Annotated in this window: 46 protein-coding genes and 2 pseudogenes (1 of these 48 only partly in view); 31 read left to right on the top strand and 17 right to left on the bottom strand. The window is 60.4% G+C overall.

Annotated features, from left to right (window positions below; translation table 11 throughout):
* Positions 1-188: 188 nt before the first annotated feature.
* Together ACM6JQ_RS26375 and ACM6JQ_RS26370 are read right to left on the bottom strand one after the other, a co-directional pair.
* Positions 189-4127, bottom strand: coding sequence for an Ig-like domain repeat protein (locus tag ACM6JQ_RS26375; RefSeq protein WP_141232672.1), 3939 nt, complete (start codon positions 4125-4127; stop codon positions 189-191).
* 181 nt (positions 4128-4308) lie between these two features.
* A complete protein-coding gene (locus ACM6JQ_RS26370; protein WP_414894948.1) occupies positions 4309-5256 on the bottom strand; it encodes a transporter in 948 nt (315 codons plus the stop codon).
* Between the two features lie 211 nt (positions 5257-5467).
* Between ACM6JQ_RS26370 and ACM6JQ_RS26365 the strand changes: the two genes are divergently transcribed.
* The 11 genes from ACM6JQ_RS26365 to ACM6JQ_RS26315 all read left to right on the top strand — a co-directional run bounded on the left by ACM6JQ_RS26365 (position 5468) and on the right by ACM6JQ_RS26315 (position 16681).
* Positions 5468-6565, top strand: coding sequence for an AraC family transcriptional regulator (locus ACM6JQ_RS26365; RefSeq protein ID WP_414894947.1), 1098 nt, complete (start codon positions 5468-5470; stop codon positions 6563-6565).
* A 580-nt stretch (positions 6566-7145) separates the two neighbouring features.
* Positions 7146-8033 (top strand): Dyp-type peroxidase, encoded by an 888-nt coding sequence (locus ACM6JQ_RS26360; protein WP_414894946.1) that lies wholly within the window; start codon positions 7146-7148, stop codon positions 8031-8033.
* 11 nt (positions 8034-8044) lie between these two features.
* The gene (locus tag ACM6JQ_RS26355; protein WP_095113409.1) at positions 8045-9010 is read left to right on the top strand and encodes a Gfo/Idh/MocA family protein; all 966 of its coding nucleotides are present in this window, start codon (positions 8045-8047) and stop codon (positions 9008-9010) included.
* 183 nt (positions 9011-9193) lie between these two features.
* A complete protein-coding gene (locus tag ACM6JQ_RS26350) occupies positions 9194-9961 on the top strand; it encodes a GntR family transcriptional regulator (RefSeq protein ID WP_007918183.1) in 768 nt (255 codons plus the stop codon).
* Positions 9958-11688: a fumarate reductase/succinate dehydrogenase flavoprotein subunit gene (locus tag ACM6JQ_RS26345; RefSeq protein ID WP_007918182.1), complete on the top strand. Its 1731-nt coding sequence runs from the start codon at positions 9958-9960 to the stop codon at positions 11686-11688. Before ACM6JQ_RS26350 ends, ACM6JQ_RS26345 begins: the two co-directional genes overlap by 4 nt.
* Before the next feature lie 27 nt (positions 11689-11715).
* Entirely contained in the window at positions 11716-11961 is a 246-nt protein-coding gene (locus ACM6JQ_RS26340) for a ferredoxin family protein (protein WP_003225615.1), read from the top strand.
* Positions 11962-12172: 211 nt separating this feature from the next.
* Positions 12173-13597, top strand: coding sequence for an ABC transporter substrate-binding protein (locus tag ACM6JQ_RS26335; protein WP_176472342.1), 1425 nt, complete (start codon positions 12173-12175; stop codon positions 13595-13597).
* A gap of 222 nt (positions 13598-13819) precedes the next feature.
* The gene (locus tag ACM6JQ_RS26330; RefSeq protein WP_007949828.1) at positions 13820-14599 is read left to right on the top strand and encodes an ABC transporter permease; all 780 of its coding nucleotides are present in this window, start codon (positions 13820-13822) and stop codon (positions 14597-14599) included.
* Positions 14599-15447, top strand: a complete 849-nt coding sequence (locus ACM6JQ_RS26325) for an ABC transporter ATP-binding protein (RefSeq protein WP_414894945.1) — start codon at positions 14599-14601, stop codon at positions 15445-15447. Before ACM6JQ_RS26330 ends, ACM6JQ_RS26325 begins: the two co-directional genes overlap by 1 nt.
* Positions 15444-16406, top strand: coding sequence for a HEAT repeat domain-containing protein (locus tag ACM6JQ_RS26320; RefSeq protein WP_414894944.1), 963 nt, complete (start codon positions 15444-15446; stop codon positions 16404-16406). The genes ACM6JQ_RS26325 and ACM6JQ_RS26320 overlap by 4 nt, the downstream gene beginning before the upstream one ends.
* Positions 16403-16681: a DUF971 domain-containing protein gene (locus ACM6JQ_RS26315; RefSeq protein ID WP_007912501.1), complete on the top strand. Its 279-nt coding sequence runs from the start codon at positions 16403-16405 to the stop codon at positions 16679-16681. Before ACM6JQ_RS26320 ends, ACM6JQ_RS26315 begins: the two co-directional genes overlap by 4 nt.
* A gap of 123 nt (positions 16682-16804) precedes the next feature.
* Here the strand turns inward: ACM6JQ_RS26315 and ACM6JQ_RS26310 are convergent, their stop codons facing one another.
* From ACM6JQ_RS26310 to ACM6JQ_RS26300, 3 genes are all read right to left on the bottom strand, one after another.
* On the bottom strand, positions 16805-18463 hold the full coding sequence (locus ACM6JQ_RS26310) for a phosphoethanolamine transferase (protein ID WP_414894943.1): 1659 nt from the start codon (positions 18461-18463) through the stop codon (positions 16805-16807).
* Positions 18464-18673: 210 nt separating this feature from the next.
* Positions 18674-19411: a TorF family putative porin gene (locus ACM6JQ_RS26305; protein WP_414894942.1), complete on the bottom strand. Its 738-nt coding sequence runs from the start codon at positions 19409-19411 to the stop codon at positions 18674-18676.
* Positions 19412-19558: 147 nt separating this feature from the next.
* Positions 19559-21301: an amidohydrolase gene (locus ACM6JQ_RS26300; RefSeq protein WP_414894941.1), complete on the bottom strand. Its 1743-nt coding sequence runs from the start codon at positions 21299-21301 to the stop codon at positions 19559-19561.
* Between the two features lie 103 nt (positions 21302-21404).
* Between ACM6JQ_RS26300 and ACM6JQ_RS26295 the strand changes: the two genes are divergently transcribed.
* The 11 genes from ACM6JQ_RS26295 (at position 21405) to ACM6JQ_RS26245 (ending at position 36075) form a co-directional block, all read left to right on the top strand.
* A complete protein-coding gene (locus ACM6JQ_RS26295; protein WP_007912513.1) occupies positions 21405-22322 on the top strand; it encodes a LysR family transcriptional regulator in 918 nt (305 codons plus the stop codon).
* Between the two features lie 187 nt (positions 22323-22509).
* A complete protein-coding gene (gene lexA / locus ACM6JQ_RS26290) occupies positions 22510-23127 on the top strand; it encodes a transcriptional repressor LexA (RefSeq protein ID WP_007912515.1) in 618 nt (205 codons plus the stop codon).
* Positions 23127-23744 (top strand): translesion DNA synthesis-associated protein ImuA, encoded by a 618-nt coding sequence (gene imuA / locus ACM6JQ_RS26285; protein WP_007912516.1) that lies wholly within the window; start codon positions 23127-23129, stop codon positions 23742-23744. Before lexA ends, imuA begins: the two co-directional genes overlap by 1 nt.
* A gap of 7 nt (positions 23745-23751) precedes the next feature.
* Positions 23752-25167, top strand: a complete 1416-nt coding sequence (locus ACM6JQ_RS26280) for a Y-family DNA polymerase (protein WP_414894940.1) — start codon at positions 23752-23754, stop codon at positions 25165-25167.
* Positions 25143-28241, top strand: coding sequence for an error-prone DNA polymerase (locus ACM6JQ_RS26275; protein WP_414894939.1), 3099 nt, complete (start codon positions 25143-25145; stop codon positions 28239-28241). The genes ACM6JQ_RS26280 and ACM6JQ_RS26275 overlap by 25 nt, the downstream gene beginning before the upstream one ends.
* A 261-nt stretch (positions 28242-28502) precedes the next feature.
* Positions 28503-29189, top strand: coding sequence for a CsgG/HfaB family protein (locus tag ACM6JQ_RS26270; RefSeq protein WP_161986630.1), 687 nt, complete (start codon positions 28503-28505; stop codon positions 29187-29189).
* A gap of 29 nt (positions 29190-29218) precedes the next feature.
* Positions 29219-29590 carry a DUF4810 domain-containing protein gene (locus ACM6JQ_RS26265; RefSeq protein WP_123375060.1) on the top strand — a complete coding sequence of 124 codons (372 nt, stop codon included), beginning with the start codon at positions 29219-29221 and terminating at the stop codon, positions 29588-29590.
* A complete protein-coding gene (locus ACM6JQ_RS26260; RefSeq protein WP_007912525.1) occupies positions 29587-30246 on the top strand; it encodes a DUF799 domain-containing protein in 660 nt (219 codons plus the stop codon). Before ACM6JQ_RS26265 ends, ACM6JQ_RS26260 begins: the two co-directional genes overlap by 4 nt.
* 231 nt (positions 30247-30477) lie before the next feature.
* Positions 30478-31167 carry a GntR family transcriptional regulator gene (locus tag ACM6JQ_RS26255; RefSeq protein ID WP_007912527.1) on the top strand — a complete coding sequence of 230 codons (690 nt, stop codon included), beginning with the start codon at positions 30478-30480 and terminating at the stop codon, positions 31165-31167.
* 134 nt (positions 31168-31301) lie between these two features.
* Positions 31302-33413 (top strand): ATP-binding protein, encoded by a 2112-nt coding sequence (locus ACM6JQ_RS26250; protein ID WP_414894938.1) that lies wholly within the window; start codon positions 31302-31304, stop codon positions 33411-33413.
* Positions 33414-33444: 31 nt separating this feature from the next.
* Positions 33445-36075 carry an excinuclease ABC subunit A gene (locus ACM6JQ_RS26245; protein WP_414894937.1) on the top strand — a complete coding sequence of 877 codons (2631 nt, stop codon included), beginning with the start codon at positions 33445-33447 and terminating at the stop codon, positions 36073-36075.
* Positions 36076-36297: 222 nt separating this feature from the next.
* On the opposite strand, the gene ACM6JQ_RS26240 is transcribed toward ACM6JQ_RS26245, so the two are convergent.
* From ACM6JQ_RS26240 to ACM6JQ_RS26210, 7 genes and pseudogenes are all read right to left on the bottom strand, one after another.
* Entirely contained in the window at positions 36298-38241 is a 1944-nt protein-coding gene (locus ACM6JQ_RS26240; protein WP_414894936.1) for a response regulator, read from the bottom strand.
* Entirely contained in the window at positions 38231-39106 is an 876-nt protein-coding gene (locus tag ACM6JQ_RS26235) for a sensor histidine kinase (protein ID WP_414894935.1), read from the bottom strand. The genes ACM6JQ_RS26240 and ACM6JQ_RS26235 overlap by 11 nt, the downstream gene beginning before the upstream one ends.
* Entirely contained in the window at positions 39099-40109 is a 1011-nt protein-coding gene (locus ACM6JQ_RS26230) for an ATP-binding protein (protein WP_414894954.1), read from the bottom strand. The genes ACM6JQ_RS26235 and ACM6JQ_RS26230 overlap by 8 nt, the downstream gene beginning before the upstream one ends.
* On the bottom strand, positions 40106-40510 hold the full coding sequence (locus tag ACM6JQ_RS26225) for an anti-sigma regulatory factor (RefSeq protein WP_007912537.1): 405 nt from the start codon (positions 40508-40510) through the stop codon (positions 40106-40108). The genes ACM6JQ_RS26230 and ACM6JQ_RS26225 overlap by 4 nt, the downstream gene beginning before the upstream one ends.
* Positions 40507-40869, bottom strand: coding sequence for an STAS domain-containing protein (locus tag ACM6JQ_RS26220; RefSeq protein ID WP_007912539.1), 363 nt, complete (start codon positions 40867-40869; stop codon positions 40507-40509). The genes ACM6JQ_RS26225 and ACM6JQ_RS26220 overlap by 4 nt, the downstream gene beginning before the upstream one ends.
* Positions 40870-40871: 2 nt before the next feature.
* Positions 40872-41174, bottom strand: a pseudogene (locus tag ACM6JQ_RS26215) (STAS domain-containing protein); the annotation flags it as partial.
* A 234-nt stretch (positions 41175-41408) separates the two neighbouring features.
* Positions 41409-41690, bottom strand: a pseudogene (locus ACM6JQ_RS26210) (RsbRD N-terminal domain-containing protein); the annotation flags it as partial.
* 281 nt (positions 41691-41971) lie between these two features.
* On the opposite strand from ACM6JQ_RS26210, the gene ACM6JQ_RS26205 reads away from it, so the two are divergent.
* Positions 41972-42238, top strand: coding sequence for a hypothetical protein (locus tag ACM6JQ_RS26205; protein ID WP_007912542.1), 267 nt, complete (start codon positions 41972-41974; stop codon positions 42236-42238).
* 307 nt (positions 42239-42545) lie between these two features.
* Here the strand turns inward: ACM6JQ_RS26205 and ACM6JQ_RS26200 are convergent, their stop codons facing one another.
* Complete coding sequence (locus ACM6JQ_RS26200) at positions 42546-43067, bottom strand: DUF4142 domain-containing protein (protein WP_414894934.1); 522 nt, start codon at positions 43065-43067, stop codon at positions 42546-42548.
* A 205-nt stretch (positions 43068-43272) separates the two neighbouring features.
* Here ACM6JQ_RS26200 and ACM6JQ_RS26195 point away from each other — a divergent pair, with 205 nt between their 5' ends.
* Both ACM6JQ_RS26195 and ACM6JQ_RS26190 read left to right on the top strand, forming a co-directional pair.
* Positions 43273-43515 carry a DUF465 domain-containing protein gene (locus ACM6JQ_RS26195; RefSeq protein ID WP_007912544.1) on the top strand — a complete coding sequence of 81 codons (243 nt, stop codon included), beginning with the start codon at positions 43273-43275 and terminating at the stop codon, positions 43513-43515.
* Positions 43516-43624: 109 nt separating this feature from the next.
* Positions 43625-43789, top strand: coding sequence for a hypothetical protein (locus ACM6JQ_RS26190; protein ID WP_007912545.1), 165 nt, complete (start codon positions 43625-43627; stop codon positions 43787-43789).
* Positions 43790-43922: 133 nt separating this feature from the next.
* Here the strand turns inward: ACM6JQ_RS26190 and ACM6JQ_RS26185 are convergent, their stop codons facing one another.
* From ACM6JQ_RS26185 to ACM6JQ_RS26170, 4 genes are all read right to left on the bottom strand, one after another.
* Positions 43923-44999 (bottom strand): SMP-30/gluconolactonase/LRE family protein, encoded by a 1077-nt coding sequence (locus ACM6JQ_RS26185; protein WP_007912546.1) that lies wholly within the window; start codon positions 44997-44999, stop codon positions 43923-43925.
* Positions 44996-46141, bottom strand: a complete 1146-nt coding sequence (locus tag ACM6JQ_RS26180) for a sterol desaturase/SRPBCC family protein (RefSeq protein ID WP_414894933.1) — start codon at positions 46139-46141, stop codon at positions 44996-44998. The genes ACM6JQ_RS26185 and ACM6JQ_RS26180 overlap by 4 nt, the downstream gene beginning before the upstream one ends.
* Positions 46142-46252: 111 nt before the next feature.
* Positions 46253-47116 carry a LysR family transcriptional regulator gene (locus tag ACM6JQ_RS26175; RefSeq protein WP_007912548.1) on the bottom strand — a complete coding sequence of 288 codons (864 nt, stop codon included), beginning with the start codon at positions 47114-47116 and terminating at the stop codon, positions 46253-46255.
* A 260-nt stretch (positions 47117-47376) separates the two neighbouring features.
* Complete coding sequence (locus tag ACM6JQ_RS26170; protein ID WP_414894932.1) at positions 47377-49095, bottom strand: hydrogenase maturation protein; 1719 nt, start codon at positions 49093-49095, stop codon at positions 47377-47379.
* Between the two features lie 297 nt (positions 49096-49392).
* Between ACM6JQ_RS26170 and ACM6JQ_RS26165 the strand changes: the two genes are divergently transcribed.
* The 6 genes from ACM6JQ_RS26165 to ACM6JQ_RS26140 form a co-directional block, all read left to right on the top strand.
* The gene (locus tag ACM6JQ_RS26165) at positions 49393-49899 is read left to right on the top strand and encodes a sigma-70 family RNA polymerase sigma factor (RefSeq protein WP_007912551.1); all 507 of its coding nucleotides are present in this window, start codon (positions 49393-49395) and stop codon (positions 49897-49899) included.
* A complete protein-coding gene (locus tag ACM6JQ_RS26160) occupies positions 49896-50843 on the top strand; it encodes a FecR domain-containing protein (protein ID WP_414894931.1) in 948 nt (315 codons plus the stop codon). Before ACM6JQ_RS26165 ends, ACM6JQ_RS26160 begins: the two co-directional genes overlap by 4 nt.
* A gap of 91 nt (positions 50844-50934) precedes the next feature.
* On the top strand, positions 50935-53844 hold the full coding sequence (locus tag ACM6JQ_RS26155; RefSeq protein ID WP_414894930.1) for a TonB-dependent receptor domain-containing protein: 2910 nt from the start codon (positions 50935-50937) through the stop codon (positions 53842-53844).
* A gap of 270 nt (positions 53845-54114) precedes the next feature.
* The gene (locus ACM6JQ_RS26150) at positions 54115-54591 is read left to right on the top strand and encodes an antitoxin Xre/MbcA/ParS toxin-binding domain-containing protein (protein ID WP_007912557.1); all 477 of its coding nucleotides are present in this window, start codon (positions 54115-54117) and stop codon (positions 54589-54591) included.
* Positions 54588-55091, top strand: a complete 504-nt coding sequence (locus tag ACM6JQ_RS26145) for an RES family NAD+ phosphorylase (RefSeq protein ID WP_095113386.1) — start codon at positions 54588-54590, stop codon at positions 55089-55091. The genes ACM6JQ_RS26150 and ACM6JQ_RS26145 overlap by 4 nt, the downstream gene beginning before the upstream one ends.
* Positions 55092-55209: 118 nt before the next feature.
* Positions 55210-56843 carry the 5' portion of a TonB-dependent receptor gene (locus tag ACM6JQ_RS26140; RefSeq protein WP_414894929.1) on the top strand. It continues 1021 nt past the right edge of the window, so only the first 1634 of its 2655 coding nucleotides appear in the window; the start codon lies at positions 55210-55212; its stop codon lies beyond the right edge, outside the window.

Here is a 56843-nt window from a genome sequence, read left to right as displayed (position 1 = left end):
CGATGGAGTGATTAGGGGATAAAACCGGGAAAAGCGCACCTGTCAGATCTGACAGGTGTGTGCGGATTTCTGACGGGCGGTAGCAAGATCGCAATCTTTCAAACAACGTTTATTACTTCATCGTTCTTACAAAGCAACGGACAAATGAATGCTCATTTGTCCGTTGTGCTTTCCAGTGATGTGTTCAATCAGGTCCGCAGCAGAACGCCGATACACCCCACTCTGCCGTTGTCATTTGACCCATAAACAACCCCGTCTCCCGGGCGTAGCAACCAGTGGGATCCCCATTGGTGTCTATCGGCTACCCAGTAGAAGTCATAGGAATATCCCCCCGGATCCCCTCCGTACACTGAGCGCAAATTGTTGTAATCGCCAATGGCTGGAAATTGGCCTCCAGCGTTGTTCACAGTTGCTGACATGGTTCCCAGGTTATGGCGTCCGCCCCCGTAATTGGCGATATACCAGACGTTTTGAACAGAAACAGAATACGACGCCGTAGATCCTCGACTATCTGTAACGATCACGCGAGCACCGCCATTTCGTACACCAATCACTCTCCCTGTTGAAGCGTCGACCTGGAGATAGGCTGTATTGTCAGTGCTATAGCGATAGGGCGGTATGCCACCGCTGGCGCCTCGAGTTAGATAGGCTCCAGCGGGAGGATTGGTCACGGGTCTGTTGGTATGTCTGACCATGTATCCACTGAGATAAGCGGTGGATGTGTCAATGTACAACGGTGGTATTGGATCTCTTCTGAAATTTCGGGTATTGGATTGTTGGTTCGTCGACAGCGCTTTGACGTACACCGCATGTTCACCAGTATCAATCGCAAGACTGGTTGTCCAGGCACCGTTTTGGCCGGTAGGCACGATCTGTTTCCCACCTCCGTTGTCGTAAACCTGTACGTCATATAAGGGTGTGAACCTGCCCGTCAGAGTGACCGAACTGTCATAGGTTCTTCCTCCCTCCGCCAGTTCACCACCCGAGTGCCTGATTGAGGTCAGCGTTATTGCGTCGTGCGGCTTGATAGTAAAGTTATGAGCTGGGGACTCCAACTGATCACCATAAATCGCTCTGGCTTTGAGGGAGTATGTTGTACCCGTCAGATCAGTCAGAGTGATTGCGCCGGCGCCATCACCGTCGAGGGAAATAGGCAAGCCAATAGCATTGGTGCCATTGTAAAGCTGCACCGATTGATTCGGATCTGCTGAGACGGCCACTGCAATTTCGGTATCGTAGGTTGTTCCGTTATTGGCGACCGGCCCCAGTGAGTCATTGACTGCGGTAATACTGGGCCGGGTGGCGATACCAATGGTGAACGTTCTTGGCCGACTGATTGGCGGGTCGGCATCATACAAGGCCTCGACCGTTATGCTCTGCAAGCCTTCGAGCAAATTACCGGTAATCAATTCCCAGGTCCCGGGAGCGATGACATCGACTATGTCTTGTGGGGCGCTGTTGATCATGACACGGACTTTTTCCCCCCGAGTGGCGGTACCCTGAATTTTCACGCGTTTATCGTAGGTCACGGTCGCTTCTGGAATCTCCTTGTCTTGTGGATCTTTCACACTGGTGATGATCGGTGTTACGTAGTCGTAGCGTGTGCGTATCGTCAAAGGCAGGTTCGGAAATTCGACTGCTGCGTCCTCACTGCCATTGAATATCACCGAGCATGTCACGGTGGCTGGAGAGCTGTGGAGCAACTTCAGTAAATCGGACCTGAGCAACGGTTCATTAAGCCCGGTGATGGCTTGTTGCTTGCTGATTTTATGTGTTTTGAGCACTTCGATGATGTGGACGCCGGTACTGGCACGACCTACAACATTGAGATCCACGACTTGCCCTTCGGCAATGAAGGGCCACGGTTTGACCAGAATACTGGCGTCGCCGCTGAACTCCATCAGATCCAGAACGGCATTGACGGCTTGCGGAACTTCGGGCGCAGGCAAGTCTTTTTCCGGATCCTGAAAACCCAGAATATTCAGCGGCAATTCCTCTGATTGCGTCCATAACTTATGGCGCTGCACAGCGTATTTGACCGATACAGTGCTCAGGATGTTGGCACCCACCACAGAGGCGGGCAGGTGGAAGGTAACAGTACCGTCAGCTTCGGCGGGTTTTTCGAGGTCCTCCGATGTTCCGGAGCCGGGCGTACCTGTCCATAACAGACGTAACTGATCCAGCTTCTCATCCATGGTGTCGTAGCTGCATTCGACATCGACACCGTTGAGCGCATCCATCGGATCGAGGGTGTTGTCGGAGGCCTGGATGACCACAGGCGGAAGCAGTCGACCCAGCGGTACCCCGACGATTACCCGAAACGGTGCAGAATAACTGTATTTCCCGGTGGCGGCGTGCAGCAGGGTGTAAATCACGGTGACCGGAAAGCCGATGTTGGTCGTGACGTATTGCGCATCCACCCGAAAACGTGCGGTCTTGTCGATAGACAACTCAGTGATGGGTATGCTGCCTTTGGTTGAGCCATCAAAGGTGGAACCAATCCAGTGATAAGTCAGCGTGTCGCCCTTCATCCAATTGACCGGTTTGACCAGCACATGCGCCTGGGTATAAACCAGTGTCGGGTCGATCACGCCATCTTTGGCTTCTTCTACATCGGGGGCCGGCAGTGTGGCGGGGAGTGCGCGTACTTCGACCCGCAAAAAGTCAGACTCGCTGAGTCCATAATCGGCAGGATCGTCGTTGTACACCCGGTAATAGAGTTTGAGGCTGCCGTTGTTCAACGCGAGGATGTGCTCTTGCAACACAGTGATGTAAGTACGCTTTGCCTCCTGATCGTTACTGCTGACGTCATACAGTTCCTCATACACATAGGCACTGCCGTCTGATTTCGTGCCTTCCCAGATCATGTTGATCGTGTCACCGGTTTTAAGGCTCGGGTAGGCAATCAATACGGTCGCTGCTTTGCTGTCCCCAGGCAAAATGGCACCGATCACCTCTTCAATGATAGGCGCCGGCAACAGCGCCGGGTTGCCGATTACCTTGACGAAGGTGCGTTTGGAATAGAGCTTCGAGCCATCGCTTTTTTTGTGCAGTACATAGGAGCCATCAAGCGTTCCGGTGGCGAAGAGACTGACAAATGCGAAAGGGATCGGGAACTCAAGAATATAAGGCAGATTGCCGACAGTGACTTCCTCGGTCAGTGTGCGAGGCGCGGTTCCGGTGCTCCCGACACCAGCGACATTGATCACGATCGTGTCGCCCGTGGTGAACTCTTTATTGGTTTCGAGCCGGATCAGCAGGTTGGTCGCCTGATGGTCCAGTCGATCGAGATGGAGTTCACCTTCATCGGCATCTTCGAAAATGGCCGGGTCCAATCGAACAGCGCCGCCATCTACCTGAACCGTAGTCTCCTTCGACCATTTCTCGCACCAGTTCCAGACCTCATCATGGATTTCGTACCTGATCGGCAACGAATTGCTATCGCCAGCGGTCAGGATGTCGCCGGGCGACGCGGTGATGACAATTTCTTGAGTGCCGTCGGCCTCGGCTTCTGTAACTACGTGCGGGGTCAGAAGAACACTGCCCCAGCGCACCCAGATGACATCGCGCACCGTCATCTCTCGATAGTGCTTGATGGTCATGGGCACACCCTTGCTCGACCACTCTTTGCTGACACCATTGTCGATGACATCCTGTGGCAACCCGACCAGATCGAGGTGTGAGTGCCAGGGAAAATGCTGCTCCTCATCCTCGCCGGCGGGCAAATTCAATTTGACCAACAGCGTCAATACGGCGGAGGGATTGTCAGGGAGTGGTTCGCCTGAACGGGTCACCTGGCAATAACACTCGGAGTAACCGGGGGCAATTTCAGTGGTCGGGAGAAAGAAGAACAATCTTTCATTGACATCTTCGAGCTTGATTTTCAGTTCGTGGATGACGTTGTCGTTCCAGAAAATCTCGATTTCATCGCCAGCCCCCATCCCGGGGTATGGGTCGATAACACTGAAGATGCCAGCCTCGTAGTTTTCGAACGTTGCCAGGTTGATACCGCCGTCGCCATTCACAACCGGTTGAGTCATGTCAGCGATGTACAGCGGATAGATTTGCAACGGTGTGACGGATAAATCTCTGCGTGGGGGAAGCCGAAAAAGTCTGAAAGAAGTCATGAGCAATACCGCCTGAAAGGGAAAAACGGGTGATTCCCTTTTAGCCCCAGTCATCGTTCATTAACTACTGTCAGATCTGACAGGGGGAAGTGGTTTTCAGACGGACGGTCAGGTGCGGGGTGATTCTGTTTATTGGGCGCCCGTCTGAGCACTGTTCGCTTTTGAGCGCAATCTGGCAGGGTCAAAAGGCGTACGGAATACTCACCTTCGCCCACAACATTTCCCCCTCCGGCCGGTTCTCCACATCAAATTCCTTGGCCCAGCGAATCTCCGCACTGGCGTACTTGAGAAACGTGAAGTGCAGCGCCGGGCCAATCGCGAACACCTTGCCGCGCACGCCGTCATCGACGTCCTGCCCGGCGAACTGCACGGTGTGGCCGAACTGTTTGTCGTCGGTGGTCTGCTTGAGGAAGTAGCCGTTGACGCCGAGCATCAAGTCGTCGGTGATCTTGTAGCTGGCCGAGTAATCGAAGTGGAAGATCTGCCCGGACTTGTAGTCAGTGTCTTTGTTCTTCTCGTTGAAGCTGTAGGTGGTCTTCATCGAGACTTCGGTGCGTTCAGTCGGCAGCCAGGTGAACGAGAACAGCGGCTTGTAGGTGTAGAAATTGTTGCTGGTGTTGGCCAGTCGATCGACGCTGTATTCGCCGGTGGGCACGGTGATCTCCACGGCGGCGCCGAGGGTCAGGTTCTTGCCCATGTCCCACAGAATGATCGGCGCGATAGTGGTATCGCCCATGCCCTCGCGGGTGTCGCTCAAACCGAACACCGAGACTTCCTGCTTCAACCACGGCTGGGCGATGTAACCGGCCAGGCGTCCGCCGAATATCCGCACCGGGCTTAGATAATCGAGGCGCGGAATCACTGCAGTGGATTCGATTTCGACATTCGGCACCTTGCCGCCGAACGAGCTGATATTGAGCTTTCGCGATTTGTAATGGTTGTAGTAGAGGTTGAACGCGACCATGTTCTCCGGAAGGCTGTCGACTTCCAGCGGCAGCATGAAAAAGCCGTCGGTGCCGGTGCCGATGTTGTCGACCCCGGCTTCGGTGGCAAGGGCGGGCAACGTCAGGGTGCAACCCGCGATGAAAAGGGCGAGCGGCAAGATGGATGTTGCACGGTTCTGGCTCATGACTGTCCTCATTATTATTGTGATTGGGACCTGGTACCGGTCGCTCGCAGCGCCGGTACGCTAGAAATAAGCGTTTGGCGTACGATGGGGCAGGGTTTTGGCGGACACCGAGGGGGGCATCTGCGGACAGTCCGTAAACCTTGTGCTAACTTCCATCGACACAACCGGTTACAAAAATAACAATCAAGCGTGATCCGGAATGTCAGCCCCCATGAACGTAAAAGTCCAAGACCCGACCTTCGAACTGGCGCTGGTCTCGCCGTTCCTCCTGCAAACCCTCGCCGAAGTCGTGCAGAACAGGGGCATCGATTCCCAGAGCCTGTGCCGTGGGCTGGGTTTTACCCTTGAAGACCTGCAGGATCCGGCGCAGCGGATTTCCTATCGCCAAGCCGTGGCGATGATTCAGCGCGCACTTAAAGTGCTGCCTAATCAGGGCTTGGGCCTGTGGGTCGGGGCGCAGAACGTACTCGGCACCTTGGGCCTGCTCGGGCACGTGTTGTCGCTGTGCAAGACCTTGCGTGATGCCTTTGCTCTGGGCATTCGGCATCAGCACACGTCGGGCGGGATCGTAGTGTCCAGCGTCGATGTGGTCGGCGGCCAGGTGCATCTCGATGCGGAATGCCGCTTGCCGTTCGCTGATGTGCAGGTGTTCGCAGTCGAGGAGTTTTTCGCCAGTCTGCTGGTATACGGTCGCGCGCTGGCAGGGGCTGAGTTCAAGGCGATTGCCGTGGAGTTCGTGCACGCCGCGCCGGATTATCTGAGCGAATACCACCGCCTGCTGGGGCCGGATGTGCGCTTCGGTTGCCTGCACAATCGCATGCTGATCGATGGGCAATGGCTGGATGTGAATCTGCCCAATCATCATTCGCTGGCGTTGCGTCAGGCGGTGGCATTGCTGGAGCTGGAAGCGGCGCAGGTGCATCAGAAGCTTGATCTGATTCAGGCTGTGGAACGGGCGATTGCGCGGGATCTGAGTAGTGGCAGTCACATTGAAAAGATTGCTGGTGATTTGAATATGAGCAGCCGCACCTTGCGCCGGCGGTTGACTGAGCATGCGCTGACGTTCGAGGCGTTGCTGGAGCAGGTGCGGCAGGCGCGGACCCTGAGTTTGCTGGCCAATCCTGATATGCCGATCGAGAGGATTACCGAAGAGGTGGGCTACAGCGATGTGCGCAGTTTTCGCCGAGCGTTCAAGCGTTGGACGGGGCTGAGCCCTAGCGCCTGGCGTAATGACGCCAACCCTCACCCCAGCCCTCTCCCGGAGGGAGAGGGAGCCGACCGAGGTGTCTTGCGAGTTACATCGACCTGAAAGATCTGTGTCGATTATGGATTCACCGATGCGCGCTCATTTCGGTGTCTCACCTCGATCATTCCCTCACCCCAGCCCTCTCCCAGAGGGAGAGGGGGCCGACCGAGGTGTCTTGCGAGTTACATCGACCTGAAGTATCGCGTCGATTATGGATTCACCGATGCACGCTCATTTCGGTGTCTCACCTCGATCATTCCCTCACCCCAGACCTCTCCCGGAGGGAGAGGGCGCCGACCGAGGTCTTGCGAGTTACATCGACCTGAAGGATCGCGTCGATCATGGATTGACAGGTGCACGCTCATTTCGCTGTCTCACCTCGATCATTCCCTCACTCCAGCCCTCTCCCGGAGGGAGAGGGGGCCGACCGTAGTGTCTTGAGTCATGCATCGACCTGAAAGATCTTGTGTCGATTATGGATTCACCGATGTACGTTCAAGTCGGTGTAGATCTTTAATATCCCCGAATCAGTTCCCTCTCCCTCTGGGAGAGGGCTAGGGTGAGGGGCTTTTGACTTGCGTCCAAACCCCCACAAACCTTCCGGTCACAGGTAAACTCCCGCGCACTTTCCCAAGGAGTTCACATGAGTTACTACCAGCCGGGCATTCTCGCCACCCCAGTTCCTGCGCAAGCACGTCATCTGTTTTTCGCCCTTGAGTCGGTGGAAGCGCTGCCGCAGGCGATCGACAACCTGATCAATCAGGTAGACGGCCAGTCGGCGGTGGTCGGTTTCGGCGAATCCCTGGCCAAGGCCCTCAACGTGCAGATCGACGGCCTGCGCAGCTTCCCGGCCATGACTGGCGTTGGCGTCGAAAACCCGTCGACCCAGCACGCTCTGTGGGTGTGGCTGCACGGCGTCGACCGTGGTGAACTGCTCAACCGCTGCAACGCCCTCGAGGCCGAACTGGCCCCGGCCCTGCGTCTGGTCGAGATGCAGGAAGCCTTCCGCCACAAGGACGGCCACGACCTCACCGGTTACGAAGACGGCACCGAAAACCCGCACGACGAAGCGGCCATCGCCGCCGCCCTGCAAAGCGCAGGCGCTGACGGTATGGTCGGTGGCAGCTTCGCCGCGATCCAGCAGTGGCAGCACGACCTCAAGGGTTTCCACAAACTGTCCGCCGACGACAAAGACAACATCATGGGCCGTCGCCTCAGCGACAACGAAGAGATCGACGACGCCCCGGTCTCCGCCCACGTCAAACGCACCGCGCAGGAAAGCTTCGCCCCGGAAGCGTTCGTCGTGCGTCGTTCGATGCCGTGGATCGAAGGTGATCGCGCCGGCCTGATGTTCCTTGCTTTTGGCTTCTCGCTGGATGCCTTCGAAGCGCAACTGCGCCGTATGAGTGGTCTGGAAGACGGCATCACCGATGGTCTGTATCGCATCAGCCGGCCGATCACTGGCGGCTACTACTGGTGCCCGCCGCTGAAGGACGGTCACCTCGATCTGCGCGCCTTGCGCATCGGCTAAAAGGAATGAACATGGACGTGGTGCGCTGGGGCATGATCGGTTGTGGCAGCGTCGCTGAACGCAAGAGCGGGCCGGCCTTCTACAAAGCGCCCGGTTCGGCGCTGGTGGCGGTGATGGGCCGACGCCTCGAAGCGGTGACCGACTACGCCGCGCGCCACGGCATCGCGCGGGTCTACACCGACGTCGATGCGCTGATCAACGATCCCGAGGTGGACGCGGTGTACATCGCCACGCCACCCGACAGCCACCACGCCTACAGCCTGAAAGTCGCCGCCGCCGGCAAACATTGCTGCGTGGAAAAACCGATGGCGCTGAATGCCGGACAAAGTCGCGAGATGCAGCAGGTGTTTGCCGAGGCCGGATTGCACTTGTTTGTGTCCTACTATCGCCGTTCGTTGCCGCGTTTTGCGCAGGTGCGGCAATGGTTGGCGGAGGGGCGCATCGGTGAGGTTCGGCACTTGAGCTGGACGCTGACCAAGGCACCTTCGCCGGTGGATCTGGACGGTCGCGACAATTGGCGCACGGATCCGGCGGTGGCCGGTGGCGGTTACTTTGCCGATCTGGCCAGTCATGGCTTTGACCTGTTCCAGTATCTGCTTGGCGACATCGTCGAGGTCGCCGGATTCACCGCGCGTCAGGCCGGGTTGTACGCGGCAGAGGATGCGGTCAGCGCCAGTTGGCGGTTCGCCTCCGGGGCGCTGGGCATGGGTTGCTGGAGCTTTGTTGCGGATCGGCGTGAGGATCGGGTCGAGATCATCGGCAGCCTCGGGCGGATCGGTTTTTCGGTGTTTGATGAGCATTCTGTGCAGCTGCATGCGGATGAAGTCGTCAGCCTGGACATCCCTCATCACGAAAACATCCAGTGGCATCACGTATTGGGCATGAATGCGCATATTCGTGGTGATTCACAACACCCTGCAGTCGCCGAACAAGCGCTCAAGACCGACTGGGTCATGGACCAGATCCTCAAACGTTAAGATCAATAGATCGCAGCTTTCGGCAGCTCCTACATGAAACCGCGATCCCCTGTAGGAGCTGCCGAAAGCTGCGATCTTTTGATTTTCAACACCGAATCTAAGGTTATGCCCAAACAATATTTCTAACCTTGTCATAACAACTCTAAGATCACGTCATAACTCGTTATGACAAGTGATCCCGCGATGACCGATAACGTTCTCTCTCTTAGCCCGCTCTCCTTATCAAGTGTCCCGCTGCACACCCAACTGCGCGACGTTCTCCGTGCGCGCATTCTCGACGGCGAATACCCGCAAGACAGCCAGATGCCCTCCGAAAGCGAACTCGGCGCGCTGTTCAAAGTCAGCCGCATCACCGTGCGCCAGGCGCTTGGCGATCTGCAAAAGGAAGGGCTGATCTTCAAGATCCACGGCAAAGGCACCTTCGTCGCCAAGCCGAAAACCTTTCAGAACGTCAGCAGCCTGCAAGGCCTCGCCGAGTCGATGACCGGGCGTGGCTACGAGGTGATCAACCGCCTGCGCAGCTTCAAATTCATCCCGGCTGACAAGCGCGTCGCCGAACGTTTACAAGTTGCCGAAGGCGAGATCGTCACGCAAATCAAACGCGTGCGCCTGATCAACCGTGAGCCGATTTCGCTGGAAATCACCTACCTGCCCAAAGCCGTCGGCGAGCGCCTGGAGAAGGCCGATCTGGTCACCCGCGACATCTTCCTGATTCTCGAAAACGACTGCGGCATTGCCCTCGGCCACGCCGATCTGGCCATCGACGCGGTGCTGGCCGACAGCGACCTGACCCAGGCGCTGAACGTCGAGGCCGGCTCGCCGATCATGCGCATCGAACGTTTGACCCACGACGCGCAAGGTCAGCCGCTGGACTTCGAACACCTTTATTACCGTGGCGATGCGTTTCAGTACCGCCTGCGGATCGACCGGCAAAAAGGGGAGCAGGCATGACCCGCAACGTGCTCGAACAGGAATACGACATCGTCGTCATCGGCGGCGGCACCGCAGGGCCGATGGCCGCGATCAAAGCCAAGGAAAAGAACCGCGACCTGCGCGTGTTGCTGGTCGACAAGGCCAACGTCAAACGCAGCGGCGCGATCAGCATGGGCATGGACGGCCTGAACAACGCGATCATCCCCGGCCACTCGACACCGGAGCAGTACACCAAGGAAATCACCATCGCCAACGACGGCATCGTCAATCAGGCGGCGGTGTACGCCTATGCAACGCACAGCTTCGAAACCATCGAACAACTCGACCGCTGGGGCGTGAAGTTCGAGAAGGATGAAACCGGCGATTACGCGGTGAAAAAAGTCCACCACATGGGCGCCTACGTGCTGCCGATGCCGGAAGGGCACGACATCAAAAAAGTCCTCTATCGCCAATTGAAACGTGCGCGGGTGAGCATCACCAATCGTCTCGTTTGCACGCGGTTGCTGACCGACGCGGAGGGCACCGTCAACGGTGTGATGGGCTTCGACTGCCGCACTGCCGACTTCCATGTGATCAAGGCCAAAGCGGTGATCCTCGCCTGTGGCGCGGCCGGGCGCCTCGGCCTGCCGTCGTCGGGCTACCTGATGGGCACCTACGAAAACCCGACCAATGCTGGTGACGGCTACGCGATGGCCTATCACGCGGGTGCCGAACTGGCCAACCTCGAGTGCTTCCAGATCAACCCGTTGATCAAGGATTACAACGGCCCGGCCTGCGCCTACGTCACCGGCCCGCTGGGTGGCTACACCGCCAACAACAAGGGCGAACGCTTCATCGAGTGCGACTACTGGAGCGGGCAGATGATGTGGGAGTTCCATCAGGAACTGGAGAGCGGCAACGGCCCGGTATTCCTCAAACTCGATCACCTGGCGGAAGAAACCATCCAGAACATCGAGGAAATCCTGCACAGCAACGAGCGCCCGAGCCGTGGCCAGTTCCACGCCAATCGTGGCACCGACTACCGCACGCAAATGGTCGAAATGCACATCTCCGAAATCGGCTTTTGCAGCGGCCACTCGGCGTCTGGGGTGTGGGTCAACGAGCGTGCCGAGACCTCGGTGAAAGGGTTGTACTCGGCGGGTGACATGGCCGCTGTGCCGCACAACTATATGCTCGGCGCGTTCACGTATGGCTGGTTCGCTGGGCACAACGCCGCCGACTTTGTCGCCGGGCGCGAGTTTTCCGCGCTGGATGCCGCGCAAATCGAAAAGGAAAAGGCTCGGGTCTACGCACCGCTGGATCGTGAAAACGGTCTGCCGCCAGCGCAGGTCGAGTACAAGCTGCGGCGCTTCGTTAACGATTACCTGCAACCGCCGAAAGTGACCAAAAAGATGCAGATTGGCCTGCAGCGCTTCAGCGACATTGAACGCGATCTCGAGCAGATGAAGGCCAACAACGCCCACGAACTGATGCGCGCGATGGAAACCAGCGTGATCCGCGACTGCGCGGAAATGGCCGCGCGCGCCTCGTTGTTCCGCGCCGAAAGCCGCTGGGGCCTGTACCACTATCGCGTCGATCACCCGCAACGCAACGACAGCGAATGGTTCTGTCATTGCCACCTGAAGAAGGGCGAGGACGGCCAGATGACCAGTTTCAAGAAAGCCGTCGAGCCTTACATCATCCCGCTCGATGCCGAGGAAATGCAGGCTTACGACCGTTTGCGGGTCGGCGCTTTCGCCGCTTGATACATCAATAACCAGAGAGCCCGAACCATGGCCTATCAAGCTCAGGAAATCTTCTTCCGCTCCAACGCCCCCGTCACCGTGGACGAGGACAAATGCATCGCCGAAAAGGGCTGCACCGTGTGCGTGGATGTCTGCCCGATGGACTTGCTGGCGATCAATCCGGCGACGCAAAAGGCCTACATGGCGTTCGATGAATGCTGGTACTGCATGCCGTGCGAGAAGGATTGCCCGACGGGTGCCGTCAAAGTCGACATCCCCTATCTCCTGCGTTGAAACCCGATCCCCTGTAGGAGTGAGCCTGCTCGCGATAGCGGTGTCTCAGTCAGCACATCAACATCTGGAAAACCGCTATCGCGAGCAGGCTCACTCCTACATTTGGAACTGTGACAACCCAAAGCCATCCGGAAACACCCGGACGCTGGATTCACCGAAAACCCCTCGTTTCCCACCGCGCCCTGATCGCGGCGGAGACGAACTCAAATAAATGATTCGAGGGGAAACACTCATGTTGCGTGCAGCAATCGCCGGTCTGGTACTGGCTTCGTTCACCGTGTCGGCCTCGGCCGAAACCATCCGCATCGCCATCGGCACCCAGGACACCACCATCAACTGCGCCGCTGGCGGGCTGTTGATTCGTGAACTCGGCCTGCTCGACAAATACCTGCCCCACGACGGCACCTACAAAGACGCCAAGTACGACGTTCAGTGGAAAAACTTCACCAGCGGCGCGCCACTGACCAACGAAATGGTTGCCGGCAAACTCGACTTCGGCGCCATGGCCGATTTCCCCGGTGCGTTCAACGGTGTTGCGTTCGAAACCGCCGGCAAGCACAGCCTGTTCATCAGCGTGCTCTCGGGCAGTATCAAGGGCAGCGGCAACGGCATCGTCGTGCCGAGCGCGTCGGGCGTGCAGGCGCTGAGCGAACTCAAGGGCAAGACGATTTCCGTGCCGTTCGCCTCCACCGCCCACGGCATGCTGCTGCGTGCCGTGGCGGCGCAGGGCTGGGATCCGCTCAAGGATGTGAACATCATCGCCCAGCCGCCGGAAGTCGCCGGCTCGGCGTTGCAGGCCGGCAAGATCGACGCTCACGCCGATTTCGTGCCGTTCGCCGAACTGTTCCCGAGCCGAGGCTTCGCACGCAAGATCTACGACGGCGCCCAGGCCAATGCGCCGACGTTCCATGGTGCGCTGGTGGATCAGGCTTACGCCAAAAAATATCCAGAGATTGTCGTCGCGTATCTGCGTGCGAGCATCGAGGCCAATCAATTGCTCGCCGCCGAGCCTGAGAAGTACAGCGAGCTGATCGCCAAAGTCACCGGGGTCGATGCCGAAGTGAATTACCTGTTCCACGGTCCGCTCGGCGTGCAGACCCGCGACCTGAGCTGGAAGCCGGAATATCGCCAGGCGGTCGGCACGGCTATCGATACGTTGAAGCTGCTGAAGAAGGCTGATCGCGGGCTCGATCTGAATACCTTCATTGACGATCAATACATTCGTGCGGCGTTCAAGGCGTCGGGTCTGGATTACACGGCGCAGTTGGCCAACTACGCGCAGACGCCGCTGAAGGCTACGGATGCCGCAACCGGTAACGCAATCACCGACTTCAGCCATGTTGCGGAAATCTGGGTGCGCGGTGAGGACAAAGTCCGCCGCTATGCCTCGGCCGAGTCTGCCTTCACTGCACTGGCGGCTTTGAAGCAGGAAGGCAAAAACGTCCGTGCGGTGTATGCGCAAGCCAGTGACAGCGGGATCAAGCTGCTCGCGGACCAGGCGTGGTTTGCCAGTGATTCGAAAGGGCGCCTGAGCGCGTTTTTGCTCAAGGGTCAGGCCCAGCAATATGCCTCGGCGCAGGGTGGCAAGGTCCTCGATTTCAGCGATGCCACTGCCCAGGCGGTTGCTGCCCGCTGACTCAAGATCAAGAGCCCCTCACCCTAGCCCTCTCCCGGAGGGAGAGGGGACTGACCGAGGTGTTTGGGCAAGGTACACCGACCGGAAATACCGAGCCGAACTCAGGCTTGAAAGGCATGAAGATCGGCTCCCTTTCCGCCTCGCCCCCCTTGGGGGGAGAGGGCTGGGGTGAGGGGGGTAAATCTCAGCCACAACACAGATCCAGAACTGGAAACCCGCTCCATGAAAACACCCATCCGCTGGACATCAAGAGCCGCATCCTTGCTGCTCTGTCTGCTGTTCTGGCAACTCGCCGCCAGCCACCACTGGAACCTCGGCCTCGTCACCTTCGCCAACGTGCCAACACCCTTGGCCGTCATCGAAGCTGCACTGGGTCTCGGCGACTCCGGCAAGCTCCTGCAACACCTGATCGCCAGCCTCAGCCGCGTGTTCGCCGGTTACCTCGCCGCACTGCTGATCGGCATCGCCCTCGGTCTGGCCATCGGCCGCTCGAAATGGGCCGAAGACCTGCTGCTGCCACCACTGGAAGTCGTGCGCCCAATCCCTGCAGTCGCATGGATTCCATTGGCGATCCTGATGTTTCCATCGTCTGAACTGTCGATGGTCTTCATCACCTTCACCGGCGCACTGTTCCCGATCCTGCTCAACACCGTGCACGGCGTCGAGGGCGTCGACCCACGACTGATCGCCTCGGCGAAAAGCCTCGGGGCAGGGCGCCGGGCGATCCTGCTGGAGGTGATTCTCCCAGGCGCGGCACCCAGCATCATCACGGGGCTGGCGATCGGCATGGGCACCTCGTGGTTCTGTCTGGTGACGGCGGAAATGATCTCCGGCCAGTTCGGCATCGGTTACTACACCTGGGAGTCCTACACCATTCAGAACTACGCCGACATCGTCGTCGGCATGTTGCTGATCGGCGTATTGGGCATGGGCAGCAGTCTGCTGATCAAACGCTTGGGCGGGTTGTTCACGCCTTGGCATCGACCGCGAGGAAAAGCCTGATGAGCGTGATGCAAACCCCGGAAGGGCGGATCGACATCCGCCAGTTGTCCATCGTTCTCGGCGCAGGGCGTGAGGCGTTCGAAGCGGTGCGCGAACTCGATTGCCAGATCGAACCCGGCCAGTTCGTGTGTATTCTCGGCCCGTCCGGTTGTGGCAAATCGACCTTGCTCGGCGCTCTGGCCGGGCATTTGAGCGCTCACGCCGGGAGCCTGAAAGTCGATGGCGCGGCGGTGTTCGGCCCGTCACCGCAGCGCGGCATGGTGTTCCAGCATCACACGCTGTTTCCGTGGCGCACTGTGCGCGACAACGTCGCTTTTGGCCTGAAAATGCGTGGCATCGGCAAGGCTGAGCGCCATCGCGCCGCTGACGAAATCCTCAAACTGGTCGGCCTCGAAGGTTTCGCCGAACGCTGGCCCGATCAGCTCTCCGGTGGCATGCAGCAACGCGTCGAGATCGCCCGGGTGCTGGTCAATCGCCCGCGTCTGTTGCTGATGGATGAGCCGTTCGGCGCTCTGGATGCCTTGACCCGCCTGAACATGCAGGAACTGCTGCTGGACATCTGGACGCGCATCCGCACCACGGTGGTGTTCGTCACTCACGACATCGACGAGGCGCTGTTCCTCGCTGACCGCTTGCTGGTGATGAGTGCGCGGCCGGGGCGAATCATTGAAGACCTGCGTCTGGACTTCGCCCGACCACGCACCAGCGAACTGGTCACCAGCGCCGAGTTCTCCCGGCTCAAACGCCACTGCCTCGACCTGCTGCGCCACGACAACGACCGACCGCTGCCGCGCCTCAATCCGCTCGGCCTGCCTCCTGAAAACCCTTTGCCGCGATTTGCCCTATGACCTCTATTTTTGCTGTGACCGATAACCAAGACATTCTCGATCTGCGACCGCGCCTGACTGCTGAAGATGCTGGTGTGCGGCGTATTGCGCTGATTGATCTGGCGGATCTGGAAGAGCCGGATGGCTTGCTTTGGCTGGTTGATCGCCTGAGGCAAGATCCCGCTGAAGAAGTCCGCGCCGAAGCCGCACGTTTGCTGGAAGCCTGGGAAGATGAGGCCGTCGTGCAAGCCTTGTGTGAAGCCTTGACCGACCCGTCGCCCGCCGTGCAATCGGCCGCCGCGCAGAGCCTGAGCTTGCTCAAAACGGAAGCGGCGGGGCAGGTGATTTTGCCGTGGACTGATCATGCCGACGTCAGTGTGCGTATCGCTGCGTTCCGTGCCTTGCGTGAGTTGCGTTTCGCCGACGCCGCCCCGGCTGCGGTTTCGGCGCTGAACGATGCCGACGCCAGCGTTCGTCGTGAAGCCGTGGGCGTGCTTGGCTGGCTCAAGCAACTCGACGCTTTGCCCGCCCTGGCACGATTGGCCAGCGCTGACCCGGACACCGAAGTGCGCCGTGCTGCGACTGGCGCTTTGGGACTGGCCTCCAGCGCCGAAGTGTTGCCAGCCCTGCGCCAGGCTTTGCAGGACGCCGCCTGGCAAGTGCGCGAAGAAGCCGCGACGACCTTGGGCAAGGTCGGCCACATTGACGCTGGCTCTGCACTGGTCGAAGCCTTGAGCGATGACTACTGGCAAGTGCGCCTGCGCGCTACTCGCAGCCTCGGGCGCCTGCGTTTCGCACCGGCGCTGGATGCGCTGATCGACACCCTTGCTCATCGCATCAGCAACCTGCGCAAAGAGGCCGCGCTGGCCTTGGGCGAGTTGAATGATCGCGGCGCCGTGGCCGCCTTGCAGGCCGCGCAGGATGACGGCGATCCGGAAGTGCGCAAAGCCGTGCGCATTGCCTTGAGTCAGTTGCAATGAACCCGCTGTCAGTCGGTAACTCGCAGAGCGAAGGCACCTTGCGTTTGAGCTGGCCGGACGGCCGCGAACAACAGCTCAACCACGCCGAACTGCGCCGCCAGTGCCCATGCTCGCAATGCCGCGCGTTTCGCCTGAAAGGCCTGACGCCCATGGTCGATGATCGCGTGCGCCTGATCGAACTCAACCCCCAGGGCTACGGCGTGCAACTGATCTTCAGCGACGGCCACCAACGCGGCATCTACCCGTGGGCCTATCTGGCAAACCTCACCTCCTGAGAGCACCATTTACCCTGTGGGAGCTGGCTTGCCAGCGATGGCGGCTTGTCAGTCAACACAGATGCCGGATGTGCCGGCCTTATCGCTGGCAAGCCAGCTCCCACAGGGATCTTCAGTGTTTGGTTAATTCGTGGCCGTCATCGCCGGCCGGCAGCCATGAAAAATATCCAGCCCCGGCTGATACACCGAGGTCTTCACCTCAAACAACCCCAGCACCGAATGAAACAGGTTGTCGTGGCTCAAATCCGCCTGCCCGGTCTTGCCTTGCAGACACCCGCGATCAATCCCTTCACTTGCCAGCGTGCCGTCGCCAAACCACATCACCATCGGCACATGGGTCTGCGCTTCAGGTGCCAGCGCATACGGCGCGGCGTGCAGATACAAACCGTTTTCGCCCAGCGATTCACCGTGATCGGAGACGTACACCATCGACGTGTCCAGCGAGTCCTGATTACGCTTGAGCAGCTCAATCACCTTGGCGAGGAAATGGTCGGTGTAGAGAATCGTGTTGTCGTACACGTTGACCAGTTCATCGCCGCTGCAACTGCCCAGTTGATTGGTGTGGCAGATCGGTTTGAAGCGCTCCATGTCTTTCGGATAGCGCTCGTAGTACTCGGGGCCGTGGCTGCCGTCGGCATGCAGGACGATGATCGCGTGGCCCTTGAGGCTGTCGATATAGCTTTGCAGATCTTGCAGCAGCGCCTCGTCGAGGCAGTTGTTGCCATCGCAGAACGGCCCCGGCTGGTTCTTCGCAATATCGCGATGCGGCACGCGCAGGCAGGTGCCTTTGCAGTCGCTGTTGTTGTCCAGCCACAGCACTTGCACGCCGGCGCGCTGGAGAATGTCGAGCAGGCCCTCGTAGGTTTTGCCTTTCTTGTCGCTGTAATCCTCACGCGGGAACTTCGAGAACATGCACGGCACCGAGACCGCCGTTGACGTGCCGCAGGAGTGCACCTGAGTGAAGTTGAGGATGTCCAGTTTGCTCAGTTCGGGATTGGTCTCGCGCGTATAACCGTTCAGCGAAAAGTGATCGGCGCGGGCGGTTTCACCGACCACAAAGACCATCAGCGATTTCTTCTCGCGGCTGGCCGCCTTGGCGCTCATCACCGCGTCTTCGCCAATGGCCTGCACCACGAAGTGCTTTTTGATGCCCAGGCGTTGCTTGGTGTATTTGCTGATCGCGTAGATGTAGTTGGTCGGGTTGATGAAGTGGGTGAGCTTGTCTTCTTCGCGGAAGATCGGCGCGTAGGTCGAATAGAACGCGCCCACCGACGCAGCGATCACCAGCACGCAGGCGATGATCACCAACACCTTGTTGAGCAAGCCGCGAAAGAACGGCCGATAACTCACCGGCCAACGCCAGATCAATGCCGCTGGCAACACGCCGAGCAGCAGCACGTAAGCCAGCAGCTTGCCGTTGAACAGTGCGCAGGCTTCGGCGGGGTTGGTTTCGAAGACATTCTGAATCATCACCGTGTCGATGGTGATGCCGTATTCGTTCATGAAATACGCGGCGCAGGCCGAGAGCAGGGCGACCACGCTGAGCAGCGGTTTCAGCGTCCAGCGGAACGACACCAGGGTCAGCAGCAGGGCGATCGCGGCCCACAAAAACAGCCCGAACGAAGCGAAAAACGCCACTTTGTGCGCGCCCTGCAGGGTGATCAGCGTGCCCAGCGCCTTCCAGGTCGCCAGGTTGTACAACGCCACCAGCGCCAGGGAAAACAGCAGCACCAGTCGGGTAGGCGTGATGGACGGTAAACGCAGTCCGTTGCCTAAAGCCATGTCTAACATCCCTCTACATTAATGAAAACCACGCGGTTGCGCGGGTAACTGTAGAAGAACATTAGTAAAAAATTCGTAAACATCCTGTAACAAGTTCGACCCCCATTTCCTGTAGGAGCTGCCGAAGGCTGCGATCTTTTGATGTTGTTCTTAACATCAAGATCAAAAGATCGCAGCCTTCGGCAGCTCCTACAGAGGGATTTCGGTGGATCAGAAGGATTTGCTGACGCTGGCGACGACGGTGGCGGTGCAGACGTCTTTGAAGCCCCAGTTGCTCAGGCATTGGCTCTGTGAGAGATCGGTGTCGATGTAGCTCAGGCCCAACACCACCCCGGCCAGATTGTGGGTGAGTTTGACTTCCCATTCGCGATAACTGTCTTCGTCCTGCCCGGACGCCGAATACAAATGCGGATCCTTGAAATCCATATTGCCGTAGCGCAGCTTCAAGCCCGAGTCGAACGGCAACTCGGTTTCATAACCGATGTAGGTGTACAGCGAACTCTGCTTGCTATCGATCCCCGGCGCATCGCTGGAGTAATACGCCGCCAGTTTCACCCCATAAACGCCGAGAATCCCGTAGACCTCGCTCTGGTTGAACTGGCTTTCCTTGGGGTAGGCGTATTTGATGTAGCCCAGATCGAGGCTGACCTCCTCGGTCGCCTGCCACAGCCAGCCGCCGTAGTAATCGACTTCCTGCCGGGTTTTCAGGCCACCGCCGAAATCGACGTTGGAACTCCACGCGCCAAGGTACAGACCGCTGCTGTGCGCGAGGGTCAGGCCGGCCTGTGCGGCGGGGTCATTCTGGGTTTGCGAGATGCCACGGGTCCGGTAGTCGCTGGCTAAAGTGAGATCCACCAACAGCGCAAAATCATCGTTCAAGGGGATCGCAAAGCTGCTCAAGGGCAGCACGCTCAAGAAACTCAGGGCGAACAGGGGCAAGGCTTTCATGTGAAGTCCCGATGTTGTGATTGTTATGGGGGCAGGAGGTAAACCTGTAGGAGCTGCCGCAGGCTGCGATCTTTTGATCTTGGTTTTTTAAAATCAAAGTCAAAAGATCGCAGCCTGCGGCAGCTCCTACATGGGGGAGATTTGTTGTTATTGGGTGGCGGTGTAGACCTGACGACCGCCGAACCAGGTTTGCAGGACTTTGGTGTCATGCAGGGCTTTGTTATCGACGCTGAACACATCACGATCGAGCACGATGAAGTCGGCCTGTTTGCCCGGCGTCAGCGAGCCGATCTGCTTCTCCAGACCAATCGTCCGCGCCGCATTAACGGTGTAGGCGTAGAACATAGTGTCGCGGTCCAGACGCTCATCGGCATTGAGCACGCCCAACGGGCCGACGCGAGTAATTGCTTGAGCCATGGCATTGAACGGGTTCGGCGAAGACACCGGCCAGTCACTCGCACCGGCAATCGTCGCGCCCTGTTTCAGCAGCGAGTGCGCCGGGTACTGATAGCGGAAGGCGAGGGCGCTGACATAAGGCTTGATCATGTCGGTGGTGTAGTCGTCGGCGCTGGCCCATAGCAACTGCATCGAGGCGATGACGTTGAGCGGCTTGAAGCGGGCGAACTCTTTCGGGTTGACCATTTGCAAGTGAGTGATCGAGTGGGTCACGCCGCTCTGCCGATCCTTGCGCGCCTGGGCGATGCCGTTCAGCGCTTCGCGCACCGCGCGGTCGCCGATCGCGTGGATGTGCACCAGCCAGCCGCGCTGGTCGATGGCGCTGACCAGTTCGCCGAAATGCTGCGGATCGATCAGCAGTTCGCCCTGTTTGTGCGAGTTGCTGTACGGGTCGATCATCGCCGCGCTCTGCGCCGGGAACTCGATCACGCCGTCGGCGAAGATCTTGATGCCGGGCAGGGTCAGGTTGGGAATGCCTTGGAATTGCTGGCGCACCTTGTCCAGCGTGTCGAGGTCGGCGGGTACGCTTTTCGGGTTGGCCACCAGCAGCGCCGCGACGTGCACGCTCATATCGCCGCTTTCTGACAAGGCTTTATAGGCCGGCAGCACGCCGACGGTTTTCTCGGTGGGTTTGAGCGCGAACACTGCTTCGCCCGGCGCGGCGTTGGCGGCCGGGTCCATCCACGCGGTGATGCCGAGGCTGTTGTTATAGCGCACTGCTGATTTGGCGGCGTTCAACATGTCGGCGGGGCTTGGCACCGGCATTTTCGAGGCGACCCGATCCCAACCGGCGTCGACCACAAAGCCGTTCGGCTCGCCGCTGGCCAGCTTGCCGATGGTGTCTTTTTCCGCGTCGGGCAGGGTTTTCAGCAGTGCGGCGTCGATGCCGGCGCGCTTGAGCATCACATTGTTGGCCCACGCGGTGTGGTGGTCGCTGCCGATAAATACCACCGGCACATTGGCCCATTCGCCGCTATTGAAGGTGTTGCCCAAGGCCTCGGCCTGCGCCCAATAAACCGAACTCATGCCGGCAATGCTCAGCACATCGCCGTGTTTGGCCTTGCCGTTTGCACGCCAGTCGCGCAGGCGTTTTTGCAGTTCGTCGAGGTCGACGACTTCGTCTTCCATGTTCGCCGAGACCATTTCCAGTCCACCGAAAATCGCGTGGGAATGGCTGTCGATCAGGCCGGGCATCAACGCTTTGCCCTTGAGGTCGATGACTTGGGTGCCGGGTTCGATCAAGGCTTTGATCTGCGCATCGGTGCCGACTTTCAGCACTTTGCCGTTCTCCACGGCCAAGGCTTGCACCTTGGGTTGAGTGCGGTCGGCGGTGAAGATCTTGCCGTTGAGCAGCACCAGATCGGCGGCGGCCATGGCTTCCATCGAGGCAAAACTTACAGCGAGAGCCAACAGCTTCGGGATGAATCTTTTCATTGAAGATTTCCTTGTTATTGCGTCTGATGGCGAGATTAGTGGCTGGCGACGGCCGACAGAACGCCTCCCTCGCGAAAAACGTTTTTGCCTGAATGGAAAAAGCATGGACAAGTTGGGTGCATTGAAAATGTTCGTGGTCACCGCGCAGCTCGGCAGTTTCAGCCGCGCCGCCGAGCAGTTGGGCAAGACCCCGTCGGCGCTGACCAAAGCGGTCAATCACCTGGAATCGGAGCTGGGCGCACGGCTGTTCGAGCGCAGCACGCGGCGGATTCTGCTCACCGAAATCGGTCGGGTGTACCTGGAAACCGCACGGTTGGTGTTGCAGCGACTCGATGAGGCCAGCGAGGAAATCGAGCAGTTGCAGCACGGCTTGCGCGGCAGCCTGAAAATCACCGCCCCGCTGGCCTATGGCCGGGCGTTTCTCGATCAAGTGTGTGACGGATTTTTGCAGCAATACCCGCAGATCAGTTTGCAAGTGGATCTGTGCGATGCGTTCGTCAATCTGCTGGAAAGTGGTTATGACCTGGCGCTGCGTGAGGGCCACGATGACTTGCCGGGACTGATTGCGCGGGTGGTTGGCAGCAATCGTCTGGCGTTGTGCGCCAGCCCGGAATATCTGGCGCGCAAGGATTTGCCGGTCAACCCGCAAACCCTTGAGCAGCATGAATGGCTGCTCTATCAGCACCCGTTACTCAGCCGCGAATTCTGGTGGGCCGAGCGTGACGGGCAGCGTTTGAGTCTGGCACAACCCGCAGCGCCGTTGTTGCGCAGTGACAATTACGATTTGTTGCTGGCCAGTGCCTTGGCCGGGCGCGGTTTGCTGCACACGCCGTTGTGGAGCGCCGCGCCGTACATTGCCGACGGGCGACTGGTGCGGGTCATGGCCGATTACGAGATCGACCCGGACACCTTTGGCCCGCACATTCTGGCGGTGTACCCGAGCCACCGCCGGGCCACGGCGAAGGTCGTTGCCTTCATCGATTACATCTCAGCATTTCTCGCAGAACGCGGCCTTAACTGACTCCCCCGCACTGATCGTACTGATCGTACTGATCGTTCCCACGCTCTGCGTGGGAATGCCTCTAGGGACGCTCTGCGTCCAGTGACGCGGAGCGTCACGGGCTGCATTCCCACGCGGAGCGTGGGAACGATCAACGTGGGGTGGGCCGACCTGTGGCGCTTGTCAGGAAAATCCTACAGGAGTACAAATGTACTCCATGACGAACCTGACTCCCCGCCGTACCGCCATCCTGACGTTTATCCGCGATCGAATCGCCGAACACGGTCAGCCCCCAAGCCTCGCTGAAATCAGCGAGGCTTTTGGTTTCGCCTCGCGTAGCGTGGCGCGCAAGCACGTGCTCGCGCTGACCGAAGCCGGTTTTATCGAGGTCAATCCGCATCAGGCCCGCGGCATTCGCCTGCTCGGGCAACCGCCACGCCCGGAGTTGCTCGACATCCCCGTGCTCGGCCGCGTCGCTGCCGGTGCACCAATTGGCGCCGATGCCGACATCCATAGCCGCTTGCTGCTCGACCCGGCGCTGTTCTCGCGCACACCCGACTACATGCTGCGGGTGCAGGGCGATTCGATGATCGAGGACGGCATTCTCGACGGTGATCTGGTCGGCGTACGGCGCAATCCCGAAGCGCTCAACGGCCAGATCGTCGTGGCGCGGCTCGACGGTGAAGTCACTATCAAACGCTTCGAACGGCTCGGCGATGAAGTGCGGCTGTTGCCGCGCAACCCGGCGTACCAGCCGATTGTCGTGCGCGACGATCAGGATCTGGCCATCGAAGGGGTGTTCTGCGGTCTGGTGAGGCAAGGCTGATGGGCGCCGTCGTTGCGTTGGATACGCTGTTCAATGGCGGCCAGGTCTGGAGGGGCCGGCCTGCGCCGCCGGCCGCCAGTCCGCAACCCACCGGGCACGCCGCGCTCGACGCAGCATTGCCCAGTGGTGGCTGGCCGGAAGCGGCGCTGAGCGAAATCCTGTTGGCCGGCCCCGGTGTCGGCGAACTGCAACTGGTCTGGCCGACGCTGGCGCGGTTGTCGGCGGCGGGCGAGCGCATTGTGCTGGTGGCGCCGCCATTCGTGCCGTACCCGCAGGCGTGGGAGAACGCCGGGGTCGATCTGCGTCAGTTGTCGGTGATTCAGGCCAGTGAACGCGATGCCTTGTGGGCGGCGGAACAATGCCTGCGTTCAGGCAGTTGCGGCGCGGTGCTGTGCTGGCCGCACAAGGCTGATGACCGCGCGTTGCGGCGTTTGCAGGTGGCGGCGGAAACCGGCCAGACCCTGGCGTTTGCCTGGCGTCCGTTGAGCGAAGCGGTCAATCCGTCACCGGCGGCATTACGGATTGCCATCGATGCCAAACCCGCGCAGTTGCGCGTGCTCAAGTGCCGTGGCGGTTTGGCGCGTGCGGCGCCGATTGCCTTTGCCGTGGGTCACTGAGGTCGCCATGCGCTGGGTGTGTATTCTGTTCCCGCAATTGGCCCTTGATGCCGTGCTGCGTCAGCGCCCCGATCCTGATGAGCCGTTGGTGCTGCTCAGCGGCCCGGCCCAGCGTCGAGTGCTGCAAGCGGTCAACCCGGCGGCGCGCAAACTCGGGTTGCGCGCTGGCCAGTCGATGACCGCCGCCCAAGCGATGAGCAAAGGGTTTGCCACCGCCGATTACGAGGTGGCCGAGGTCGAGCACTGGCAGCAGTTTCTTGCCGCGTGGGCCTACGGTTTCAGCGCGCAGGTCAGCGTGCATTACCCGCGCGCCGTGGTATTCGAAATCGAATCGAGCCTGGGGCTGTTCGGTTCCTGGGCGCAGTTTGAAGCACGGTTGCGCAAGGAACTGAGCGATCTGGGCTTTCGCCATCGCATCGTTGCCGCACCGAATCCGGTGGCGGCGCGGGTACTGGCCAATGCTTACGATGGCTTGGTGGTGCCGGACGGCGAAGCCTTGCAGCATCGCCTCGGCCAGTTGCCCGTCGACCGTGTCGGCCTGGAGCCGAGCGTGGCCACGGCGTTGTCGCGCATGGGCTTGCGCAACCTCAGTCAGGTGCAGAGCCTGCCGCGTCAGGCGCTGGCCCGACGCTTCGAAGCGCAGATGCTCAAGCACCTCGACACCTTGTTTGGCGCGCGACCCTTGGCGCTGGAATTTTACTTGCCGCCCGATCGTTTCGATGTGCGCATCGAACTCAACTTTGACGTGCAATCCCATCAGGCGCTGCTGTTTCCGCTACGGCGTTTGACTGGCGATCTGTCGGCGTTCCTCTGCGGGCGCGACAGCGGCGTGCAGCGTTTCGACCTGCATCTGGAACACGCCGGGCTGCCGGACAGCGTGATCAAAGTCGGTTTGCTCAGCGCCGAACGTGATCCGGCGATGCTCTTCGAACTGGCCCGTGGTCGGCTCGAGCAAGTGCAGGTCGAGGCGCCCGTGCGTGGTTTTCGTCTGCGTGCCGAGGACCTGCCGAGCTTCGTGCCGCAGTTTCAGGAACTGTTCGACGACCGTCCGCAGCAGACCTTGCCCTGGGAGCAATTGCGCGAACGCTTGCGTGCACGCTTGGGTGATGACGCCGTGCAGGGGCTGCGCTTTCAGGCTGATCATCGTCCGGAGTGTGCGTGGCAGCACGGCGTCGACAAACAGCGCTGCGCAGGCTTGCCGAATGTGCAGCGTCCGGGCTGGTTATTGGGTGAACCGCAGAGTGTGGCAGAGGGTTCGGCGCGGATTCTCATGGGGCCGGAACGTATCGAATCGGGCTGGTGGGACGGTGACGATGTGCGCCGCGATTATTACCTGATCCAGAACCGTGCCGGTCAGCAGGGCTGGGCTTATCGGGCGGTGGGCGAGGGCGGTCCGTTGTGGCTGCAGGGCTGGTTTGCATGAGCGACGGTTATGCCGAACTGCACTGCCTGTCGAACTTCAGTTTTCAACGCGGTGCGTCCAGTGCGCTGGAGCTGTTTCAGCGGGCAAAAAAACACGGCTATCAGGCATTGGCGATCACCGATGAGTGTACGTTGGCCGGCATCGTTCGCGCTTGGCAAGCGGCGAAGTCCGTTGAGTTGCCGCTGATCATCGGCAGTGAAGTGCGCATCGACAACGGCCCGAAACTGCTGTTGCTGGTGGAGAACCTTGCAGGCTATCAAGCGCTGTGCGGTTTGATCACGCGCGCGCGGCGGCGCACGCAAAAAGGCCAGTATCAGGTGTTGCGCGAGGACTTCGACGAAGCGCTGCCGGGATTGCTGGTGTTGTGGGTGCCGGACTCGCTTGATCAGGTAGAAGAGGGCCGTTGGCTGCAGCAGACCTTCGCCGAACGCCTGTGGCTGGCGGTGCAATTGCATCGTGGCCAGGACGATCAGCAGCGGCTGGCGGCGTTGTTGGGGCTGGCCGCCGAGTTGCAGATTCCAGCCGTGGCCAGCGGCGATGTGCATATGCACGCCCGTGGCCGCCGCGCCTTGCAGGACACCATGACCGCGATTCGGCATCACGTGCCGGTGGCCGAGGCAGGGTTGCGTTTGCACCCCAATGGCGAGCGACATTTGCGTAGCGTCGAGGTGTTGCGCGAGTTGTATCCGCAGGCCTTGCTGGATGAGTCGGTGAAGCTGGCCCGGCGTTGCACCTTCGATCTCGGCGAATTGCGTTATCAATATCCCAAGGAACTGGTGCCCGAGGAACACAGCGCCAGTTCCTGGCTAAGGCAACTGACCAAGGAAGGCATCGCCTGGCGCTGGGAGAAGGGCGCGCCCTTCAAGGTGCTGAGGCAGATCAACAAAGAGCTGAAGCTGATCGCCGAACTCGGCTACGAAAGCTACTTCCTCACCGTGCATGACGTGGTGCGCTTTGCTCGTGAGCAAAAAATCCTCTGTCAGGGCCGGGGCTCGGCGGCCAACTCGGCGGTGTGTTTTGCCTTGGGCATCACCGAAATCGACCCGGATCGCACCACACTGCTGTTCGAACGCTTCATGTCCAAGGAGCGCAACGAGCCGCCGGACATCGACGTCGACTTCGAACACGAGCGCCGCGAAGAAGTCCTGCAATACGTGTTCCGCCGTTACGGCCGTGGTCGCGCGGCGCTGACGGCGGTGGTCAGCACTTACCACGCCGCCGGCGCGGTGCGCGATGTGGCCAAGGCCCTGGGCCTGCCGCCGGATCAGGTCAATGCACTGGCCGATTGCTGCGGCCACTGGAGCGATGAAACGCCGCCGGTCGAGCGTTTGCTCGAAGGCGGCTTCGACCCGGACAGCCCGGTGCTGCGCCGGGTGTTGAGCCTGACCGGGCAGTTGATCGGTTTCCCCCGGCACCTGTCGCAGCATCCCGGCGGTTTCGTGATTTCCGAGCAGCCGCTGGACACGCTGGTGCCGGTGGAGAACGCCGCCATGGCCGAGCGCACGATCATCCAGTGGGACAAGGATGACCTCGACGCGGTCGGGCTGCTTAAGGTGGACATCCTCGCCCTCGGCATGCTCAGTGCGATCCGTCGTTGCTTCGACTTGCTGCGCCGCCATCGCAATATGGACTTGAGTCTGGCGACGATCCCGGCCGAAGACAAACCGACTTACGAGATGATCAGCCGCGCCGACACCATTGGCGTGTTCCAGATCGAGTCGCGGGCGCAGATGTCGATGCTGCCACGTCTGAAACCGGCGAAGTTCTACGATCTGGTGATCGAAGTGGCCATCGTCCGCCCGGGGCCGATTCAGGGCGGGATGGTCCATCCGTACCTGCGCCGGCGCAATAAAGAAGAGAAAGAAACCTATCCGTCACCGGAGCTGGAAGTGGTGCTCAAACGCACCCTCGGCGTGCCGCTGTTTCAGGAACAGGTGATGCAGATCGCTATCGTCGCCGCCGACTACAGCCCCGGCGAGGCCGATCAGTTGCGCCGCTCGATGGCCGCGTGGAAACGCCATGGCGGATTGGAACCGCACAAGGAACGCCTCGCCGCCGGCATGAAGAAAAACGGTTACACGCCGGAGTTCGCCGCGCAGATTTTCGAGCAGATCAAAGGCTTCGGCAGCTACGGCTTCCCCGAATCCCACGCCGCCAGTTTCGCCTTGCTGACCTACGCCAGTTGCTGGCTCAAGTGCCACGAACCGGCGGCGTTCGCCTGTGCGCTGATCAACAGCTGGCCGATGGGTTTCTACAGCCCGGATCAGATTCTCCAGGACGCGCGCCGACACCAGTTGCAAATCCGCCCGGTCGACGTGCGCGCCAGTGACTGGGATTGCAGCCTGGAAACCACCACAGCGGCGCAACCGGCGATCCGTATGGGTCTGCGCATGATCAAGGGCTTTCGCGAAGACGATGCCCGGCGCATCGAAGCGGCGCGGGCGCGTGGGGCGTTTGCCGATGTCGCCGATCTGGGCGAACGGGCCGCACTCGACAGTCGGGCGCAGGCGTTACTGGCCGATTCCGGGGCGTTGCGCGGTTTGGCCGGGCATCGGCATCGGGCGCGCTGGGAAGTGGCCGGGGTGCAGAAGCAGTTGGGTCTGTTTGCCGGGCTGCCGAGTCAGGAGGAGGCGGAGGTGGAACTGCCCAAACCCAGTGTCGGCGAGGATCTGCACGCCGATTACAGCACCGTCGGCACCACGTTGGGGCCGCATCCGTTGGCGCTGTTGCGTGGCGAACTCAAGGCGCGGCGCTGTCGCAGTTCTCAGGAATTGCTCGACGTCGAGCACGGCCGGCCGGTGAGCGTCGCCGGGCTGGTCACCGGGCGGCAACGACCGGGCACCGCCAGTGGCGTGACCTTCGTGACCCTGGAAGACGAATTCGGCAACGTCAACGTGGTGGTCTGGCGTGATCTGGCCGAGCGTCAGCGGCAAGTGCTGGTCGGTTCGCAATTGCTCAAGGTCGATGGCCGCTGGGAGCGCGAAGGCGAAGTGCGCCACCTGATCGCCGGGCGTTTGAGCGACCTCAGCCCGCTGCTTAATGGCATCCGCGTGCAGAGCCGCGATTTCCATTAGCGCGCCCTGATCTGATCGTTCCCACGCTCTGCGTGGTAACGCTTCCCGTGACGCTCCGCGTCACAGCGGACGCGGAGCGTCCGTGGCTGCATTCCCACGCAGAGCGTGGGAACGATCAATGTTCAAGACGGCCAATTCATTGGCGTCAAAAAAACCTGTCGCGAATGATGGCACTTTGTCATAATGCCGCCCCTTTTCAACTCCCGCCGCGCATTGCCGTGGTGGGACATCCCCGTTTTTCAAAAGGAATATTCAGTGAGAATGATCTCCCGGATGCTGGTTTCAGGCGTCGCGATTGCTGTGCTCGGCACGATTGCCGGCACACTCGCCGGTTGCGCCACCGAAAGCTCCCGCGCGCTGCCGGTGGCCAAGGTTGAAAGCGCCACTCAAGTCTGGACCGGCGTTCGTGTGCCAATGGCCGTGGGCAAGTTCGACAACCGTTCCAGCTACATGCGCGGGATCTTCTCCGACGGCGTTGACCGTCTCGGCGGTCAGGCCAAGACCATCCTCATCACCCACTTGCAGCAGACCAACCGCTTCAGCGTGCTGGATCGCGACAACATGGGTGAAATCCAGCAGGAAGCCGCGATCAAGGGCCAGGCCCAACGCTTGAAAGGCGCTGATTACGTGGTCACCGGTGACGTCACCGAGTTCGGCCGCAAAGAGACTGGCGATCACCAGTTGTTCGGCATTCTTGGTCGTGGCAAGACTCAAGTGGCCTACGCCAAGGTCAACCTGAACATCGTCAACATCAGCACTTCCGAAGTGGTCTATTCGACCCAGGGCGCCGGCGAATACGCCTTGTCCAACCGCGAAATCATCGGCTTCGGCGGCACCGCTGCCTACGACTCCACCCTCAACGGCAAAGTACTGGATCTGGCCATGCGCGAGGCGATCAATCGTCTGGTCGATGGCATGAACGCCGGTGCCTGGAAACCGGGCAACTGATCGACGCCCATTGCAAGGAGCAACACCCCATGATTCTGAATTTGTCGCGCTCGTTAATGGCGCTGACCCTGGCCGCCAGTGCCTTGCTGGCCGGCTGTGCCTCCGGCCCGCAAACCCTGTACCAGTGGGAAGGTTACGAGCCCCAGGTCTACGAATACTTCAAAGGCGAAGAGCCGAAAGAAGCCCAGGCCGAAGCGCTGGAACGTGACCTGCAGAAAATCCGCTCCACCGGCAAGGCCGTACCGCCGGGTTACCACGCGCACCTTGGCCTGCTCTATCTGAGCATGGGCAAGGACGACCAGATGGTGCAGCAGTTCAAAACCGAGAAAACCCTGTTCCCCGAATCCGGGACGTACATGGATTTCCTGCTCAAAAACGCCAAGAGCGGAGACGCGAAATGATCGCGCGCACCTTGAAACTGCTGGCCGCCGGTCTGGCCCTGACCGTGCTGGGTGGCTGCGTTGCGCCCAAGACCGTGGATTACTCGGCCTACAAACAGGCGCGGCCGAAAACCATTCTGGTGCTGCCTCCGCTGAACACTTCGCCGGATGTGAAGGCGTCGTACAGCCTGTTGTCGCAGGTGACCTTCCCGCTGGCCGAAGCCGGTTATTACGTGCTGCCGATCGCGCTGGTTGACGAGACGTTCCGCCAGAACGGTCTGACCACCCCGGACGACATCCATCAGGCCCCGCCGAGCAAACTGAAGGAGATCTTCGGTGCGGACGCTGCGCTGTACATCACCGTGACCGAATACGGTACGCGTTACATGGTGATCAGCAGCGAAACGGCAGTGACCGCGACGGCGAAACTGGTCGACCTGAAAAGCGGCACGACGCTGTGGACCGGTTCGGCCCGGGCGTCGAGCGAAGAGGGCGGCAATAGCAATGCCGGCGGTATCGTCGGCATGCTGATCTCGGCGGCAGTGAAGCAAATCATCAACAGCTCCACCGATGCCGGCTACCCGATTGCCGGAGTGGCGAGCAATCGTCTGCTTTCGGCCGGCCATCGGGCAGGCCTGCTGTACGGCCCGCGTTCGCCGAAGTACGGCACTGACTGAAGCCGGTACTGATCGTTCCCACGCTCTGCGTGGGAACGATCAAACGCAGGAGTGAGCCTGCTCACCGCCCCCCTCCCAACACATGTGTCCTGCTTGCAACGAGCAGATAGATAGAGCGACGCCGCCCCCATGGGGGATCCGCAATCAACGTGCAATCAAGACCCTGCATCTCGACGTCGAAGGCTATATCCTGCGTGACACTCAGTTGCTCGACGTTAAAGGAGTGCCCAAATGACCGAAAAGAAACCGGAAACCACGGTCGACCGCGTCTACCAAGGGGTTTACGAGGCGATCAGCAAGCGTTCGTTGCGCCCTGGGATGAAGCTGGGCGAGGCCTCGCTGGCCGAGTTATTCAATGTCAGCCGCACGTCGGTGCGCGCCGCATTGAAGCAATTGGAGGCCGACGGACTGGTCACCACTGAGCCCAACAAAGGGGCATCGGTGTCGCTGCCGAGCAACGAAGAGATCCGTTCGCTGTTCGAAACCCGCCGCCTTATCGAAATCGGCATCGTCACTGAACTGTGCCGGCGCAAGGACACCGCCGCGATGCAGGACCTGCGCGAACACCTGCTGCTGGAAGACGAAGCGCACGCCGCTGGTGACCACGAGCGGCTGATTCATCTGCTCGGCGAGTTCCACATCAAACTGGCGCGCAGCCTGAATAATCCGGTGCTGCTTGACTGGTTCCAGAAGTTGATTTCCCGTGCCTCGTTGTATGCTGCGGCGCTGGACGACGACAGCCATGAAGTCTGCCGCGACGACGAGCACCTGCGTCTGATCGAATACATCGAGGCCGGTAATCAGAGCGCTGCCATCGAATTGACCTGCACGCATCTCAACGGCATCGAGAAGGCCATTCTCGACGTCGCCGCCAAAATGAAAACTGGCTACCATCCGCTCAAACACCTGATCGGGGTTTAGGCTTCGGGCGAGGATGAAATCGGCTATACCTCATATGAAACCAATACGACTGATGACGCTCGAAACAGACGGGCGTTGCGTCGTTATGGCGTCGCGATTTATCGGGCAATCACCACAGGACACTGAGTCAGTCGATGCAGTTTTTATCCGATAGCCATGGTTGTGAGGGCTGGAAAGGCGAAATGGCCGGGCGCATCAGTGCGTTCGACTGGAGCCACACCGAACTCGGCCCGTTGAACAGCTGGCCGGCCAGCCTGTGCAGTGCGGTGCAACTGATGCTGGCGTCGCCACTGCCGATGGTCATGCTCTGGGGCTATGCCGGATACATGATCTACAACGATGCCTATTCGAAGTTTGCCGGTGGTCGCCACCCCTATCTGCTCGGTTCGCCGGTAGAACTGGGCTGGCCGGAAGTCGCCGATTTCAACCGGCACGTGGTCGATACCTGCCTGGCCGGTGGCACCTTGTCGTTTCGCAATAAAGAGCTGGTGTTGTTGCGCGATGGCGTCCCCGAAGACGTCTGGATGGATCTGTATTACAGCCCGGTGGCCAATGATGACGGCAAGCCGGCCGGGGTCATGGCGATGGTGGTGGAAACCACCGAGTTCGTGCACTCCGAACGCCGGCGGCAGGCGGCGGAACAAGCCTACCGCGCTGACAATGAGCGGGTCCGTCTGGCGTTGAATGCCGGGGCCTTGCTTGGCTCGTTTGTCTGGGACGTGAAAAACAACACGCTGTCGGCAGACGAGCGTTTCGCCCGCACGTTCTCTTATCCGCCGGATCATGACCTGAGCAATCTGGCCCAGGACATTGCCGAGTCGCGCATCCATCCCGATGACCACGCCTGGGTACAAGAGCGCGTCGCCCATTCCGTGCAGACCGGTGAACCGTATAACGCCGAGTATCGCGTGCGGCGCAGTGACGGCAGTTATTCCTGGGTGCTGGCCAGTGGCGCCTGTGAGTTCGACGAACACGGCGCGCCGTTACGCTTTCCCGGCGTGTTGATCGACATCCACGAACGCAAGATCGCCGAAGAATCCCTGCTCAAATTTACCCGCAACCTTGAACAGCGCGTCGGCGAAGAGGTCGAGGCGCGGCTGGCGGCTGAAGAGCAGTTGCGCCAGTCGCAGAAGCTTGAAGCCATTGGCGGTCTCACCGGCGGCGTGGCCCATGACTTCAATAATCTGCTGCAAGTGATCGCCGGTAATCTGCATCTGCTCGCGCGCCACGAACCGAACAATACCAACGTGCAACGCCGGGTCAGTGCCTCGCTGGCGGCGGTCGAGCGCGGTGCCAAGCTGTCCTCGCAATTGCTCGCGTTTGCCCGGCGCCAGCCGTTGTCGCCGGCAGTATGTAACCCGCGACAGATCTTCGAAGGTGTCGGCGAATTGCTGCAGCGAGCGCTGGGCGAAACCATTCAGATCGATGTGCAGCTGCCGCAGCAACCGTGGCATATCAACGTCGACCGCAACCAACTGGAAAACGCCATTCTCAATCTGGCGATCAACGCTCGCGATGCGATGAAGGGCGAGGGCACCATTGCGCTCAGCGCTGCCAACGTGCGCCTCGATCGCGAGTTCTGCGCCGGTAAAGGCATCGTTCCCGGCGAGTTTGTCCGGGTCGCCGTCAGTGACAGCGGCGCCGGCATTGCGCCAGACATTCTCGAGCAGGTGTTTGAACCGTTTTTCACCACCAAGGCCGACGGCCAGGGCACCGGGCTGGGCCTGAGCATGGTGTTCGGTTTCGTCAAACAGAGCGGCGGCCACGTCGAGATCGTCAGTACCGTCGGCGAGGGCACGCGGGTGCAGTTGTACTTCCCGCGCAGCCTGCGCCCGATCCTTGATGAATCGCCCAATCTGCAACGGCAGCAGAGTGGCGGCCACGAGACGATTCTGGTGGTTGAAGACAACGACGCGGTGCGCGCTTCGGCGGTCGAGTTGTTGCGCGAGGAGGGTTACCGCGTGTTGACCGCCGGCCACGGCGATGCGGCCATGCAAATGCTGCTGGAAGGTACCGAAGTCGACCTGATCTTCACCGACGTGGTCATGCCGGGGCTGATCAAAAGCTCCGACCTGTTCGCCTGGGCCAAGGTGCAGACGCCGCCGGTGGCGGTGCTGTTCACCTCCGGGCACACCCGCGACATCATCTCGCGCAATCACCAGTTGAGTCCCGACACCCATTTGCTCGGCAAACCGTACAGCCCCGAAGCCTTGTTGCAGATGATCCGGGTGGTTCTCGGCAACTGAGCGCTGAACATTCCTTTACCAAGGCAGGTCGATGACTTCCAAACGCACCTCCAAAGCGCCCACCGGCATGGTCCGGGTGCGCGGCGCCCGTGAACACAACCTGAAAAACATTGACGTCGACATCCCCCGCGATGCACTGGTGGTGTTTACCGGGGTGTCCGGTTCGGGCAAGTCGTCGCTGGCGTTCTCGACTTTGTATGCCGAAGCCCAGCGCCGTTACTTCGAATCGGTGGCGCCGTACGCGCGACGGCTGATCGATCAGGTTGGCGTACCGGATGTCGACTCGATTGAAGGCCTGCCGCCGGCCGTGGCCCTGCAACAGCAACGCGGCACACCGAGCACGCGCTCGTCGGTGGGCAGCGTGACCACGTTGTCGAGCCTGATCCGCATGCTCTATTCGCGCGCCGGCAGTTATCCGCCGGGGCAGCCGATGTTGTACGCCGAGGATTTTTCGCCGAACACCCCGCAAGGCGCCTGCCCGCAGTGCCATGGCCTCGGCCGCGTCTATGAAGTCACTGAGGCGCTGATGGTGCCCGATCCGAACCTGACCATCCGCCAGCGCGCGGTGGCGTCGTGGCCGCTGGCGTGGCAGGGGCAGAATCTGCGCGACATCCTCGTGACCATGGGCATCGACGTCGACATCCCGTGGAAAAAACTGCCGAAAAAACAGCGCGACTGGATTCTCTTCACCGAAGAAACCCCGACCGTGCCGGTGTACGCCGGGCTGTCCCCGGAAGAAACCCGCGTCGCCCTCAAACGCAAGATGGAGCCGAGTTATCAAGGCACCTTCACCGGCGCCCGGCGCTACATCCTGCACACCTTTACTCATTCGCAAAGTGCGTTGATGAAGAAGCGTGTTTCACAGTTCATGCTCGGCAGCCCTTGTCCGTTATGCGACGGCAAACGCCTGAAACGTGAAGCGTTGTCGGTGACGTTTGCCGGGTACGACATTGGCGAATTGTCGCAAATGCCGTTATTGCAAGTGGCCGAGGTATTACGGCCGGTGGCGGCGGCCAGTTATCTGGAACATGCCGAAGAAACCGGCGAGACCTTGAGTCACGCGCAAACCCGCGAGGCCCGTCAGCAACGCGTGGCCCATGGTGCCAGCGGGCATGGCAGTGCGCCGGATGTGCGCCACACGCCAAATCTGTCGCTGGAGAAACGTCTGGCGGCGCAGCGTATTGCCGAGGATCTGCTGGAGCGCGTCAGCACGCTGACCGATCTGGGCCTCGGTTATCTGGCGCTGGAGCGCAGTACGCCAACGCTGTCGTCGGGTGAGTTGCAGCGCTTGCGCCTGGCGACACAATTGGGCTCGCAGTTGTTTGGTGTGATTTATGTGCTCGACGAACCTTCCGCCGGTTTGCATCCAGCCGATGGCGAAGCGTTGTTCGAAGCCTTGCAGCGCTTGAAGGCGGACGGCAACACGCTGTTTGTGGTCGAGCATGACCTGGAAACCATGCGCCGCGCCGACTGGCTGATCGACGTCGGCCCGGCAGCGGGCGAGCAGGGTGGGCAGGTGCTGTACAGCGGCCCGCCCGCCGGTCTGGCCGAGATCGAGCAATCGCAGACTCGTGCTTATCTGTTTGCCGAATCGCAACGTCAGACAAGAACGGCACGTAAACCGACGGCGTGGCTGAAACTTGAGGGCATCACCCGCAATAATCTGAACAACCTCAGTGCCGAATTTCCCTTGGGCTGCTTTACCTCGGTGACGGGCGTCTCCGGCTCCGGCAAGTCGAGCCTGGTCAGTCAGGCCTTGCTGGAACTGGTCGGCGCGCAGTTGGGGCGGCCGACGGTGGACAGCGAGCCGGAAGAACTCAGCCTCGAAGACGACGCCCCGCAGGTCAGCAGCGGTCAGGTCACGTCCGGGCTGGAGTCGATCAAGCGACTGGTGCAGGTCGACCAGAAACCCATCGGCCGTACGCCACGTTCCAATCTGGCGACTTACACCGGGTTGTTCGACAACGTACGCAAGCTCTACGCCGCGACCGACGCTGCACGGGCGGCGGGTTATGACGCCGGGCAGTTTTCCTTCAACGTCGCCAAGGGTCGTTGCGCCACGTGCGAAGGCGAAGGCTTTGTCAGTGTCGAGTTGTTGTTCATGCCCAGCGTTTATGCGCCGTGCCCGACCTGCCATGGCGCGCGGTACAACCCGCAGACCCTGGCGATTCTCTGGGAGGGTTTGAGCATCGCCCAGGTGCTGCAATTGACCGTCGAGGAAGCGGTGTCAGTGTTTTCCGAGCAAGCGGGGATTCGTCGTTCACTGGAAGTGCTGCGCGATATTGGCCTGGGTTATCTGCGCCTCGGGCAACCGGCCACGGAGCTGTCTGGCGGTGAAGCGCAGCGGATCAAACTGGCTACCGAGTTGCAGCGTAATCAGCGCGGCGCGACCTTGTATGTGCTGGATGAACCGACCACCGGGTTGCATCCGCGCGATGTCGATCGGCTGCTGGAGCAACTGGATACGCTGGTGACGGCGGGGCACACGGTGATCGTGGTCGAGCACGAAATGCGCGTGGTGGCGCAGAGTGACTGGGTGATCGACATCGGGCCGGGGGCGGGGGATCAGGGCGGCAGGATTGTCGTGGCGGGCACGCCGCAGAAGGTTGCGGCGAGCAAGAAGAGCCGGACGGCGCCGTTTCTGGCTCGGGCCCTGAATTAATAGATGCGGTGCTGCCACTGGCCTCATCGCTGGCAAGCCAGCTCCCACAGTTTTTTGCGGTGAATTCGAAGTATGGGTCCACCACAAGACCCCTGTAGGAGTGAGCCTGCTCGCGATAGCGGGGTGTCAGTCACAGATGAATTGGCTGACCTGACGCCATCGCGAGCAGGCTCACTCCTACAGTGGATCTGTGTTCGACATCAGTTCCTGTGGGTGCTGCAGTCAGGCACCATCAAGGGTGCGGCGGACCTTTTCGAGCAGTTCACTGATCTGAAACGGCTTGACCAGCATGTCCATGCCACTGCCCAGAAACACCTGACGATTGATCGCTGTCTCCGCATACCCGGTCATGAACAGAATCGGCAATCCCTCACGCCAACCGCGCGCAACATCCGCTAATTCACGACCGCTCATGCGCGGCAGGCCGACGTCGGTCAATAACAGGTTGATCGACGGATCATTCTGCAACCGCTCCAGCGCCGTTTCGATATCCGCCGCCTGGGTGCAGCGATAACCGGCGTCCTCCAGCACTTCAGTGACAAACATGCGCACCGACGGCATGTCCTCGACAATCAGCACATGCTCACCGCTGCCTTGCGGGTCAACCACCGGCGCGGGAATGTCAGCGCCGGTCGGATCGGTGGTGGCCGGCAACATGATCGTCACTTCGGTGCCGCGCCGCGCGACGCTGCGGATGTGTGCATCGCCACCCGACTGGCGGGCAAAACCATAGATCGTCGACAACCCCAGCCCCGTACCCTGGCCCAACGGTTTGGTGGTGAAAAACGGATCGAAGACCTTGTCGATGACATTGTGCTCGATGCCCGTACCGTCATCACGCACCGACAGCGCCACGTAAGCGCCATCGGCCAGATTCGGATCGCCATGGGAGTACGCGGCGTAAGTGTTGACCCATATATTGCCGCCCACCGGCAGGGCATCCCGGGCGTTGATCACCAGATTCAACACCGCGCTTTCCAGCTGCACCGGGTCAACCAGCGCGATCGCCGGTTTGCTGGTCAGCTCTAGCTTGAGGGTGATCCGCTCACCGATGGTGCGCATCAGCAATTCTTCCAGCGAACGGACTTGCTCGTTGATGTCGACCGGCCGTGTATCCAGTGGTTGCTGACGGGCAAAGGCCAGCAAGCGGTGGGTGAGGGACGCAGCGCTCATCGCTGAATTCAGCGCCGCTTCGGAGTAAAACTGCACCTTGTCCAGACGCCCATCGACCACGCGTTTCTGGATCAGCTCGAGGCTGGTGATGATTCCGGTCAGCAGGTTGTTGAAGTCATGGGCGATACCGCCGGTGAGTTTGCCCAGTGCGTCCATCTTCTGCACCTGCAGCAACTGCGCTTCGGCACGCACGCGTTCGGCGACTTCCTTGGCCAGTTGCGTGGTGGTGTCGTCCAGGCGCGCCAGATGCGAGCGCTCGCGATGGCGGTGTTCGGTAACGTCCTCAACGAAGACCAGGCTCAGTTCGGGCGTGCGGTACGGCGAAATCTGCCACTCGGTCTCGCGGATCTCGCCCTGCACGCGCATGTTCAGCGTGCCTTTCCAGCGCTCGCCATCGACCAGACGCAGGCGCAGCTCATTGAGGATGGCGCTCTGATCTTCGGCGAAGCATTCACGCAGGGCCTGCGGATCCCGATTGTCGAGAATCAGTTGTGTGAAGGCATGGTTGCATTCGTGCACCTTGAGGCTGGCATCGAGCACCGCGATCGGTGCGGAGACGTTGACGAAAATCTCGCGAAACCGCGCTTCACTTTCGCGCAGGGCATTTTCCGTGTCGCGTACTCGCAGCAACGTGCGCAGGGTGGCCAGCAGCACATCCGGGTCAACCGGGTGAATCAGGTAGGCATCGGCACCGGCGTCGAGGCCGGTGATGATGTCGCCGGTCTGGATCGACGCCGCAGACACATGGATCACTGGCAGCAGCGCCGTGCGGCTGTCCGCACGCAGAATCCGTACGATGTCGAAGCCACTCATGTCCGGCAGATTGACGTCGAGAATCAACGCGTCGAGTGCTTCGCTGTCGATCAGCGCCAGCCCCTCGCCGCCGGTGCCGGCCTCCAGCACCTCGTAGCCATGACGCTCCAGCCGTCGGCGCAGGGCGTAGCGGGTGGCGACGTTGTCGTCGACGATCAACAGGCGGATGTCACGTTTCATCGACGTTCTCCAGAGCGATCGCCAGCGGAATGATCACGAAAAAGGTCGAGCCGACCCCCGGCGTGCTTTCCAGCCCGACTTCACCGCCGAGCAGGGCGGCGAAGCGTTTACACAGTGACAGGCCCAGCCCGGTGCCGCGCAGACGTTTCTGCAACGGCGAGTCGACCTGGGAAAAGTCCTCGAACAATGCACCATGCAGCTCTGGTGCGATACCGATGCCGGTGTCGCTGACGGCAAAGCGCACCTTGTCTGCACCTTCGAGCCGTGCGGAAACCCGCACTTCGCCACGGGTGGTGAACTTCAGCGAGTTGGAAATGAAATTGCGCAGGATCTGTGCAAGTTTCTTGTCGTCGGTGTACAGGCGCGGCAAACCGACCGGTTCCTCGAATATCAGGTCCACGGCGCTGGCATCGACAATCGGCCGGAACATCCCGCGCAGGGCGGAGAACAGATCGAACATGTCGAACCACGCCGGAGAAATGCTGATGCGCCCGGCCTCGATCTTCGCCAGATCGAGCAGGTCATCGACCATGTCGCTGAGTTCGCGCGCAGCCGTGCTGACGAACGCTACCTGCTTGTGTTGCTCGGGACTGAGCGGGCCGTCGAGTTCGTCGGCGAGCAGGCTGTTGATGCTCAGGATCGAACCCAGTGGCGTGCGAAATTCGTGGCTCATGTACGACAGAAAGCGGCTTTTCAGATCCGAAGCCTGGCGCAGTTCCTCAGCCTGTATGTCGAGTTCAGCGTACAGCGCCAGCACACCCTGATTGGTTTCATCGAGTTCTTCGCGCAGCGCCGCGGTTTCGCTCTGCAACTGCGCAATCAGCGCAGCCTGCTCGGCACTGCTCAGAATCGGCGACTCAGCCATGGGCGGCCTCCAGGGCAACGACCAGTACCGTTACATCGTCGCGCCCGCGACAGAAATCGCGGTGCAGGACGGCGGCTATCACGGCGGGATGGCGGTGCACCAGACCGGGGTAGTCTTGAAGATTCCAACGGGACTGCAAGCCGTCGCTGTACATGATCAATAGATGTCCGTTCACGTGAGCATAGTCAAAGGGCCGGGCTTTCCGGTATTGCACGCCGACAATGCCCGGGTGCGAGGCGAGGCCACGGGATTTGTCGGCGTTGATCAGGCTGGCGCCGATGTTGCCGACGCCGGCGAAGGTCAGGCTGTCGCGCCGTGCATCGAATTGGGCAAACGCGACAGCGCCGCCGCGAGTACCGATCATGTCGCGGTGCATGTCTTCCATCAGCATCACCGGCTCGGCAAACGGTGTCAGGGCGAAGGTTTCTGCGCCTGCCAGCCCGGCGCGTTCGGCGTCTTCACCGTGCCCCAGACCGTCGATGATCAGCGCGCTGACGCTGCCGTTGTCATACGCCAGGTGCCAGACATCGCCGCAGGCGGGATCGTTGTGCAGCGAGTGCTGGCTGACTCCAAAATGCATGTCCGGTTCGCGATCCGAGCGAGGATAAAACCGGGCCAGTAACACCGCGCCACGGGCATCCGCGTACACATCAAACACTTCAGCCTGGCGTGATATCGAGCCGAGGCCAATGCCTTGGGTGCCTCCGGTGGAGAAGCCGTCGGGCATACAGGCCTGCAAATCAAACCCCTGAGCACGGTCGATAGCGAGCAACTCAATGCCGAAACCATCAATGCGCGGCAGCACCCGCAGGTGCATCTCACCGTGGTTGGCGTGCTTGAGCACGTTACTCGCCAGCTCCGTCGCCACCAATGCCACACGCCCGGCATCGCGCTCGTCGAAGCCATGCTGTTCGGCCAGTTGTTGCGCCGTACGCCGTGCGTAGCCGATCTGGCTGCTGTCCTCGATCAGTAAAACCTGGGTCATCGACCCGCTGATATTCATGTCCATCGGGTAATCGTTATTCGTGTGCCCTTGCCGGGCTCTGTTTCCAGTTCGAACTCTTCAACCAGGCGTTTCGCCCCGGTCAGACCCAGGCCCATGCCGCTGCCGGAGGTCCAGCCGTCGGTCATCGCCAGTTTGATGTCGGCAATGCCCGGGCCTTCGTCGCGGAAGGTCAGGCGCAGACCGACCTTGTGATCTTCATCGAGAATCTGCCAGTCCATGTCGCCGCCGCCACCGTAAACCATGGTGTTACGCGCCAGTTCGCTGACCGCCGTGACCATTTTCGTCAGGTCGATCAGGCGCATTCCGCATTCGGTGGCCAGTTTGCGTGCTGTCTGGCGCGCGAGCACGACATCCTGCTCGATGTGGATGGGTTGAGTACCGCTGCTGCGTACGGTCATTGCCGGTCTACTCGTTCCTGCAGCAGCTTCATCCCGCGCTCGACGTTCAATGCCGTGCTGACACCGGGCAGCGTCAGGCCGAGTTCGACCAGGGTGATCGCCACCGCTGGCTGCATGCCGACCAGCATGGTTTCGGCGTCCATGATTTTCGACAGGCCGGAGATCGTGCTGATCATCCGGCCAATGAACGAGTCGACCATGTCCAGCGCCGAGATGTCGATCAACACCCCGCGCGCCGAGGTCTTGCTGATGCGCTCGGACAAGTCGTCCTGCAAGGTGAGGGCGAGCTGGTCATGCATGTCGACCTGGATGGTCACCAGCAGGAACTTGCCCATCTGGAGAATCGGGATACGTTCCATGTTTATACCGTCTTGACGAGGCTGACACCCAGACGGGTCAGGGCCAGTTTCAGCGCATCGGCCAGATTGGCCTTGGTCACCACGCCTTGCAGGTCGAGGCCGAGGTGAACGATGGTTTGCGCGATCTGCGGACGTACGCCGCTGATGATGCAGTCGGCGCCCATCAGGCGGATTGCGGTCACGGTTTTCAGCAGGTGCTGGGCGACCAGAGTATCGACGGTCGGCACGCCGGTGATGTCGATGATGGCGATTTCCGATCCGGTGTCGACGATGCGTTGCAGCAGCGACTCCATCACCACTTGCGTGCGCTGGGAGTCGAGGGTGCCGATCATTGGCAGGGCGAGTACGCCGTCCCACAGCTTGACCACCGGGGTCGACAGCTCCAGCAGTTCTTCCTGCTGACGCTTGATCACCGCTTCGCGGGATTTCTGGAAGGTGCGGATGGTGTGCATGCCGAAGGCGTCGAGCAGTTCCGAGACTTCCCAGAGCTGTTCGGCGAGCAGCGCAGGCTGGTCTTTGTAATGGTTCTGCAGCAGGTTAAACAGCGGGCCTTTGAGGGCGAAGATGAAACTGGCGGTCTGCTGCGAATCCTGGCCGAGCAGTGCGCGGCTGTGGGAGAGCTTTTCGAGAAACTGGCGGGTGGTCTCCCAACCGGGTGCGGCGATGTTGGTGCCGTTGTCGTTCTCGATGCCACTGACCACCAGTTGCAGGAATTCCGTGGTCTGTTGCTGCAGATCGTGCTCTTTCAGGTTACGCGTGGCGCCGCTGGCTTGCAGGCCGTTGATCCATTCGCCCAGCAGTTGTGCTTGTTTGTTTTTCATCGCATCGAGTGTGCTGTTCTGCAGTGCTGCCATGTGCCTGTTGCTCCGTCGCGAATTGGGGGGCGGTCGTGAAAATGATCGCCGCGAAGTGATCGACATTTGCCGTTCGAAATAGTTGTTCGTTCACGCACGTATATTTTTTGATCTGGCGCAAGGAACGTCCCGGTAACTCTAGTCGGCGTGGCCGGGCGCGGCGAAGTTTTGAACGTTGGCGTGGGGCAGGCTTCGAATCTTTGACACCCGGCGGATGTGCGCCGGGGTGTTTGACCAACGAGGTGGCCATGAACGAGCAAACGAAGCAGCAGAGCCAATCTGGCGAACCGATCAATCGCAATGATCCGGCTATCGACCCGCAGGTGCCGGGGCAACCGGTGCCGACGCAGCAGCAGGGCGATGGCGGGCAGGCGCAGAGTGGCGATCCGGCGGTGGATCAGAAGAACAAGCACACGGACAACGACAATGAGTTCAGCCCGGGCTTCGAGCCAAAACCGGACCGGGCTAAGCCGGGCGAGGAGACCGATGCTGATATTGATACGGATGGCGGTTGATTTCGGCGGATATGACAAGGCCGCATCTACTGGATGCGGCCTTTTTTTTGCTTTGGATTTGTGGCGTTGCGGACATCGATCCCCCTCACCCCAGCCCTCTCCCCCAAGGGGGCGAGGGGGAAGGGAGCCGATCTCGGTGCTTTTCAAAAGCTCAGTTCAGCTCGAGATTTCAGATCGGGGGCTGTTCAGAACCTGCGTTCGACTCAAAACGTTCAGGTCGGCATAACTCGAGCATCCACCTCGGTCGGCTCCCTCTCCCTCCGGGCGGTCCGACGTTTCGGGAGGGTTGGGGTGAGGGTAAGGCTGTTTACTTGCTCGGATACTTGGCCTGCAGTTCCTTGGCGGCGGCCAAATGTTTTTCCAGGGCTGGCAGCATTTTCTGCGCAAACGCCTTCAATTCAGGGGCGCCTTTGACCTTGTCATCGGTCACGGTATTGGCTTGTTTCTTGAACAGCTCGATGGTTTCTTCGTGCGCCTTCACCTGATTGTTGGCGTAGGCCGCGTCGAAAGACTCATCACGCACTTCGAGGATTTTTTCCTTGGCCTGTTTGACCAGAGTTGTGGTGTCCGGGACTTCGATGTCGTTAGCCTTGGCAATGGTCGCCAGCTCATCGTTGGCCTTGCCATGGTCGGTGATCATCATATTGGCGAAGGCCTTGATGTCAGCCGATTGGCTTTTTTCCAGCGCCAGTCGACTGGTTTCGATTTCCGCGATGCCACCGGCAGCGGCGTTATCGACAAAGTCATTGTCAGTCGCAGCGAAGGCGCTGCCCATGCCGCTGCTCAAAGCGACAGCCAAAACCAGATGACGCAGGTTGAATCCGTCCATTGGTGTATCTCCACGCAGTTTTTGTTGGTGTTAACCAATGGAGGCAATGTGGCGAACAAAGGTTTGATCGCATTTGCGACAGGGCGACGAACGGACACCGCTGGTCTGACAGGTGGTCGACAGAAGCGCCCAACCGAGGCCATTCTGATAACTGGCCAGCGCAATCGGTCGTGTTGGCCAGCCGATCAACTGACGGAGGTGTTCCATGCCGGTGACCCATGATCTGTTACAGGACTTGAAGCTTACAAAGGAAGAGATCCAGCAAAAACGCACCGCGGATCCACATCTGGATGCACTGATCAACAAGTACTCCCAGGCGGACGCCGACGTAGTCAAGGCCGAGACTGCCACCTCGGATGCTCCCAGCGACTACACGCTGAAAAAACTCAAAGAAAAGCGCTTGCAGGTCAAAAACAAGATCGTCGAGCAACTGCAGGCGCGATCCTGAAACCCCGGTGATCCGCCGACCTGCGGTTGCGGATTGACGGGAACGACAGCCCCGACCGGCACCTCGAATGTACAGAGTCTTCTTTTACCGACTCTTTACGAGGTGCCTTATGAACGATCCCAAATTCCCCAGTGAAGAGCAGGGCGCATTCGACCCGGTTCCCACGCATCCCGAACCCAACAGCCCGGCGCATACCACGGCCAATCCTGAAGAACCGGATGAGGATCTTCCCGAAGACGAAGATCCGGACAAGTTCGACAAGTCCAGCAACTGACAGATCGCCATCGCTGGCAAGCCAGCTCCCAGAGTGAATGGTGTTGTCCGCAAATGCCGTGGTCAGCAAAGAACCCTGTGGGAGCTGGCTTGCCAGCGATGGCGTCAGTAGGCTCGATCCAGATCCAGCAGGTTCACTTCAGCGCCGCATCCAACGGCATCCGCGCCATATGCATCGCCTTCAACGAGCCGAAATACAACCACGGCCCATACTCGCGCACCGTGGTAATCGGCGAGTAATTGCCACTGCTCGCATCCTGCAGATTGGCGATCACCTTGCCGTCCAGATCCAGCCCCAGAACAAACCCGCGCTTCTCCACCGGTTTCGGTAAAACCTTCAGCGCCCGCACGATCATCTTGCGCACGAATGGATGCCCCGCAGTGCCATCAAGCAGAGCATTGCGCGGCGCATACAACGCCACCCAGAACCGATTGCTGCCATTGAACGCCAGGTTGTCCGGCAGCCCCGGCAGGTTGTCGATGAACAGGTCGTGAGTGCCGGCTTTCGGCCCGGTCAGCCAATAACGGCTGATGCGATAGGCACCGGTTTCGTTGACCAGCACATAAGCATCGTCCGGGCCGAGGGTCACGCCGTTGGCAAACTCAAGCTTATCGAGCAGCACACTGGTTTTGCCGCTCTGAAAGTCATAGCGCAGCAGACGTCCATCGCCGCCGTGCTCAATGACCGCCTCGCCGTCATGGCCATAACCCCAGCGACTGGAAGCATCGCTGAAATAGGCGTAATGCCCTGACTTGTCGATGGCCACGTCATCAGTAAAACCGAAGGCCAGTCCATTGGCCTCCGTGGTCAAAGGAACCAGCTGACCTTGCGCATCGAGGGACAGCAAGCCCTTGACCCCATCGGCAATGACCAGCAAGCCGTTCGGATGCCGGGCCAATCCCAGCGGTCGGCCACCGGTGTCGGCGAGTACTTTGCGTTGCTGGCCGTCGAGGCTGGTGCGGATCAGTCGGCCGTCGTGCAGTCCGGTGATCAGGAAGTCACTCTCCAGCAGCAAGGCTTCCGGTCCCTCGATGTCGCTCGGCCCGACCTGCACTGCGCCTTTGAGTTTCTGATTCTCGGCGTAGAGACCTTCTTTCAGCGAAGGTGCTGGAGGCGGCGTCCAGGCCACGGGTTCGACTTTGGTCGGCATCAATAATAAGAACGCGATGACGATGAGGATCAGCAGCAACAACAGATGCCGTAGCTTCACGCGCTGGCCCTCGTCGATGCCAGGTATTGCGCGGCCATGTCGCGCAGCGCCAGCATCGATGCGGCGGATTCGCGCTCGATGCGCCGTTTCAGCAGCAGGTGATTGGCGATGCGCATGCCCAGACCGCCGAAGCGATAATCCAGCGTGCGCACAAACCGCGTGCCGCTGCTTGCCGCGCTGCATTCATAGGTCAGCAGCAACGACAATCCATGATCGCCTTGCGCCCGCGCGCACCAGCGCCGACCGGGCAAATACTCGGTGACCTCCCAGCTCAAATGGCCTTCACGTCCACCCGCGTGAATGTCCTCTTCGAAGCGCGAGCCGGCATGCAGCGGGCCGTGGGCGCCGTCGATTTTCAGCGAAGAGGGGTGCCACTCCGGCCAGCGACCGACGCTGGCGGCGTAGGCGAGCACGGCAATCGGGTCGCCAGCGATATCGATGGTGTGCTGCATACGGGTCATGGGCATTCTCGAATAGCTCAAAGGGGCGGTTTCCGGCTCCCAGTACAGGGTGCCGAACAGGTAGTCCATCAGCGGCAGAACGATGTTGAAGTTGCGCTCCTGCATGCGCTCGCGGCGGTGATGCAATTCGTGCAGACGGCGCATCTGGCGGATCCACGGCAGGCGGGTCAGCGGGTTGTGCGGCGGCAGGTGTTCGCAGGCGTGGAATATTTCGTAAGTCAGATAACCGAGGACCATGCAGCCGCCGAACAGTCCGGCGACGTTGGCGTTGGCTTGTGCGATCAGCCACCACAGCGGCAGGGTGATCACCAGCGTGTGCACTACGATCAGCCAGGCGGGAAACAGAATCACCCGCCAGTCACGGGCACTGTCGTAGGTCATGTGGCCGGGGGTGAAGAAGCTGTGATGATCGCCGGCATGCCGGGCGTAGAACATTTTTGCGAAGGCTTTTTTGTGGTGGCCGAGATGGCGATGGACCATGTACACGCCGAAATTGAACAACAGCAGGGTCAGCGGCACTGTCAGCCATTCCAGCAAGCTGACCTGCTGCACGCTGCTCCAGAACCCACCGATGGCCAGCACCCCGAACAACAGCACGAAGACGCCGTGCAGCCAAGGGTTGTACAGCGGATGAATGGCCGCACGGTAACGGCTGCGGAATATCTCGGTGGTCTGCCTCACTGCTTCACCTGCGGGTATTGTTGTTATACCCGGCAGATTAGCCGATCCGGCCGTTTGTGCAGGCCGGACCTCGATGGCACATGCGCCATGCTCCGGTGTAATGCTGCCGCTTCAGCTCAAAGGGTTCCAGCGTTGCGACCAGTCGTCATCGGTGCGGATCACTTCGCGCAGCAGGTGGAAGGCTTGCTGCAGCGTCGCCGAATCGCGATCGCGTGAGTAGACAAGGTAAGTCGGGTAGCCGAATTCCGGAGCTTTGGTCACCGCTTCGAGGGCGCCGCTTTCCAGATAGGTGCGCACCACACGAGTGCGGAAGTAGCCGCTGCCGCCGTGCTCGAGAATGTATTGCAGAGCCAGCGGGCCGAGGTTGAAACTCAGCGCCGCTTTGGCTTTTTCCGGCAGGGCAGCGTCATGCTGGCGGCGGAAGTCCGGGCCCCAGTCGATGTAGACGTAGGGATCGGGGCGATCGGGAGCGCGCACCAGAATCAGTTTTTCTTCCAGCACTTGCTCGACCTGCAAGCCCGGCCAGTATTCCGGCTGATAGACCAGTGCGGCGTCGAGCACGCCGAGTTCGAGCTGGCGCAGCAGGTTTTCGCCGTCGCGGATTTCCATGCGCAGGGCATGCCCGGGAATCTTCTCGCGCAGTTCCGCCGCCCAACTGAGCATCAACGGGTTGCACAGGCTGACTTCGCCGCCGATGTGCAGCACGTTGTGATAACCCTCGGGCAGTGGCAGGTCGCGGCGCGCCGCTTCCCAGGTCTGCACCAGCTGATTGGCGTAGACCACAAAGGCCTCGCCATTGGGCGTCAGTTTCGCCCCGGCGCGGTTGCGCACGAACAGCGTACTGCCTAGTTGGCTTTCGAGTTTCTGCACCCGGGCGGTGATTGCCGTTTGCGTGACGAACAGCTTTTGCGCGGCTGCGGCGAGACTGCCGTGACGGACGATTTCCAGGAAGGTGCGAGCGAGATCGATGTCCATGGGCGGGCCGGTGTTTGAGGTGCGGCATTGTAACGGCAAAAGCCCCTCATCGGATCGCCGCCCGCCTAACCCTCTCCCGGAGGGAGAGGGGACCGATTGGGGGATATTGAAGCAATGCACTGACTTGAACGATCAGCGTTGAATCCATAATCGACTCGATTTTTCAGGTCGATGCAGGGCGCCAGACACCTCGGTCGGTCCCCTCTCCCTCTGGGAGAGGGCTAGGGTGAGGGTGAGGGAAAATGCAGTCACCGCCAAAATCAACTGGCCAACTCGGTCAAACGCACCCGCGCCCACTCTTCAATCAACCGCGCCGGCGTGCCACACACCTTACGCTTGAAGACAAAATTTCGGCACTTCTCGGCAAACTGATGGCGGTTGTAGAGCATGTCCTCCTGCATCTCCTGCAACTCGGTTTCGCGGCATTGCTGGATCAACGCCTGATCAACCCGCGCCTTGCGCTCGCGCACCGCGGCATAGGTCGGATCGCTCAGCACAGCATTGGCCCGTTGCAGCAACCACAACGAAAACTCGTCCGGGCAGCGCGGGCCAACTTCCTGAACCATGCCCAGTTGCCACGCCTGCACCGCGCTTACCGGCAGGCAAGCCTGGGTCAATTGCTCGGCCATCGCCGGGCCGACGGCGCGGGGCAGGCTGTAGGTCCAGTATTCGGAGCCGTACAAACCCATGCTCTTGTAATGCGGATTGAGCACGATATCGGCGCGGGCAAACACGATGTCGGCCGCCAGTGCGAGCATCACGCCACCGGCGCCCGCGTTGCCGGTGACGCCGCTGACCACCAGTTGCCGGGCCGTCAGCAGTTCTGCGCAGACGTCGTCGATTGCCTGAATATTGGCCCAGGCTTCGGCGCCAGGATCCTGCGCAGCTTGAATTACGTTCAGATGCACGCCGTTGGAAAAGCTGCCGCGCCCACCCTTGATCAGCAACACCTGGGTATCACGGGACTTGGCCCAGCGCAGCGCGGCGACCATGCGCTGGCATTGCTCGGTGCTCATGGCGCCGTTGTAGAACTCGAAGGTCAATTCGCCGACGTTGCCGGATTCGCGATAACGAAGCGGTTGATAGGCTTCGTCACTGAACGGCTGTGTAGCGATCGACCAGTCCAGCACCGGCACGTCGGTCAGTTGCCCGGCCAACAGGTGCCGCGCCGGTTGCTTGAAGGTTTCTTCGCCAGGTTGCGGTTTACGCCGCAGTGCGCCAATCCACAAACTTTGATCACCCGCTGCAACCAGCACCGCATCGTCATGCACCGCGAGAATCTCGCCGGGCATGCCGCTGCGCGAATCGAGGTGTGCGTCGTACACGTAATACTGACCGCCAGCGAGGCTCGCCAACACACCGGGCTGGCCGTCGGCGGCATCGATGCAACGTTTGATGAAGCGCGCGCAATCGTGCCAGCTGAAACTGCGGTCGACCTGTTTCATGTTCGGTTGCAAGCGCCCGCGCACCTTCGTATCGGCGTAATCCAGCGCCACCGGCTCAAAGCCTTCGACGAATTTCTCCACCACTTCGCGTATGCAGCGAATCGCCGCGTCACTGACCCGACCGTTGTACAGCTCGGATTTGCGCAGGCCCGCTGGCAGATTGAATTCGCAAGTGGCCCACACCGGGCCGGCGTCCATTTCCTCGACGGCCTGCAGCGCGGTGACGCCCCAGCTCGGCAGCTCGTTGGTAATTGCCCAGTCGAGGGCACTGGCGCCGCGATCGCCGACGATGCCGGGATGGATGATCACCACCGGACGCTCGGCGTTGCTCCACAGTGCCTGCGGAACGCGGTCCTTGAGGAACGGGCAGATCACCAGATCCGCGCCACTGTTCTCGATCTGTTCGCACACAGCCTGTTCATTGGTAAACAGTACGACGCTGGGTGAATGCCCGGCCTCGCGCAGTTCCAGCCAGGCGCGTTGGGTCAGACCGTTGAACGCTGACGACAGCAGAATGATGTTGAGTGGTCGCATGCTTGCTCTTCCTTGAGTGGATTCAGCCACGGGCTCTCGCTGAGCCGTCCTTGGCTTTCGATGGAGCCGCGAGATTAATCAGTGGCCGGCCACGCGCCAGTGACCGAGGTCAACGTTGTGTCAGCCAATGTTTCTGCGGCGACCAAACGCCTTATGCTCAATGGTTTGCTTGTGCTGATTTTTTATTACTTCAAATGTCTTCGAGGCTATTGCACAGTCGCGCCTGATCAGAGCCGGACGATCCCGGCAGAACGATGGTTTTTCGCAGCGGGTGGGACCCGTTTCAGGGAGCAAGGCATGGGTGGGTACAACCCGCATTACCAGATCATCGGGCAGATGTTCCAAAAGGACTATCGCTGGCTGTGCGCTGCCGTTGGCCGCACGCTGGGTTGCCCGCACAGTGCGCAAGACATTGCCTCGGAAACCTTTTTGCGGGTATTGGCACTGCCGGACCCCACGGCCATTCGTGAGCCACGCGCGCTGCTGACCACCATCGCCCGGCGGCTGGTGTACGAAGGTTGGCGCCGTCAGGACCTTGAACGCGCTTATCTGGACAGTCTGGCGCTGGCGCCCGAGCCGGTGCATCCGTCCCCTGAAGAACGCGCGCTGGTGATCGAAGCACTGCTGGCGGTCGATCGCCTGCTCAATGGGCTGTCGGCCAAGGCAAAAGCGGCGTTTCTCTACCATCAACTCGACGGTTTGACTTACAGCGAGATCGGCGAGCGCCTCGGCGTGTCCACCAGCCGCGTGCAGCAATACATGGTCGAGGCGTTCAAGCGCTGCTATCAGGCGATGCAGGCATGAGGCCGGACGAAGCGGTGATCGACGAGGCGGCGCAATGGTTGGCGTTGCTGCAATCGGGCGAGGCGGGCATGGCCGAGCGGGCCGCATTCGAGGCTTGGCGTGTTGCTGATCCTCGGCATCAGCAGGTCATCGAGCAAATGGGCGGCGGCCTCAATCTGCTGCGTAACCCGAGCCTGCGCAACGTGCCGCGCAACAGCCTGCTGCACAGTCTCAATGCGCCGTCGAGTCGGCGACGCTTTATCAGCGGCAGTCTGAGTGTGCTCGGCATTGCGCTGTTGGCCGGGTTGCTCGGACGGCGCTACGGCTGGCTGCCGGAGGCGGGGGAGTTGTCGACCGGAACCGGCGAGCGACGTGACTTCACCTTGGCCGACGGCAGTGCGCTGACCCTCAACGCACGCAGCCGTGTGGTGCCTTTGTTCGATAGCCAACAGCGCCTGCTCGCCTTGCGCAGCGGTGAGTTGTTGGTCGACGTAGCGAAAGATTCGGCGCGACCCTTTGTGGTCGAGACCGGGCACGGTCGCATGCGTGCACTGGGGACGAAGTTTCTCGTGCAGTACAGCGAGGAGGCGACGCGATTGGTGATGCTTCATTCGCAAGTTGAAGTAGTCACCGCAGGTGGCGCGCGGCAAGTGGTGGCGGCCGGCGAAAGTCTGCTGTTCAACGGCGCCGGGTTGCTGTCGCTGGAGCGCAGCAACGGCCAGGAAAGTGCCTGGGTGCAGGGGCGCCTGGAAGTGCACGACCGGCCTCTGCGCGAGGTCATCGACAGCCTGCGCCGTTACCGTCGCGGCATTTTGCATCTGAGTCCGGAAGTCGCCGATCTGCGCCTCAGCGGGCTGTATCCGCTCGACGACAGTGATCGCACCCTGCAACTGCTGGAGCACTCGCTGCCGATCCGCGTGACTTGGCACAACCCGTACTGGGTCAGCGTCGACGCGCGGTTATAAATCCATAACTTCTTGGCCTAATCGCCGCCCTATAAAAAGCGCTGGCCCGCTGCTCATTCCCTGCAGATGCCTCCAACAGGGAAACCCTTCGATGTTCTCATTCAAACAACAATTACCTCGATTGACCCTCGCCGCTGCCTTGGCGCTGGGCCTCAGTCCACTGGCGGCAGTCGCTCAGGAACCTGCTGCGGCGGTGTTCACCTTCGACATCGCTAGCGGACCGCTCGACGAAGTGCTGCTGGGCATCTCGCGGCAGAGCGGTGTGCCGATTTCCTTCAGTCAGGAGCTGGTGCAGGGCAAACGCAGCGCGGCAGTGCGCGGCGCGTTGGGCGGTCGTCAGGCAGTAGAAAAAGCCTTGCTCGGCAGCGACCTGCAAGTCGAGCAAAGCGCTCAGGGCCTGACCGTTCGCGCAGCCGATGCGCCGGTGAAAGTCACTGCCGTGGCACCGGTCACCAGCGCCGATTACCGCATGGAAAAAGTCACCGTCACCGGCTCGCGCATTGCCCGCGCGCAAAGCGATGGCGCCACGCCGGTCAACGTCATCACCCACGAAGAAATGGAAGCGCGCGGCTACAAAAACGTCTACGACGCCCTGGCCACGCAAACGCAAAACACCGGCATGACCCAAGGCGAAGATTACGGCAATACCTGGCAACCGGCGGCCAGTGCACTCAACCTGCGCGGCCTCGGCCCGAACCATACGCTGGTGTTGATCAATGGCCGTCGCGTGGCCGATTACCCGACGCCATACGACGGCAAGGTCAACTTCACCAACCTGGCGAACATTCCGTCGGCGGTCATCGAACGCATCGAAATCCTCAGCAGCGGCGCCTCGGCGATTTACGGCTCGGACGCGATCGCCGGGGTGGTCAACATCATCCTCAAGGACAAGATCAACGGCGTCGACGTCAATCTCAAGGGCGGCACCAGTGAGCGCGGCGGCGGTGACAACCAGCGTTTGCAGATCAGTGGCGGCGGAAGTTGGGGCGACTTCGATGGTTTGTTTGGCCTGGAGCTGACTAACCGCGATCCAATCTGGGCCGATGACCGTGGCTTTATGCAAAACGGCCCGCTGGCGGACGTCGGTTACCGCCGCGACCTGAGTAACAGTCGCTATCTGGGACCAGGTTGCGGCGCCTATCAGGGCACCTTCGACAACAAACTGGTCAACAGTGGCGGGCGCTGCCGTACCGACCAGATGTACAACGATTACTGGACCGTGCAGACCCAGAAAGAAAACTACGACGGCTACACCCGTGGCACCTGGCATTTCAGTGACAGCGGTCAGGTCTTCGCCGACCTGATGTACGGCCTCGACCATATCCAGAACAACACACGCGGGCCGACCTTCACCTCGCCGGACTTCATCAACCAGAACAGCGGCAATCTGGAACGCTGGTATCGCCGCTTCGGTGAGGAAGAGATCGGCGGACGCACCAGCAATAACAGCAAGTGGCGCGATACCTCGTGGACCGGCACCCTCGGCCTCTCGGACAAGATCGCCGACACCGGCTGGAGTTACGATCTGGCGGCCAATCGCTCGGAGTATCGCAGCGTCAGAACCACTCGCTACACGCCGCTGGCATCGATTCAGGATTTCTACCTCGGTCCGCAGTTGGGTGTGAGCGGCGGTTATCCGGTGTTCGCCCCGGACGCCTCGCGGCTCGACCGGCCACTGACGCCACAGGAGTGGCAGCAGTTTCGCGGCAACCTGACCCAGAGCAGCAAGTCGGTATCGACCAGCTACAACGCTTCGGTCAACGGTGATCTGTTCGATCTGCCGGCCGGTCCGGTGGGCTTCGCCGGGGTGCTGGAGGCGGGCAAGCAGGAATACCGTGTCGATCCGGATGACGGCCTCAACGACGGCACGTTCTACGGCGTAAGCCCACAGCAAAGTTCCGGGGGCTCGCGCAAGCGTTATGCGGCGGGCGGCGAGTTCAGCATTCCGGTCACCGACACGATTCTGGCGACTGCCGCCGGGCGCTGGGATCAATACAAGTTCAGTGGCCGCACCGAGCAGCAGAAAACCTACAACCTCGGGCTGGAATGGCGCCCGGTGACCAGCCTGTTGCTGCGCGGCAGTTACGGCACCAGTTTCCGTGCGCCGGACCTGAACTACATCTATCAGTCCGACAGCAACGGCTACTACCCGGCGCAAATCGATTACTACGGTTGCAGCCAGGGCGTGGAGGGCGCCTGTGATCGTGGGCGGGTCGACTACACCCAAAGCGGCACGGCGAACCTGGAGTCGGAACGCGGTAAATCATGGACCTACGGATTTGTCTGGTCACCGTCGCGCAATTTCGATTTCTCCACGGATTTCTGGCGCGTGGAGATCGACGATCTGCTGACCACCGTCGATGAAAACCGCTTGCTGCAACAAGAGAACGAGTGCCGCAATGGCACTCAGGACATCAACTCGGCCAATTGCCAATCGACGCTGGCGCGCATCGATCGCAACGCCGGCAATGCGGCGGTCGATCCGAACCAGCTGAATCGCGTGCGGGTCAACGCGATCAACGCCGCGAGCGAGCGGGTCAGTGGTCTGGACTTCAAAAGCAACATCCGCTGGGGCGCCGGGCAGTACGGTGCGTTCAGTTCGGCGCTGGGCTACACCCTGGTGCTGTCGCATTACTACAAGGAATCGGGAGAGGCGCCGACACAAGACTGGCGCACCTCACGCACCAACTACGACTGGCGCAGCAAGGTCAACGCCAGCCTGACCTGGGATTATCAGAAAGCCACGGCGACGCTGATGGGCATTCGTTACGGTTCGGTCACCAACGGTGCGGGGGACGGGCGCCTGTCGCCGTGGACAGTGTTCAACGCCAGCGCGCGTTACAAACTCAATGATCGGGCGAGTGTCGGCCTGACCGTGAACAACGTGCTTAATCAGGTTAAACACGACGACTCGGCGGGGTGGCCGTACTACCCGACTGGCAACTATGACCCGTACGGACGGCAATGGTGGCTCGATGTGAGTTATCACTTCGGCGGCTGATGGCTGGAATTTCGCGTTTACGTCCTACGGAAATTGGCGATTTTTGCGGCAAGCAGGGGATATTTCCGACGACTTTTTCAGGTTGGTCGTCGGAAGCGCGACCTATAGCATCGGACCTGACATTGAAGTCGCTGAGCGGCTTGAACGCTCAGGCTCCCAGATAAAGGATCGATTATGCGTACCCCTCACATCGAGCATGAAACGCCTGCTTATTCTCATCGGTATTTTTGGCGCGATGATCGCGCCAGGTGCCCTATGGAGGATGTCGCGATGCCCACAGTACAAACACCTCGGCTCACGGGGCTGAAAAAGGCCGACGGAAAACCTGTCGAGTTGCTCGTGAACGGCCAGAACATAGACGACGATGCCTTGCTGATCGTCCACCTGACTGACCAAGGCTTTGAATTGAGCGACGTCGTCAACATGCTTTCAACCTCCGAGCTATATCTGCAAGGCGACATGGTCAAGCGTATCACCGGCAAATCTGTCAGAACCGTGCGCCGTCTCCTGAAGGAGGGCAATCCGGTACGGCTTGACCCGCAGCAGAGTGTCGTCGCCTACCAATACGCATTGGTGCTGGAAATGGCCATTCGGGCATTCGGGGGACAGCCACGGGCGGAGGAGTGGATGCAGAAGCCCACCCCTTACCTGAACGGCCACGTGCCGTTGGAGTTGACCCGACACCCACTGGGTTTCCAGAGGGTGGAGCAACATTTGGGTCGGCTCATTTACGGGGTTACTCCATGAATCCCTTGCCCTGGGATGAACGTTGGTATGCGTGGCGACTGGATCCCGAGGTATACCGATGTACGTGGGACAGCGGGATTGGTTCAGAGGTGAACGGAGGACGGTGGAATGCACCCGGCCGGCGTGTCGTTTACGCCTCAGTCGATCCGTCCTCTGCCATTCTGGAGGTGGCCGCTAATCGCAGTTTTGATGTGCTGGACAAGGAGCCTTATGTACTGACCTGCTTTGAAGTTATCAGCGACGCAAGGGTCAGAATCGTACAGCCGGAAGAGGTGCCGAATCCTTACTGGCTGAGTCCAGCACCGCCTTCACCCAATCAACAGCGGTTTGCCGACGCTTTGCTGGCTGAGCATCCATTTGTACTGATCCCATCAGCGGCAACCCGGCATTCGTGGAATTTGCTGGTGAGTTGCGATCTGGCAGAGGGGCAGTTCAAGATGATCTCTCAGGAGCGTTTCGGGCTGGATACCCGCTTGTTGAAGGAAGTGGCATTGGCTTGATACTGAGGCATGGCATTTTTTGCATAACCTCATCACCCAACGGTCTAAACCGTCCTCTATAAATCCTGATTCGTCATCGCACATCCCTGCATAAACCAAAACGCAGGGATGGCTGTTCATGATTCAGTTTTCACCCGTCAAATCACCTTTGAGCCTGGCCTTGCTGCTGGCAATCAACACGCTGCCGGCCATCGCCGCTGATAGCGCGGCAACCGAACCGACCACTCAACTGCAGCGTGTCGAAGTCACGGGGACGGCAATTCGCCGGGTCGATGCAGAAACAGCGGTACCGGTCACCATCCTGCGCGTCGAAGAGCTGCGCGAGCAGGGCGTCACCACCACCGAGGAACTGGTCAGCCGCATTTCCGCCAACCAGTCTTCGGTTGGCTCCGGACGTTCGGTGGGCTCGAGCAGTGGCGGCGCGTCCTATGCAGACTTGCGTGGCATCGGCCCGAACAAGACGCTGGTGCTGCTCAACGGTCGCCGCCTGAGCAACAACGCGACCAACGCGATCAATGGCTCGGGTGTTGACCTCAACACCATTCCGTTTGCCGCCATTGACCGCGTGGAAGTGCTGCGCGATGGTGCCTCGGCGTTGTACGGCACTGATGCGATTGGCGGAGTGATCAACTTCATCACCAAGACCAGCCTCACCGAAGGGCAGATCAGCACTAACTACGACACACCGACGCACTCCGGTGGCGGTGAAAGCCGCAACTTCAGCGGCAGCTGGGGCTTCGGTGATTTGCAGGATGATCGCTTCAACGTGTTCGGCGTGGTCAGCTACGACAAGCAGCAACGTCTGGCTGCTGAGGATCGCGGCTACACCTACAACTATCAGCCGAACCGTGGACTCGACTACACCTCCGGCACCGCATCGCCGGCCAACTGGAGTCAGGGCAGTAACGCCACCAACCCCTTGGCCGGCTCCGGCTGCAACGCACCGGGGTTGCTGGCGCGCAACGGCATCTGCCGGCAGAGCCTGTGGAACTACCTCGATCTGGTGCCGGAAACGGAGAAGACCTCGGCCTTCGCCAAAGCCACCGGCAAGCTGTCCGACGATCACAACGTCAGCCTCGAATACTTCTGGGCGCAAAACGAAAACCGCACGCAAATCGGCCCCGGCACCTTGATGGGTAATCAGGTCAACCCCGGTACGACGTTCTATCCGGGTAACGGCATCACGCCGGGGCCGAACGGCTTTGCCCTCGACCCGACGCAACCGGTCGACGTGAACTGGCGCGAAACCGCCGTCGGCGCGCGCCAGCACGAAGACGACAACACCAGTCAGCGCTTGCTGCTGAGTTTCGACGGCACGCTGGTCGGTTGGGATTACAACCTCGGTGCCTCGTACAACCAGAACAAAGTGGTCAACAGTATTCAGGACGGTTACGTCAACGACCGCGCCGTCAGTGCCGGTATTGCCAACGGTGTGATCAATCCGTTCGGCCCGCAGACGGCTGCCGGCTCGGCGCTGTTGGCGGCCAACGCGGTGGACGGCGATTACGCCACGGCGGTCGGGCGGGTGAAGGCTATCGACGGGCGCATCAGCCGTGAAATCGGCGACTGGTTCGGTGCCGGCCCTTCGGCACTGGCGTTGGGCGGCGAATACCGCAAGGAAGATTTCCATCAGGATTTCGCGCAGTTTGCCGGCGACGTGCAAAGCCTCGGTGTCGATCCCAATGGCAGCGTGGCCGGGGATCGCAGCGTCTCGGCCGAGTACGCCGAGGTCAACGTACCGGTGCTCGACAG

The sequence above is a fragment of the Pseudomonas sp. IT-232MI5 genome (assembly GCF_949767845.1).
In the GTDB taxonomy this organism is placed as follows: Bacteria; Pseudomonadota; Gammaproteobacteria; order Pseudomonadales; family Pseudomonadaceae; genus Aquipseudomonas.
This window is presented reverse-complemented; position numbering and strand designations above follow the sequence as displayed.

Coding starts and splice junctions, on each gene's coding strand:
- ACM6JQ_RS26375 (WP_141232672.1), bottom strand. CDS start 4,127: ATGACTTCTTTCAGACTTTTTCGGCTTCCCCCACGCAGAGATTTATCC.
- ACM6JQ_RS26370 (WP_414894948.1), bottom strand. CDS start 5,256: ATGAGCCAGAACCGTGCAACATCCATCTTGCCGCTCGCCCTTTTCATC.
- ACM6JQ_RS26365 (WP_414894947.1), top strand. CDS start 5,468: ATGAACGTAAAAGTCCAAGACCCGACCTTCGAACTGGCGCTGGTCTCG.
- ACM6JQ_RS26360 (WP_414894946.1), top strand. CDS start 7,146: ATGAGTTACTACCAGCCGGGCATTCTCGCCACCCCAGTTCCTGCGCAA.
- ACM6JQ_RS26355 (WP_095113409.1), top strand. CDS start 8,045: ATGGACGTGGTGCGCTGGGGCATGATCGGTTGTGGCAGCGTCGCTGAA.
- ACM6JQ_RS26350 (WP_007918183.1), top strand. CDS start 9,194: ATGACCGATAACGTTCTCTCTCTTAGCCCGCTCTCCTTATCAAGTGTC.
- ACM6JQ_RS26345 (WP_007918182.1), top strand. CDS start 9,958: ATGACCCGCAACGTGCTCGAACAGGAATACGACATCGTCGTCATCGGC.
- ACM6JQ_RS26340 (WP_003225615.1), top strand. CDS start 11,716: ATGGCCTATCAAGCTCAGGAAATCTTCTTCCGCTCCAACGCCCCCGTC.
- ACM6JQ_RS26335 (WP_176472342.1), top strand. CDS start 12,173: ATGATTCGAGGGGAAACACTCATGTTGCGTGCAGCAATCGCCGGTCTG.
- ACM6JQ_RS26330 (WP_007949828.1), top strand. CDS start 13,820: ATGAAAACACCCATCCGCTGGACATCAAGAGCCGCATCCTTGCTGCTC.
- ACM6JQ_RS26325 (WP_414894945.1), top strand. CDS start 14,599: ATGAGCGTGATGCAAACCCCGGAAGGGCGGATCGACATCCGCCAGTTG.
- ACM6JQ_RS26320 (WP_414894944.1), top strand. CDS start 15,444: ATGACCTCTATTTTTGCTGTGACCGATAACCAAGACATTCTCGATCTG.
- ACM6JQ_RS26315 (WP_007912501.1), top strand. CDS start 16,403: ATGAACCCGCTGTCAGTCGGTAACTCGCAGAGCGAAGGCACCTTGCGT.
- ACM6JQ_RS26310 (WP_414894943.1), bottom strand. CDS start 18,463: ATGGCTTTAGGCAACGGACTGCGTTTACCGTCCATCACGCCTACCCGA.
- ACM6JQ_RS26305 (WP_414894942.1), bottom strand. CDS start 19,411: ATGAAAGCCTTGCCCCTGTTCGCCCTGAGTTTCTTGAGCGTGCTGCCC.
- ACM6JQ_RS26300 (WP_414894941.1), bottom strand. CDS start 21,301: ATGAAAAGATTCATCCCGAAGCTGTTGGCTCTCGCTGTAAGTTTTGCC.
- ACM6JQ_RS26295 (WP_007912513.1), top strand. CDS start 21,405: ATGGACAAGTTGGGTGCATTGAAAATGTTCGTGGTCACCGCGCAGCTC.
- lexA (WP_007912515.1), top strand. CDS start 22,510: ATGTACTCCATGACGAACCTGACTCCCCGCCGTACCGCCATCCTGACG.
- imuA (WP_007912516.1), top strand. CDS start 23,127: ATGGGCGCCGTCGTTGCGTTGGATACGCTGTTCAATGGCGGCCAGGTC.
- ACM6JQ_RS26280 (WP_414894940.1), top strand. CDS start 23,752: ATGCGCTGGGTGTGTATTCTGTTCCCGCAATTGGCCCTTGATGCCGTG.
- ACM6JQ_RS26270 (WP_161986630.1), top strand. CDS start 28,503: ATGATCTCCCGGATGCTGGTTTCAGGCGTCGCGATTGCTGTGCTCGGC.
- ACM6JQ_RS26265 (WP_123375060.1), top strand. CDS start 29,219: ATGATTCTGAATTTGTCGCGCTCGTTAATGGCGCTGACCCTGGCCGCC.
- ACM6JQ_RS26260 (WP_007912525.1), top strand. CDS start 29,587: ATGATCGCGCGCACCTTGAAACTGCTGGCCGCCGGTCTGGCCCTGACC.
- ACM6JQ_RS26255 (WP_007912527.1), top strand. CDS start 30,478: ATGACCGAAAAGAAACCGGAAACCACGGTCGACCGCGTCTACCAAGGG.
- ACM6JQ_RS26250 (WP_414894938.1), top strand. CDS start 31,302: ATGCAGTTTTTATCCGATAGCCATGGTTGTGAGGGCTGGAAAGGCGAA.
- ACM6JQ_RS26245 (WP_414894937.1), top strand. CDS start 33,445: ATGACTTCCAAACGCACCTCCAAAGCGCCCACCGGCATGGTCCGGGTG.
- ACM6JQ_RS26240 (WP_414894936.1), bottom strand. CDS start 38,241: ATGAAACGTGACATCCGCCTGTTGATCGTCGACGACAACGTCGCCACC.
- ACM6JQ_RS26235 (WP_414894935.1), bottom strand. CDS start 39,106: ATGGCTGAGTCGCCGATTCTGAGCAGTGCCGAGCAGGCTGCGCTGATT.
- ACM6JQ_RS26230 (WP_414894954.1), bottom strand. CDS start 40,109: ATGAATATCAGCGGGTCGATGACCCAGGTTTTACTGATCGAGGACAGC.
- ACM6JQ_RS26225 (WP_007912537.1), bottom strand. CDS start 40,510: ATGACCGTACGCAGCAGCGGTACTCAACCCATCCACATCGAGCAGGAT.
- ACM6JQ_RS26220 (WP_007912539.1), bottom strand. CDS start 40,869: ATGGAACGTATCCCGATTCTCCAGATGGGCAAGTTCCTGCTGGTGACC.
- ACM6JQ_RS26205 (WP_007912542.1), top strand. CDS start 41,972: ATGAACGAGCAAACGAAGCAGCAGAGCCAATCTGGCGAACCGATCAAT.
- ACM6JQ_RS26200 (WP_414894934.1), bottom strand. CDS start 43,067: ATGGACGGATTCAACCTGCGTCATCTGGTTTTGGCTGTCGCTTTGAGC.
- ACM6JQ_RS26195 (WP_007912544.1), top strand. CDS start 43,273: ATGCCGGTGACCCATGATCTGTTACAGGACTTGAAGCTTACAAAGGAA.
- ACM6JQ_RS26190 (WP_007912545.1), top strand. CDS start 43,625: ATGAACGATCCCAAATTCCCCAGTGAAGAGCAGGGCGCATTCGACCCG.
- ACM6JQ_RS26175 (WP_007912548.1), bottom strand. CDS start 47,116: ATGGACATCGATCTCGCTCGCACCTTCCTGGAAATCGTCCGTCACGGC.
- ACM6JQ_RS26170 (WP_414894932.1), bottom strand. CDS start 49,095: ATGCGACCACTCAACATCATTCTGCTGTCGTCAGCGTTCAACGGTCTG.
- ACM6JQ_RS26165 (WP_007912551.1), top strand. CDS start 49,393: ATGGGTGGGTACAACCCGCATTACCAGATCATCGGGCAGATGTTCCAA.
- ACM6JQ_RS26160 (WP_414894931.1), top strand. CDS start 49,896: ATGAGGCCGGACGAAGCGGTGATCGACGAGGCGGCGCAATGGTTGGCG.
- ACM6JQ_RS26155 (WP_414894930.1), top strand. CDS start 50,935: ATGTTCTCATTCAAACAACAATTACCTCGATTGACCCTCGCCGCTGCC.
- ACM6JQ_RS26150 (WP_007912557.1), top strand. CDS start 54,115: ATGCCCACAGTACAAACACCTCGGCTCACGGGGCTGAAAAAGGCCGAC.
- ACM6JQ_RS26145 (WP_095113386.1), top strand. CDS start 54,588: ATGAATCCCTTGCCCTGGGATGAACGTTGGTATGCGTGGCGACTGGAT.